This is a genomic window from Shewanella sp. SM21 (assembly GCF_025654335.1).
GTDB classification, from domain to species: Bacteria; Pseudomonadota; Gammaproteobacteria; order Enterobacterales; family Shewanellaceae; genus Shewanella; species Shewanella oncorhynchi.
The window spans coordinates 1-56,996 of sequence record NZ_JAKKRL010000021.1 but is presented as its reverse complement, the minus strand read 5'-3'; the positions used below and the strand labels follow the sequence as shown (position 1 = coordinate 56,996).

The 56,996-nt window shown below is 42.9% G+C and carries 49 protein-coding genes, 1 rRNA gene and 1 pseudogene; 32 read left to right on the top strand and 19 right to left on the bottom strand.

The window, feature by feature from the left end; genetic code table 11:
• The 9 genes and pseudogenes from L5L94_RS20745 to L5L94_RS20700 form a co-directional block, all read left to right on the top strand.
• Positions 1-439: pseudogene (locus L5L94_RS20745) on the top strand (ATPase); the annotation flags it as partial.
• 1,083 nt (positions 440-1,522) lie between these two features.
• Complete coding sequence (locus tag L5L94_RS20740; RefSeq protein ID WP_263164896.1) at positions 1,523-1,807, top strand: hypothetical protein; 285 nt, start codon at positions 1,523-1,525, stop codon at positions 1,805-1,807.
• A 473-nt stretch (positions 1,808-2,280) separates the two neighbouring features.
• Positions 2,281-2,604 carry a hypothetical protein gene (locus L5L94_RS20735; protein ID WP_263164894.1) on the top strand — a complete coding sequence of 108 codons (324 nt, stop codon included), beginning with the start codon at positions 2,281-2,283 and terminating at the stop codon, positions 2,602-2,604.
• Positions 2,605-3,188: 584 nt separating this feature from the next.
• Positions 3,189-3,995, top strand: a complete 807-nt coding sequence (locus L5L94_RS20730) for a restriction endonuclease (protein WP_263164892.1) — start codon at positions 3,189-3,191, stop codon at positions 3,993-3,995.
• 155 nt (positions 3,996-4,150) lie between these two features.
• The gene (locus L5L94_RS20725; RefSeq protein WP_263164890.1) at positions 4,151-4,753 is read left to right on the top strand and encodes a hypothetical protein; all 603 of its coding nucleotides are present in this window, start codon (positions 4,151-4,153) and stop codon (positions 4,751-4,753) included.
• Between the two features lie 3 nt (positions 4,754-4,756).
• Positions 4,757-5,818, top strand: a complete 1,062-nt coding sequence (locus L5L94_RS20720) for a hypothetical protein (RefSeq protein ID WP_263164888.1) — start codon at positions 4,757-4,759, stop codon at positions 5,816-5,818.
• Positions 5,819-5,946: 128 nt separating this feature from the next.
• Positions 5,947-6,933, top strand: coding sequence for a hypothetical protein (locus tag L5L94_RS20710; RefSeq protein ID WP_263164885.1), 987 nt, complete (start codon positions 5,947-5,949; stop codon positions 6,931-6,933).
• Positions 6,934-7,045: 112 nt separating this feature from the next.
• A complete protein-coding gene (locus L5L94_RS20705) occupies positions 7,046-7,600 on the top strand; it encodes a hypothetical protein (protein WP_263164883.1) in 555 nt (184 codons plus the stop codon).
• 552 nt (positions 7,601-8,152) lie between these two features.
• The gene (locus L5L94_RS20700; RefSeq protein WP_263164881.1) at positions 8,153-8,386 is read left to right on the top strand and encodes a DUF2498 family protein; all 234 of its coding nucleotides are present in this window, start codon (positions 8,153-8,155) and stop codon (positions 8,384-8,386) included.
• A 578-nt stretch (positions 8,387-8,964) separates the two neighbouring features.
• Here the strand turns inward: L5L94_RS20700 and L5L94_RS20690 are convergent.
• Positions 8,965-9,294 carry a hypothetical protein gene (locus tag L5L94_RS20690; RefSeq protein ID WP_263164879.1) on the bottom strand — a complete coding sequence of 110 codons (330 nt, stop codon included), beginning with the start codon at positions 9,292-9,294 and terminating at the stop codon, positions 8,965-8,967.
• Between the two features lie 547 nt (positions 9,295-9,841).
• Here L5L94_RS20690 and L5L94_RS20685 point away from each other — a divergent pair.
• The 14 genes from L5L94_RS20685 to L5L94_RS20620 all read left to right on the top strand — a co-directional run bounded on the left by L5L94_RS20685 (position 9,842) and on the right by L5L94_RS20620 (position 22,598).
• Positions 9,842-12,838: a hypothetical protein gene (locus tag L5L94_RS20685; protein WP_263164877.1), complete on the top strand. Its 2,997-nt coding sequence runs from the start codon at positions 9,842-9,844 to the stop codon at positions 12,836-12,838.
• An 18-nt stretch (positions 12,839-12,856) separates the two neighbouring features.
• The gene (locus tag L5L94_RS20680) at positions 12,857-16,576 is read left to right on the top strand and encodes a DUF637 domain-containing protein (RefSeq protein WP_263164876.1); all 3,720 of its coding nucleotides are present in this window, start codon (positions 12,857-12,859) and stop codon (positions 16,574-16,576) included.
• 66 nt (positions 16,577-16,642) lie between these two features.
• Entirely contained in the window at positions 16,643-17,524 is an 882-nt protein-coding gene (locus tag L5L94_RS20675) for an immunity 49 family protein (protein WP_263164874.1), read from the top strand.
• A gap of 14 nt (positions 17,525-17,538) precedes the next feature.
• Complete coding sequence (locus L5L94_RS20670; RefSeq protein ID WP_263164872.1) at positions 17,539-18,015, top strand: hypothetical protein; 477 nt, start codon at positions 17,539-17,541, stop codon at positions 18,013-18,015.
• A gap of 739 nt (positions 18,016-18,754) precedes the next feature.
• Positions 18,755-19,081 carry a hypothetical protein gene (locus L5L94_RS20665; protein WP_263164870.1) on the top strand — a complete coding sequence of 109 codons (327 nt, stop codon included), beginning with the start codon at positions 18,755-18,757 and terminating at the stop codon, positions 19,079-19,081.
• A gap of 78 nt (positions 19,082-19,159) precedes the next feature.
• Complete coding sequence (locus L5L94_RS20660; protein ID WP_263164868.1) at positions 19,160-19,507, top strand: hypothetical protein; 348 nt, start codon at positions 19,160-19,162, stop codon at positions 19,505-19,507.
• 7 nt (positions 19,508-19,514) lie between these two features.
• On the top strand, positions 19,515-19,868 hold the full coding sequence (locus tag L5L94_RS20655; RefSeq protein WP_168826721.1) for a hypothetical protein: 354 nt from the start codon (positions 19,515-19,517) through the stop codon (positions 19,866-19,868).
• Positions 19,869-19,894: 26 nt separating this feature from the next.
• Entirely contained in the window at positions 19,895-20,218 is a 324-nt protein-coding gene (locus L5L94_RS20650; protein WP_263164866.1) for a hypothetical protein, read from the top strand.
• 65 nt (positions 20,219-20,283) lie between these two features.
• Positions 20,284-20,607 carry a hypothetical protein gene (locus L5L94_RS20645; RefSeq protein WP_263164864.1) on the top strand — a complete coding sequence of 108 codons (324 nt, stop codon included), beginning with the start codon at positions 20,284-20,286 and terminating at the stop codon, positions 20,605-20,607.
• Entirely contained in the window at positions 20,600-20,929 is a 330-nt protein-coding gene (locus L5L94_RS20640) for a hypothetical protein (protein WP_263164862.1), read from the top strand. Before L5L94_RS20645 ends, L5L94_RS20640 begins: the two co-directional genes overlap by 8 nt.
• Before the next feature lie 15 nt (positions 20,930-20,944).
• The gene (locus tag L5L94_RS20635) at positions 20,945-21,256 is read left to right on the top strand and encodes a hypothetical protein (protein ID WP_263164861.1); all 312 of its coding nucleotides are present in this window, start codon (positions 20,945-20,947) and stop codon (positions 21,254-21,256) included.
• Positions 21,257-21,290: 34 nt separating this feature from the next.
• Positions 21,291-21,608, top strand: a complete 318-nt coding sequence (locus L5L94_RS20630; RefSeq protein WP_263164860.1) for a hypothetical protein — start codon at positions 21,291-21,293, stop codon at positions 21,606-21,608.
• Positions 21,609-21,697: 89 nt separating this feature from the next.
• Positions 21,698-22,024, top strand: a complete 327-nt coding sequence (locus tag L5L94_RS20625) for a hypothetical protein (RefSeq protein WP_168826731.1) — start codon at positions 21,698-21,700, stop codon at positions 22,022-22,024.
• A gap of 217 nt (positions 22,025-22,241) precedes the next feature.
• Positions 22,242-22,598 carry a hypothetical protein gene (locus tag L5L94_RS20620; protein ID WP_263164858.1) on the top strand — a complete coding sequence of 119 codons (357 nt, stop codon included), beginning with the start codon at positions 22,242-22,244 and terminating at the stop codon, positions 22,596-22,598.
• A gap of 7 nt (positions 22,599-22,605) precedes the next feature.
• Here the strand turns inward: L5L94_RS20620 and L5L94_RS20615 are convergent, their stop codons facing one another.
• On the bottom strand, positions 22,606-23,166 hold the full coding sequence (locus tag L5L94_RS20615; protein WP_263164856.1) for a hypothetical protein: 561 nt from the start codon (positions 23,164-23,166) through the stop codon (positions 22,606-22,608).
• A gap of 557 nt (positions 23,167-23,723) precedes the next feature.
• Between L5L94_RS20615 and L5L94_RS20610 the strand changes: the two genes are divergently transcribed.
• Complete coding sequence (locus L5L94_RS20610) at positions 23,724-24,068, top strand: hypothetical protein (RefSeq protein WP_168826737.1); 345 nt, start codon at positions 23,724-23,726, stop codon at positions 24,066-24,068.
• A 116-nt stretch (positions 24,069-24,184) separates the two neighbouring features.
• On the opposite strand, the gene L5L94_RS20605 is transcribed toward L5L94_RS20610, so the two are convergent.
• Entirely contained in the window at positions 24,185-25,267 is a 1,083-nt protein-coding gene (locus L5L94_RS20605) for a DUF1566 domain-containing protein (RefSeq protein ID WP_263164855.1), read from the bottom strand.
• A gap of 52 nt (positions 25,268-25,319) precedes the next feature.
• Complete coding sequence (locus L5L94_RS20600) at positions 25,320-26,621, bottom strand: DUF2628 domain-containing protein (protein ID WP_263164853.1); 1,302 nt, start codon at positions 26,619-26,621, stop codon at positions 25,320-25,322.
• 167 nt (positions 26,622-26,788) lie between these two features.
• On the opposite strand from L5L94_RS20600, the gene L5L94_RS20595 reads away from it, so the two are divergent.
• The gene (locus L5L94_RS20595; protein WP_263164851.1) at positions 26,789-27,034 is read left to right on the top strand and encodes a helix-turn-helix domain-containing protein; all 246 of its coding nucleotides are present in this window, start codon (positions 26,789-26,791) and stop codon (positions 27,032-27,034) included.
• Here the strand turns inward: L5L94_RS20595 and L5L94_RS20590 are convergent.
• The 4 genes from L5L94_RS20590 to modA all read right to left on the bottom strand — a co-directional run bounded on the left by L5L94_RS20590 (position 27,031) and on the right by modA (position 31,176).
• Positions 27,031-28,314 carry a tyrosine-type recombinase/integrase gene (locus L5L94_RS20590; RefSeq protein ID WP_263164850.1) on the bottom strand — a complete coding sequence of 428 codons (1,284 nt, stop codon included), beginning with the start codon at positions 28,312-28,314 and terminating at the stop codon, positions 27,031-27,033. The two genes, L5L94_RS20595 and L5L94_RS20590, sit on opposite strands and share 4 nt — an antisense overlap.
• A gap of 237 nt (positions 28,315-28,551) precedes the next feature.
• Positions 28,552-29,637, bottom strand: coding sequence for a molybdenum ABC transporter ATP-binding protein ModC (gene modC, locus L5L94_RS20585; RefSeq protein ID WP_263164848.1), 1,086 nt, complete (start codon positions 29,635-29,637; stop codon positions 28,552-28,554).
• Positions 29,631-30,368 (bottom strand): molybdate ABC transporter permease subunit, encoded by a 738-nt coding sequence (gene modB, locus L5L94_RS20580; protein WP_263164898.1) that lies wholly within the window; start codon positions 30,366-30,368, stop codon positions 29,631-29,633. Before modB ends, modC begins: the two co-directional genes overlap by 7 nt.
• Before the next feature lie 16 nt (positions 30,369-30,384).
• The gene (gene modA / locus L5L94_RS20575; RefSeq protein ID WP_263164846.1) at positions 30,385-31,176 is read right to left on the bottom strand and encodes a molybdate ABC transporter substrate-binding protein; all 792 of its coding nucleotides are present in this window, start codon (positions 31,174-31,176) and stop codon (positions 30,385-30,387) included.
• 205 nt (positions 31,177-31,381) lie between these two features.
• Here modA and L5L94_RS20570 point away from each other — a divergent pair, with 205 nt between their 5' ends.
• The 4 genes from L5L94_RS20570 (at position 31,382) to L5L94_RS20555 (ending at position 37,368) form a co-directional block, all read left to right on the top strand.
• Positions 31,382-32,161, top strand: a complete 780-nt coding sequence (locus L5L94_RS20570) for a TOBE domain-containing protein (RefSeq protein ID WP_113941541.1) — start codon at positions 31,382-31,384, stop codon at positions 32,159-32,161.
• Between the two features lie 467 nt (positions 32,162-32,628).
• Positions 32,629-33,861 carry an efflux RND transporter periplasmic adaptor subunit gene (locus L5L94_RS20565; RefSeq protein WP_263164845.1) on the top strand — a complete coding sequence of 411 codons (1,233 nt, stop codon included), beginning with the start codon at positions 32,629-32,631 and terminating at the stop codon, positions 33,859-33,861.
• A 2-nt stretch (positions 33,862-33,863) separates the two neighbouring features.
• On the top strand, positions 33,864-35,897 hold the full coding sequence (locus L5L94_RS20560; protein ID WP_105251489.1) for a MacB family efflux pump subunit: 2,034 nt from the start codon (positions 33,864-33,866) through the stop codon (positions 35,895-35,897).
• A gap of 7 nt (positions 35,898-35,904) precedes the next feature.
• Positions 35,905-37,368, top strand: a complete 1,464-nt coding sequence (locus L5L94_RS20555) for an efflux transporter outer membrane subunit (protein WP_263164842.1) — start codon at positions 35,905-35,907, stop codon at positions 37,366-37,368.
• Between the two features lie 114 nt (positions 37,369-37,482).
• Here the strand turns inward: L5L94_RS20555 and L5L94_RS20550 are convergent, their stop codons facing one another.
• The 10 genes from L5L94_RS20550 to L5L94_RS20505 form a co-directional block, all read right to left on the bottom strand.
• Positions 37,483-38,625 carry a site-2 protease family protein gene (locus tag L5L94_RS20550; protein ID WP_263164841.1) on the bottom strand — a complete coding sequence of 381 codons (1,143 nt, stop codon included), beginning with the start codon at positions 38,623-38,625 and terminating at the stop codon, positions 37,483-37,485.
• A gap of 231 nt (positions 38,626-38,856) precedes the next feature.
• The gene (locus tag L5L94_RS20545; RefSeq protein ID WP_028759298.1) at positions 38,857-39,234 is read right to left on the bottom strand and encodes a DUF4144 family protein; all 378 of its coding nucleotides are present in this window, start codon (positions 39,232-39,234) and stop codon (positions 38,857-38,859) included.
• Between the two features lie 233 nt (positions 39,235-39,467).
• A complete protein-coding gene (locus L5L94_RS20540) occupies positions 39,468-41,156 on the bottom strand; it encodes a DUF342 domain-containing protein (protein WP_198573564.1) in 1,689 nt (562 codons plus the stop codon).
• 479 nt (positions 41,157-41,635) lie between these two features.
• Positions 41,636-42,679, bottom strand: coding sequence for a methyltransferase (locus tag L5L94_RS20535; protein ID WP_173246778.1), 1,044 nt, complete (start codon positions 42,677-42,679; stop codon positions 41,636-41,638).
• 184 nt (positions 42,680-42,863) lie between these two features.
• Positions 42,864-44,186: an alkaline phosphatase gene (locus L5L94_RS20530; RefSeq protein WP_173246775.1), complete on the bottom strand. Its 1,323-nt coding sequence runs from the start codon at positions 44,184-44,186 to the stop codon at positions 42,864-42,866.
• A gap of 74 nt (positions 44,187-44,260) precedes the next feature.
• Positions 44,261-45,214, bottom strand: a complete 954-nt coding sequence (gshB, locus tag L5L94_RS20525) for a glutathione synthase (protein ID WP_028759301.1) — start codon at positions 45,212-45,214, stop codon at positions 44,261-44,263.
• A 93-nt stretch (positions 45,215-45,307) separates the two neighbouring features.
• Positions 45,308-46,039, bottom strand: coding sequence for a 16S rRNA (uracil(1498)-N(3))-methyltransferase (rsmE, locus tag L5L94_RS20520; RefSeq protein WP_263164839.1), 732 nt, complete (start codon positions 46,037-46,039; stop codon positions 45,308-45,310).
• 8 nt (positions 46,040-46,047) lie between these two features.
• Positions 46,048-46,824 carry an endonuclease EndA gene (endA, locus tag L5L94_RS20515; protein ID WP_173913177.1) on the bottom strand — a complete coding sequence of 259 codons (777 nt, stop codon included), beginning with the start codon at positions 46,822-46,824 and terminating at the stop codon, positions 46,048-46,050.
• Between the two features lie 129 nt (positions 46,825-46,953).
• Positions 46,954-47,613: a SprT family zinc-dependent metalloprotease gene (locus L5L94_RS20510; protein ID WP_263146801.1), complete on the bottom strand. Its 660-nt coding sequence runs from the start codon at positions 47,611-47,613 to the stop codon at positions 46,954-46,956.
• A gap of 143 nt (positions 47,614-47,756) precedes the next feature.
• Positions 47,757-48,911: a hypothetical protein gene (locus L5L94_RS20505; RefSeq protein ID WP_263164837.1), complete on the bottom strand. Its 1,155-nt coding sequence runs from the start codon at positions 48,909-48,911 to the stop codon at positions 47,757-47,759.
• Positions 48,912-49,241: 330 nt separating this feature from the next.
• On the opposite strand from L5L94_RS20505, the gene blaOXA reads away from it, so the two are divergent.
• Positions 49,242-50,066 carry a class D beta-lactamase gene (gene blaOXA, locus L5L94_RS20500; protein ID WP_105251500.1) on the top strand — a complete coding sequence of 275 codons (825 nt, stop codon included), beginning with the start codon at positions 49,242-49,244 and terminating at the stop codon, positions 50,064-50,066.
• 164 nt (positions 50,067-50,230) lie between these two features.
• On the opposite strand, the gene L5L94_RS20495 is transcribed toward blaOXA, so the two are convergent.
• The gene (locus tag L5L94_RS20495) at positions 50,231-51,142 is read right to left on the bottom strand and encodes a LysR family transcriptional regulator (RefSeq protein WP_105251501.1); all 912 of its coding nucleotides are present in this window, start codon (positions 51,140-51,142) and stop codon (positions 50,231-50,233) included.
• A 121-nt stretch (positions 51,143-51,263) separates the two neighbouring features.
• Between L5L94_RS20495 and L5L94_RS20490 the strand changes: the two genes are divergently transcribed.
• Both L5L94_RS20490 and L5L94_RS20485 read left to right on the top strand, forming a co-directional pair.
• Positions 51,264-55,817 carry a biotin carboxylase N-terminal domain-containing protein gene (locus L5L94_RS20490; protein ID WP_105251502.1) on the top strand — a complete coding sequence of 1,518 codons (4,554 nt, stop codon included), beginning with the start codon at positions 51,264-51,266 and terminating at the stop codon, positions 55,815-55,817.
• 985 nt (positions 55,818-56,802) lie between these two features.
• Positions 56,803-56,996, top strand: a 16S ribosomal RNA gene (locus tag L5L94_RS20485); the annotation flags it as partial.

Here is a 56,996-nt window from a genome sequence, read left to right as displayed (position 1 = left end):
CTCAAAGAACTACGTTCTTAAAGCCCTGCAGGCATTTGCTAATGATGATAAACGAGATACTCTTTATTACTCTCGGGCAGCTATAGAAAGCCTAACGGATCGGTTATGGACTTGGATGGGAAGAAGTGGAGATGGGCGTATTGAACTTAAACTTAGTGGGCCAAGATCACCTTGGGAATTGAATAATAAGTGCAATAAAATTCGTTCTTCCTTGAGAAGGAATCAGAATCAGTCTATTTCAATTATTTCCTCTCTGGGAGCTCTAGATGCATTATTAGGGGTGGCTGGCGGCTCAATAGAATGGGGATACCTAAATAGTGGAACTCATGATTCTCAGCGAGATGGTGAGTTTGATCGCTCGGCTGTTGAAACTATTGTCCAAGCTGTAGGGGCATTAGATCAAGCGTTAACGGATCTTAAAATGGGCGATAAAAAGTAGCACATAACAAGTCAAAGCACTCGGACGCAGCAAAGCTGCGCTGGTCTTTGAGGCGTTAATCCATAGAAATTTTTATCCGAAACTGACGAGTTAGAGTTAATGCTTTAACTCGGAAGTGTCCAAAAGAGTGTTTTAGTAATCAATAACTTACTCTAAGCTGTTGAACAAGGACAAAATACAGTTGAATTTTGCTCCTTCGTCGCTTTTCAGCCTGTAACAGGGCGTTAGGTTTTATAAGGAAGCAGTATGTATTGCCCATCATGCAATGGAACCATCAAGTATTTTTCAAAGGTGAATTTTTCTTTTGGCAAAATAAAGACATGCCCACATTGCAAAGAAAGAATTAAGCACTCTATCAACATAAAGTATTTCCTAATTGGCTTTATTCCAATGATATTCTTTCATCTTAAGATATTAGGCCCTATATTGTTTGAGTTTGGCGTACCACATGCATATTCTGTAGCCCAGTTTATGACTTTTTTTGTGTTTATAACTTTACTTCATCAGCTTAAACTTGCGGATAAACCTAACAAGCCACTGTAGCCGTGCGCTCCGCACTCATGGACAAATACTCGCAGGCTTCCAGTCGCAGTGCTCGTGAATTTTAGTCTGCGGTATTTGCCTCGAAGTAGAGTGTCCGATGGGATTAGACCAGAACAATAGGCTGGATACTCAAACGTGTTTTGTCCCCAAAACGGGCTGGTGAATCACTCTAAGACAGAGTGATTCAACGAATCAGACTTGCCTAGTCTGGTTCACGTGCCGAATGCCGTCATTTTACATTAGCTTTTGTCCTCCTAGGCAGTCAAGCAGCCCTATTCACTTAGCATTACTGTGCTACAATCCTAAATGAGAATTATTTGCATCAACTCGGTATTTATGGTAATATTACACATGGGCTAGTTCTAGCCTCCGTTGTTCTACTCAAGATATAAACCATATATTGTCGTTACCCTTAGATCTTCTCAATAAGCTATTTCTTTTCAAAAGGAGGTATTTTAATGCCTGAATAAAAATATGTGCTCAATTAATAGAATAATTTCAAATTAAGTTGGCTGATTATTAAAAATAATAAGGAGCAATATGCTAAGTAAACAAAGCCAGGGTTATTTAAATTATGCTAAAAATCGTATAAAGAACCGTCAAGGTGAGGCAAACATCATTACAACTCATCCAATTCCAGAAGAATATAAGCTTGTATTTCTAAGTGGATTGCCTAGTTATATGATTAATGCGAAAGAGCTTAAGGGGATAAACACGGAGGGAAGTATAGTCCTTGTAAAGGATATCATTTACAAGGTAGTAAAACGACTAACCATATCTAGTAAGGTTCTCGAGCTACATCTAGATGATGTATCACCTCAATAAAGCAAAGAAATCTAATACGTCACTTTTGCTAATGCGACTTTAACGAGAGCTTGATCGTGGCGTTGGTAGCCCCTTATCTGGGCGTTATAACACTCGTCACGTTAGTGACACCCTTCTCCCACTCCCGAAAGGAACTTTGAAAATGAATAACGTACAACTACTTACTGATGATGAACTTATTATACTAAACACCATACTGGTAAAGGAGGTTACGAACTTAAGTAGGAGGCTAGATAATGAACCCGATTCAAATACTTTAAAAATTGGTAACGCCTCCCTAAAGGGGTTAATCTCTATGTATAACGAATACCAGCAAGAAATTAAACTTAGAGGTTTGGTGTAATCTTTTCAATCAGGTATTGCAGCGTTTGCGATGGGTAATGGAATCATAATCTTTGGTTCTATTATCTCATTCACTAACCGAACTAATAATTTGCTAATGTTTATTACTCATATTTAATGGTAAGCACCCTATGAAATATAATTTCCACATGGACGTATACGACAAGAACCTCAAACTAACTTATGACCCAGAGACTTCTATATTGGATAAGAAAGAGGTTTTAAACTACTTTCTTGCATATAAAGCTGAAATCATAAACAGTAATGACTGTCCCAAAGAGGTTACAGACGCTATACAGCACTTAAAAGAACAAACAATACCCTACAATAAAGGTGACGAAAGCAGTTGGCAAAACAACAAAAAGGTATTCTTTATAATGAGTATTGCTATTGGTATTACCGTTCTTTTCATTTGGCATTTAATACTCCCTCATTTAAATGAAGTCGTGTTATAACAAGGCTGTCATCGGACTGCTACGCTTTCAGCTTACTGTAGCGTTATGGTTGTTATGTTTGAATTTCGTGGTAATGCGTTGTCAGTCCCTTAGGCGGGCATCAAAATGAACCATTGAATCACTCTACCCCAGACTGATTCAACGAATCAGACTTGCCTAATCTGATTCACGCGCGAACGCGATCATTTTTAATGAGCTTTGGGCTAACAAATTTTTGCCCCATTCCGTGTTTCGGCTCGTTAGCTCAATCGAGAATTCCCACTCCTGCTGCCATACATATTCTTATCTATTTGCCTATGTTTGGCCTTACCAGAAATCGGCTAACAATGTATGGGTATACAGTCGTATTTAAATTTCGGTGTTTTGGTCTGATTTTCAGACAAAATCAGTGCGCACTAGTTTCATCCGAAATAAATAAAACTCTATAAAATCAGTTAAATATAGTAACTGAATTTTAGTTAATAGGTTTGGAAAACGCGCATGCGCATTTTTCCAGATGGTGTATTTGGCAGAATGCTGATAAGTTCTTTGCATACAGATAGTTAATCGTGCGCGTTTTCACTGGTCCAACGAGGTAAACAAGCATGCGCACGAATAAAATGTTATCTGATCTATTAAATCATGGTGAAAATCTGAAAATGGAACCAACCGAATATGAGCTTTTTGTAAAGGAGCTGCATCAGAAACTAATCGACAGACAGGGACATAAGGGAATCGAAGTTAAGCATAATGTAAAGATAAAAGGGAAAAGCAATGCTGTACATCAAATAGATGTTTACTGGAGTAATCACATGGCAGGAGTTGCTCAGCATTATTGCGTAGAATGTAAATATTGGAAGTCGAACGTCAAGAAATCAGATATTGCGTCATTTATAAGCGTTTTGAATGACATCGGAAGTGCTCGCGGAATATTTGTTACAACCAAAGGATTCCAAGAGGGAGCCCAGTTTCTTGCGGCGCAAAATGACATAATATTAATTACAGCAAATCAAATAATAAACAAAATTCCTGCTATTTTAAAAATAGGAATGCCTACTTTTGAGGATGTTAATGTTAGCTTCGAGCAAGTAGAAGGCGAGAAGCTAGCGCGCCTTAATGAATGGCTATTAATAAATCACGACGATATAGCCATCCTTGATGGCTCAGGCGAGATCATAGGAACACTTTCTGAGCTAATTAATAGCTTCAGTCATGAGTATGACGGTAATTATGAAGAAGATATATCAGGAAACTACGTGAGGGTCTTTGAAGACTTGGTGCAACTGAATAGTGTAAGCTATTTTTACAGAAACAATTTTTTTGAACCGTTGACTCTAAATGGGTATAGCGAAGCTGCAGAAGCCATTGCAAATTACATTCTCACCAATGAATCAATAAGTATTGGCTTGTGACTCCATTGGCCTCCGGCAGTTGAGCCGAGCGTTAGGTGCTCAACTAGTCTGGCAAAGCTCTGTAGATTCACTATGAAATATTTTTAGATTCATATTTGCATCAGATTGCAATCTGCATTATAGTTCTCTTCATCATAAATATGGAGGACTATGTTATGTCTGAATTGAAAACGCTCATAAAAAAATCAAAAGCAGCAAAATCAGATTTGATTGCCACAACTGTACGAATGCCACAAAGTCTTCATCTATATATAGAAGACTTGGCATATAAGTTAGGCTTATCGAAACAGGAAGCCATTCTTAAACTTGTTGAGGCTGGTGTCGAAGTAGCTGAGCTCGAATTCGAAAAAGAAGATGATGTGCCATCAAATTTTCATGTTCTCAATACAAATAGAAGACACAATGAAGCTGATCAAGATCATATGCTAAGTTTGGGTATAGCCGCAGCCTTCTATGATCCATGGAAATACAATATAGACCGTATCAAAAAGGGGGATATTGTATTCCTATATGAAAACGGTGTTGGAATTGTTGCGTATGGTAAAGGGAGTGGGGTCACTAAAAAGAAAGATCGTCACGAGGACAAAGACGAGTGTCATTATCAAGAGCTAAATGACTTTGTAATCTTAGAGACTCCTCTATCTGCAGCACGCATCAAAGAAATTCTGGAAAGAAATGTGGTGTTTTTGAGAACGATGTCTGGAATGCCTGATGGTAAAAAAGTTCTTGATGAAATTAGTTTACAGCAAAGCACCTAACAAGTGGCAGCAACTGACCGTCAAAAGTGTCACGCCTTTTGTACCAAAAGTCGCGCCATTTTTTCCGGCGGCTATGCCAGGCGTTATATTTTTTGGAGAAATTCGGTGATAACTAAAATTAAGAAAACTCGAAAACGAATGGCGAAGGTACAACAACGAACTTATGGGGTACGTGTCAGAAGTGGACGAAGCACTTTATATAATCATCTAATTAATGATGACAATTCGCAGAAAATCTTATCTCACTTGAGTGTTGGCTTTGAGCAAAATTTGTTCTTAGCCTCACTTGAAAATTTATCTGATAAAGGCAATCCTGTTCGCTTCAATAACTTTGCTTATTGTATGCGAGAAATAATTAGCATAATCCTAGCTAAGTACTCAGATGACGATGAAATTCAGAGATGTGCGTGGTTTGTACCACCTTCGGATACAAAAGTAACACGCAAACAGCGTGTAATATACTCAATTTGTGGTGGCTTAGAGCTTGAGTATGTGAAGCATGAAGTTCTTCAGATTGAAGAAGACGAAGAAAATATCCTTGATCAGACACTAAAAGTATTTGGTAAAAAATTTGATGAGTTAAGTAAGTATACTCATGTTCGATCCGATAGCTCGTTTAATATCAGTAATGATCTTTGCGAGAAATTGTCAAAAGAAGTATTGAAGTTAACTAGTGACATTGTTCGTTTGGTTGAACAATGTCGTAGTGAAATTCAAAATTTAGTACGTGAACAAATCAGTGAGACTGTAACTCAAGAAGCACTCACAACTACGTTAGAGGGCTTAGATATATTGTCATCTCACGGACACGTAAATGATGTGGAAGTCTCAGAATTTTCCGTTGATGACATTGACAGCCAATGGGTGAAGGTTAAGGGAACTGGCTATGCTTATTGTACATTGGTTTGGGGATCCGGAAGCGATTTTAGAAACGACAATGGCGCGACTATTGATGAAGATTTCCCTCTCAACTTTACGGCGCACATACCTTTGGGTAATTTCAATGATGTCCAAATATTTGAGGGGGATATTGATGTAGATAACCGAGAGTGGTTTGGCGCATAAAAAATATAACAATCTGTTTAAGAGTGATTCGCAACGCGTGGCATTTTTACTATGCGTTGGTTTTAGTGTTTAAAGTGGTATGCTGGACCTTCGGCATTGCTTTGCTCACACCTTAACAGGGCAAGAATATGAGTTACCTTCCCCAATCCTTTTTAGACAAGTATGGCGACGTTTATGACATTAATTCTAAAGAGAGATTAGATATTAGTAGAGATGATCAGATTTCATGGCATTTACTGGATCGTGCCCGAGAGGCATCAGAACTTGCATTGAAACTTGGTGGACATACTCAATTGCGCGTATTGCACGCCTACCTTCCTAGTTTAGAACCTCGAGCTTTTGCATATTGGTCTTCCCAGTCTCCTAACGACTATGTAATAGCCTGTAATAGGGGGACTTGTGAAGTAATTCGGCATGCGCTTAACACTGCTGATTTTCGTTCTTTATTGCCGTCAAGTATAAAAACTCTTTGCAAACTTCACGTAGATGACTTGGAAGACCTTACTGTTTCTATAATATTTGCGACAGTCTTGTATCATGAAGTTGCTCATGTCACGAGGTTCCATCTTCCGTACCTAACTGAAATTAAAAGAAATGAACCCGATTCATTGCCAAGTGCTATAGGGCTTTGTGAAGCTGATGCGGATAAATGGGCTGCATACTTAATTTCATCAGATCTTTTAGCGCAGGCAGCAGGTATCAGCAGGGCGTTAATGCTATCCATTCCTATTGAATTGGTTTTGCGCGAAGTATTGACCTTGTACGGCATTGGGCTCCACATATGGTTTGCGTTTTTTAATCAAGAAAACTTTCCAGTTTCGTCTATCTATCCCCATCCTCTAATACGTTCGACTCGAATTACTATTGGCGCTGCGGATAATATTCCTGGAGAAACTGCATCAGATTCGACAGTGTTAGATAGAGCGTTCTCTGTTCTAGATGGGCTTGCCGCTGTTGAGCAATCGCTGGAGCGTTCAAAAGAATCGAATCAACACCCTTTTGATCTCGCTTCCGAGATGAATGCAATCAATGAAAAATTTACCAGCATAGAAAAGCTCCTTAATTCTCAGCTAATTGATATAAGATCTAGGTGGGGAGGGGGAAATGAAGCCTAACAAGGCTATCAAATTGACGGTTTTTCCGTCGCTTGTTTTGCGGTTAAACGCTACGCTCCCGCAAAGCAATCAACTCCAAAGCGGCAATTTTTAGCGGCGTTAAGAGGTAAGGATGGATCCGAGAGAATTTCTAGAGTTTCTCCGATATGCAGTAAGTAGGGTTGGCCCTGGTTACTATGGATATTCAGAGAGAGTATATTGCTATGAACTATATCACTTTCTTCGTGTGGCAATGTTTCACAGGCAACTAAACGATACCCATCCTCATTTATTCTTACATTCAGAGATTGTTAAAGTTGTACTTAATCAAACTGATGCAGAAAACATAGGGATTTATCCACTTAATAATCAGCGATCGCCAGATTTTATTCTCCATGAGCCTCATACAGTCGATAATCAGATAGCTGCTATTGAAGTAAAAACGACACAAAATGTTGGGTATGCAGCATGTCTAGATGACCTAGAAAAGCTAAGCGAGTTAAGGCGCAGCTATCACTTTCAAGTTGGAGTTTTCCTTTGCATAAACTCAGAAATTAATAGGGTGTCTCAGCATATTACGAGGGCTAGAGGTGAGGGGGTCGATCTAGACCCTGAGGTTATCATTATGGCTGTGCCTGGATACGGACAACAAATCCAAGAGCAGACAATTGGTCAGTTACTCTCTTAACAAGACGCTACAGCCGGACAAATTTTCCGCAGAGCGCGGCGTTATACCTACTATTAAAATCAGCGGTAAAAGGGAAGTCATGGCTCAATATAAAGATGTATATAATTTTCAATACAAGGTTTTTGAACCAGCTACTTCAGAGTTGTCTGAGAAAGAAATAAAAATCATGTTAAAACAACTATATTAGTATTTCCCATATACAGATAACGGTGATGGCAACAAAGAACCCTATGCTACGGACAATGATTACTCGAAAAAGTGGTATAAATGCTACGACCATTTGCTAAACCTCTTATCCATGAAAAAACAAGTATTTCGATACAAGCTTTCACTTACATTATCAATTGTTGCAGTTGTAGTATCTGTCATTGGTGTTGCAGTTAGGATTTCAGTACTGGGGTAAGTACTTATAACAAAGGACGCAAAAAGCTTGGCTTGTGTCACTTCGTTCCAAATTTTAGCCAAGCATTTTGATCCTGTTAGTCGGGCATTAGCTATCTTTTCTCACAAATAGTAAATTTATCAGTTAAATAAATATAAGGAGATATACGTATGTCAAATTTGACAGGTCTTACAAAGGAACAAATTCTTCCTCTATTGAACCTGCAATTAAAGAATCATCCAGAATATTTTGATGGAATGAGTTTTGATGATCTTGAAGTTGTAAATGGAATTTTTGTACCGAAAGCTCACTTTTTTCTTGATGCTGATGGACGTCCTACTGAAAAAACAGAAGTTGCTCAAAAAGTTTATAATGAGGTTTTTGCTGAGTTTCTACCTAAATAGCATACAAACTGTTCAAGAGGGATTCACAACGCTTGGCATTTTTGCTATGCGTTGCGTTTAGTGTTTAAGGTGATATGCGGCAGCATCGGTATTGCGTTGCTCACACCTTAACAGGGCGTTATCTCCATAGAAATTTGAATCCGAAACTGACGAGTTAGAGCAAAGGGGCTATCACGCTTTTGTCCAAAAACGAGTCGCTTGCTATTCAGTCACGCTATCGCGTTTTGTCTGCTGATTAAGAATGAAACATTAAAAAATAATAGATATGTGACTATTTATGCACATTGTGCTGCATAAACTGAGTTTCGCACTAGTTTGTCACGATAATGCGAAAAACACGTCGATTAAGCGCTATAACTCGCGAAAACTGCACTTTAACAGTTATTAAAGTGCAGATTTTTCCGAATCAGTGTAATTCGCATAACGTTTATTAAGCTGGTCAATTTTTGTAGACAAAAACAGTCCACCACTTACTTAAGATAGGTAGCGGCTAAGCACTGCCTATCCTTATTTCTTAAACATATTTTAATTAATTCTTCTTCGGCCTATTACACTGAATTAACATACGTTAATAAATATCAACACCCAAGTAATGGACAAACTTCTATCCATCTTAAATCTTCTGAATTACCCCAAATATTGCATGAGCCTAGGCCTCGGACATTGCCTAGTTTTGTTCCTGTAGCAAAAGCTGTAAGGATTAAAGGGGCATGCGGGCTGTCTTTCTGCACAGAGAAGCGTCCGGTACTAGCACAAATTGGACGATCACTCTCAGTATTTCCGGAAACTCTAAACAGAATGGCATTATCAACAGAAGCAACATGCACAATTTTTCCTCCGTTACTATCGCCGTCAGCGAACACATTGTTGACAAAAAACATAAACGTGTAAATTACGATATATTTCATAATATTTCCTTTGCTAAATAACCTGAACTCGGGATAAGAAACTGTTAGTAAGGTTCGATTATGCAACAAAAAATCCAAAGTGAATAGTTCAATACAATTCAGTTGAAAATCAATTTAAAGACTAAAAATCTGATAAGTTTCTCTGTTTTAGACCATTTGGATTACTAGTGTATTTACATGAAAAAATCTATATTTATCGTTTTTGTTAGACAAATAATGGCACCGGTTATTATTTTCTTCTTTCTATTTTATATTGCTGCTTATTGCATTAATTAATGCTTCATGTTTTAGGTGTTCATGAATTAAATACAACTAATTCATAATTCCATACTTATTTGGTTAAATAATATTCAATAGCTAATTTGATGTAGTAATTGGTGTCTCATACGGTATTTGCGGCTCGCAGTAAAAAGTATTATTTAAGTTGAAACATGGTTGATACATTTTGACCTTTTGTGTTAAAGTCTCGCCAATTTTTTGGTGGCATTAGTTCGTTACTTCTAGGTAATAGGCTAGGCTCAATCAAAGTCTAAAGACATGGGATGTTATGAAAAGAACTAAATTTACAATATTGAAGGCTTTTTTTTTCTTATTATTAACTTTTGATCTCGGTTTGATGGAGCCTGCATTTGGTTCGGTATCAGTGCTTGCTGGTAATTCTGAAACCAAGTTTGTACAGCAAGATGATTCGAGTTTTGATACATTAATTATAGACAAGCCAGTAAAGGGGATTTCATATAATGAATTTTCAAACTTCACAGTATTATCTAAAAAATTAGTGATTTTTAATGGTTCAGAGAGTGTCAACCACTCTACAGCACCAGCTAATACAATTATCATAAAATCATCGAGTATCTCCATCTCAAACGAAATAGAAATCATTGGTGCTCCAGCAAATGTTTTATTTATTTCACCTTCAATATCTTCAGTGCTAGTCTGTAAAGAATGTTCATTTAATAATGTTGGACGAATAACATTTGCATTAGCATCTATTGGAACTAAGCAAGTAACTCATGCTTCTGGTGTTGTTGGTAAGTTAACAGCGTTAAATGCCGGGCGCATACAGTTATCAAATATTGTATCTCCTGGAGTCCAATCTTTGGAGTTGATTGCTGACAATATATCAATTGGAAATATTGATCTGAATTTAAGGGCTGATGCACACCCTGAGGGCGGATATGTAATTCACCCTCAAGGGAGTAAAATTGTCGGCTCAGGGGGTATTAGTTTCTATCCTGGAAAAATGGTAATAGACTATGAAAATTTGAAGGTTGACTCTGCTGATGTTGTTGCAGAGGAGTTCGTGTTAAGCAGCAAAATTCGTGCTGCATCAGTTGCTATTCTTAGCCCTAAGAATATTAAAATTACGTCTACGGCTGATATTAGTACTATATCAGACATACTCTCGAGTAGTACATTAAGTGGCCAATTTTATGCTCCCATTGAAGGAATTTTTATCCAGAGTGCGGGGAATAAATTATCTCAATCGAGCTTTGGCAATGTTACTGTGGATGGAAAATTATCATCTGATAATAAAATTCTTATAAAATCGCTTAATAGACTCGATATCGGTGCGTCAATTGTTACAGAAGAACTCTCTTTAATATCTGCTAATGACACTTATTTTGCAGGCCATACCCAATCAGAATTAATTGAAATTGCTGCTCGTAATCTATTCAATAGTGGGAGACTGGCATCAAGAGTAATCAATGCAGAAGCTGAAAATAACATTTATAATAGTTATGGTGGTGATATTAAAGCAGGGGAAATTGTGCTCAAGGCCAATGCCGGTAACGTTATAAATGGCTCTCGAAGTAACAAAAAATCATTTTCTACGGTTGCAAATTTACTCCCAATATCATCTGATTTAACGTCTCTTAAACACGGTATTTATTATGATGTCGTAGAGTCAGGTGTGTTATCAAGTAATTTATCCGCCAATATTTCAGGAAATATTATTTCCATTCAAGCTAAAGCATTTGAAAATATTAACCCTTATTCAATTATTAAATCGTCCTCCGATGATTGGAGTGCTGGTATTTCTGTTAATAATCAACTGGCTAATCAGGTTTCAATTCGGGCAGAGAATAAACTTGAAATTAAAGCATCAAATTATGTCCTTAACTCATCTGCAATAATAGGCTTGAATCAGTTTGGAGCTTTAGTTATTAACTCGCCTAAATTCAGTAACGAGCGCTATCAAATGCAGATGGAGAGCTATGTATATAACCAAGCAGTTATGAGCTCCGATATAAGTCGAAAATATGATTCTGCAAGTATCGGCACTACAACTAAAATAATTGCTTACTCCCCTCCTGCAAGATTTTATTCGTTTGGCGAATTTAGATTCAGCGATGGTAATGACACTGACTCTATAAATGAGCAGTTTATAAACGAATTATCTTATTTTGAAGTATTTTCTGATGCGCATTTCCATCAGACAGAGATTAAAACAATTGGGTTAGAAATATCTGAAAATTATGATTATACCAATTTGCATGATATACGAAATTGTTTAATGTCTCGCACTTGTGATGGTGAACATGTGACAACACTTGCAGAGGCTGAAACCTTATTTTCAGTCAGTGGAAGCATTTATGGAGTGGATAAAAGTATAGCGTCTCAATCTGATTTGAATATCGCAAATATCAATATTAGACAAGCTAAAGAAATCGATGTTATTAACAGATACTTAGCACCATTTTTTTACAAAAATAATGATTATGAGTACGGGACAGTGAATCATTCTGAGGTCCAAGGAGATATGCTTACAGGTGTGCGTACCCAATGTAAAATGGCGACCTTTAAAGGTTGGGGGGTAAGTCGTGAGTACAGCAAGTGCCAGAATAAAAATTTTCAAGTAAGCATAAGCTGGTTGTTGAGTGAAGAAGCAAAGGAACGTGAGCTGGGAGCTACAGGCTATACACCTGCACAATTTGAGGCAGCAAGCAAAGCTTATGTCGATACATTGCCAACTCAGCCTGTTATTTGGACTGCTTCTCAGAAGAAGGCGTTTACTCGTGTCGCTAGTGTGCTTACATATTCATCTTATGCTATTGATGGATGTTATGTGGTCATAGGGTACAAGCAAACAAATACATTTCATGGCTCTTATTATGCCTCTTATAGTAATACTCTTACTGAGAATTACGGCATTCGAATACCAATCAAACTATTAATGAAATCAGTGAAAGGTAAGCCTGATAATAATACATGCCCATTGGATAACTTAGAGCCTAAGAGTTATACAGAACAACAGTATACCGATGCGGCTAAAAAGTATGTATTGACGTTACCTATTGACTCCAGCCTATGGAGCACAGCATTTAAACAAGTACGCGATCGTAAGGTGAATGGAACAACATCTAATACTATAAGTTATATTTCTTATTCTCTGAGTGGAAATGACGCTCTAGTTCATTACAAACAAACTGAGCAGTATACTGTCACAGTGCAATATGCAGGGACTAGGGCTTTCTCTGAGTCACATGATTTAACTAAGCGTATTTCTGTTGCTGAATTAATGAACTATTTGCCATATTAGAATCGTAGGATTACATCAATGAGTAATAAAATTAAAGAACATGTAACCTATGTCGCACCAGTTTGGCAAAGGTTTACGGCTTATCTCATGTCATGCTTAATGTTGTTGCAAATTTGTTTGCCTGCGACAGTGCAAGCTGTAGAATTAATTTCTGATTCATTTATTGAGTCTGACGTTAACTCAAATTCACAGTTTGAGCGTGTCTATAATAATAATAGACAGTTTGAAAAGGCATTTTATATAGAAGATGCTATCGGTACAAATACACAAACAATAGAGTTGTTTCATCAGAAACTGTTAGCTTTCAGGAAAAGTGCACTGCATTCTCCTCAGATGATCCCTATTATCAATAATGGTATAACTATTATTATCCCTAACTACCCATTAGGGAAACGTATTGGAGATCAATATGTTCAGGCTCGTTTCGTAAGATCTCAAATATTTAACTTACTGAATAGGAATTTACTTAATGACTCTTATTCGACTGAAGTTGAACAGATAAATGATCTCTATAATCAGGCTTATCAATTCAGTGCTACTTCTTCCGCTAAGTTCGGCGATAAAATTACCCGCGCTCAAGTCAATTCATTTGGGCATAATTTTATTTGGCCTGAAACTCGACTGGTAAATAATGAAGCTGTCCTTGTACCTGTTGTTCATCTCACCGATGCCACTGTTGCTGAGTTATTAGTGGATAGTCATAGAGTCGAATTCTCGGGAGCTGAGGCCAAGTTTAATACTATTACTGTTAATGCTGGCACAATTTATACTCGTAGAGGGACTTTTATCAGTACAGCGGGTAACTTTACCGTTAATGAAGGCGCAAGTGTCGTTGCAAAAGGTGATTTAAACTTACTCGTTGGCGGTACTTTACAAAACTTATCTGGCCGTTTTTCTGCTAAAGACAATGTCAACATTATTGCTAATCAGTATCAACAAAAAACGATGGTTCATAGGTATGCGACTAAGTATGAGCAGGGCACTCGTTTAGGACAAATTGCCAGTGTTGATGCATCAAACGGACGAGTCTCTATTCGTAGTTATGGCGATATTGTGGTGCAAGGTGGAACAATCTCTGGACAAAACATAGTCCTCAATGCTGATGGCAACATCCAGCTGGCAACTCAGTACACTACTTATGTGCATAATCAAGCTGTTGGCGGTTATGACACTTCGCAATCAATAATTGAACATACAGCCACAAAACTTAGTGCTAGAGACAGCATTTATTTAATGGCATCAGGTGCCATAGAGCTAAATGCCGCCACGCTCACTGCTGATAATGGGGTGATTCAGATACTCGCAGAGCAAGGTATTTATATTGCTAACGAGTTTAACGAATTTCAATCATCTCGTTCAGGCAAAGTAGGTAAAGTCACCTTGCAAGAGCAGGAATTCCAAACGATTGCGATTCGTTCAGCTCTGGAAGCTGGTAAAGGCGTAATGATAGCGTCAGATTTTGGTGACATCACCTTACAAGCGACCAAAATTAAGTCCGGTGATGGCGCACAAATAAATGCGCTTAACGGTAAGGTCAACCTGTTACTGGCTAAAGAACAAGACCACTATTTCTATAATCGTGTCAAAAAGGGCTTTTGGCGCATAAAAACTGAAACAAAGACTGATACAGTCGATACAGCCGTTTATAACAGTATCGTTGGTGGTATTAAGATTCAGGCAACACATGGCGTCACGCTTGAATTTGGGCAAGAGGAGGGGGTTACTCTACAAGACTCTCTCGCTATGTTCGAACAAACGGACGATCTTGCATGGATGGCTGATCTTTATAATGATCCTCAATTATCTGCCAATATAGAATTAATTTATCAAGAACTTGTTGAACTCCATAAGCACGATAAGTCGAGTAGCTTAAGTCCTGCTGCTATGGCTATTATTGCTATTGCGATGGCAGTGGTTATGGGACCTGGCGTGGGATTGCTCGGCGCCAATGGGGCTATCGGTGCAGTAGGAATAATCAGCGCTCCTGTTATGCAAGCTGGTGCATTAGCATTAGCGACGCAAACGGCGACAAGTCTTGCAAACGGTAATAATTTGGCTGAAACAGTCAAGCTGATGCACTCAAGTGACACGGTAAGAACAGTTGCTACCGCCATGGTGACGGCTGGCGCTATTCATGCCATTGGTGAAGTCAAGCTATTTGATATGCCATCAAGCGTTAATGCTTCTACAGACTTGATCAGTGCGCAATCCGCAATTGATTTAGCAAACCAAGCTACGCAAATAGTAGTTGAAACCACAGTCAGTACTGGTATTTCAACTGTTATCAATGGTGGTAGTTTGGGCGATTTTAGAGAGCAGTTTGTGCAAGGCCTTGCTATGTCGTCAATGGATAAAATTGGCGAGGTATTAGCGAAAGATATTGGTGAAGCGGTTAACAAGGGTTCAATTAATGAAGCTGTGAGATATTTAGCACATGCCTCACTTGGGTGCGCCATTGGTTTAGGGGTTGCTTCCGTTTCAAAGGGACAAGATAGTGGTGTTAGCTGTGCTTCTGGTGCTGGTGGTGCTGTAATTGGTGAAGTTATAGCTGATCAATATAAATCTCAACAAGATTACGATGCTAAAGTCAAAATACTTGAAAAGACATTGAAAGAATTTGGAATTTCAGTAGATGCTTTTGAAAATTTAACTGATGCACAGAAAGTACAAGTGCTCAGAAATAAATCAAGTATTGATACAATTCAGAAAATCAAAGCAACTGGAATTGACCTTGCCAAATTAGGGGCTGGACTCGCTGCATTTATTGCCGGTGGTGAAGTTAATATCGCTGCTAATGCGGGGGAGAATGCAGCCGAAAATAATGGATTTTGGTTTGTGATACAGGCTGCTTATATGCTTTATAAAGCCTATGAAGTTTATCAAACTATTGAAGGCATCATCGAGCTTGGAGAAAAACTAAAAGCTGCACCAGATGAAGCGACAAGAATGAAAATTCTTGCTGATCAAGCCGCTATGATGGGATTAGAAATTATCATAGGTAAAACCACTGGGAAAGTATTAGAAGAGATACTTGATTTTGCGAGGAAAACTGGGCTAGGTAAGGACATCATTAATGAGATCTCCTATCTTATTAAAAAAGCCGATGAAGGTCAGTTAGGCAGCTATACCGCAGGTGCTGGTCAAGGTAATAAACTTGATGCATTTCCGGAAACCGGAACAAAGAAAATGGGGGATGCGGCTGATACCACAAATGTACCAACCGTAACATCTGGCGGACATCTTAATGCTTGTAAAATTCGTGACTCAGCCTGTGCAATTGAAGTAGATAGTTCACTCCAAGGTAAAATAGATTACTTTGTTGAAAACAGTGACCGAATGACAAAAGCAGAGAAAGGTGCTTATGTCGAAGACTTGGTCGATCAAGTCGCTAAAGCTGACGCTTCAATCCAGATGATCCCTGCAAAATATGGCAGTAACAATGGTATCGATCATCTGTTTATTGTAAAAAAAGGTGATGGTACTACTTTAACTTTAGTCATAGATAGCAAGCAAATTTCCGCCACAGGCTCGGTGAGTTTAGCTACTGGTTCTGGTGGTCATAAACAGTTAACTGATGACTGGATTGATTCTGTGCTGACTAAGTTCCCAGTAAATGACCCTGCTAGAATAGCAATACTAAATGCTAGAAGGACTGGCACTTTAGTCAAGGCGGTTACAGCTATTAACAAAGACAGTAATCAATTGTGGTTTATACCAGTAAAATATGATGGTAATTGAAAATAGTTAAAGCCAGAGTACACTACAGAACTTATTTTGACGAAGCTATCTAAGAGGCAAAATACTATGGCAAAAATATGTTTTGAAACGGGAATCGATAGACTTAATTGGACTGTCGAACCGGGAATTGATGATGCGCTAGAGTTTATTCTGACGAATACTGGGTCACGTCAAGGTTGTTTATTAGAGTTGAAATCTTATTATTATGCTAAATCCTTATTGTCATGGTTTAAGGATGGGGATTTAGAGCAACTTCGCCAACATGCCTATACCTCAGCAAAGTTGTATCGACTCTACTATCAGAGAGCAAACAGCGTCTGGCAAGGAGCATTTTGCCACTTTATGGCTCTGATAAGTGATCATGAGCCTTTGATAAACTGGCACAGCCAGTTTATCTCTCCTCTTTACCGAGTAACAGGCGGGAAAGCAGTGCGCAACCGTGTGGGTTGCCCTGAATATCATGCGTTCCAAGCGATTTTAGCGCTGCAAGGTAAATGGGATTTGTTGGGGGAGCGTGCTGAATATATTTTAGCGAACCCACCGGGTCAGAAAATGGCAAAGTATCAAATTGACCAAGAGTTTTATCTTGCGCTGGCAAAAGGGGATGTACCTGCCATGGAACAGGTATTAAACAGTCTTACTGGCCCGAAAGCTAAAGTTCGCAATTTTGATGGCGCACTGGGATTAACCGAACATTTAATGTCGTTGTTTGGCTTTATTTACGCCAAAATGGCTTGGCGTGCAGGGTATCAGGTACAGGTGGACAGTCCCTATTTACCTATGGAATGGCTGCCAATATCCCCCCTTACCACATATCGTGATGAATATGATTTTTTAGCTGATTTTGATCTATTTCAGCCTTTTACGAATGAAATGGCGCCTTTTTCGCCAGTGAGTGAAGTGGATAAACGAGTCGATGTTACTGTAGGTTCATCACCCTTTGCCTAATATTGAGAGTTTATATGAGCATATTTGATATTTTTAAAAATAATTCACCAGTAAATGCCGATGGTGATATGCCTGATATCAGTTATCAGATGAATGAATATTCTGCCGATGCTCGTCGTCGTAGTGATATATTTGTCACAGTTGCAAAACAGCAAGGTCTTGAGATATTAGCAGGGCGATTTGGAGGTGAATATAACAATGACATGCTTGCAGCGGGTGAAAAAAACGGACAATTTTTGTTAATGTTAGGTATGAAAATCACTGGTTCTGACGGTGGCATTCAGCTTGATAAGCTGTCAATGGGTTGTTTTCTGCAATTCTCTAAGCCTTGGTTAAATATGGTCGTGTACTCACTGCGCTTATCTGGTACGCAATTAGCTATTGCGGATAAAATTGAAAGCCACGTAAAAGATGGTTCTATTTCGTTAGCGGTTGCATTTATTGATATGGAGACAAAAAAGCTTAATATCATACCGTTAACTATTCAATAGTAATGATTGAAATATTAAACGATAAGGGGGAAATCATACGATATATGTTTTTACCTGAACTCAATGCATGCAGATGTATCAATCCGAGGGGGAAATGTACCTATGGCATAAAGAGATACACATCCATCAGCGGCTGCAGTTTTCAGTATTTTTTGGATAAGGCGCTTATTTTGTGGTGAAGATGTGAAATGGGAAGTTTATACTGGAAAATAATAAAAGCAGTTTTTATTATTCTGATACAGAAGTTGTGCAACTTTGCCAACTTATGGAAATACACCTGCCCCAGTTTATATAGGTTCAATAAAGTGATATGAATATAAAATATAAATTGTACATTATGGTCTTTATCATGTTGTGTTCTGTGCTTATCTCTGAGACTGCATTTGCTAGTGGTATTTGGTGTACAGGAAAAGTAACTAATGCCTACATTGACAGCGATAAAAATGTAATACTGAAAGGGAGTTGGCGAAATGAATATACACGGATTTGCAGCACTGATGGTAGCAATGGCGTCGATACTATCACATGTAGCCTATGGTTTTCGATTATAACAACCTCTATGGTGCATGATAAAGAAGTTATCCTGATGTATTCCGATCAAAATAGCACTTTAAATTGCTCGAATATCCCTACTTATTCAAGTTCGCCTCGCCCAGATTATGTTATGTTGACGAAATGAATTGTTAGTCACTTATTTTCTCTGTCATTATTTTAATCAATATGGCCTTAAGGTGGGGTTATGAACTCTAGATTAGCATGTTTTTTATTTTTAATTATTACTTTATGTTTATCATTGTCAAACGCAGAAGCTAATAGATACTGGCCCCCCAAAACATTAATCGAATGGTCTTTAAGCTTGAATAATGGTGTCGCTTATATTTCATCTCCACAGTTTGCCGAACATTGCCTTTATGGTCGTGGACAAATAAATATGGATGGAACGGAATTTAATAAGTCTATGTATGCTTACGCGATGTCTGCTAAGGCAAGAGGATTGAAACTAAGGTATGTTGTAGATAACTCTCAAAGTATCTGTATCATCACAGGACTTGAAGAAGTAAGTTGATACCATTTTAATATGTAACTTAATTAAGTTGGTTAGCGATTTAAGTATTTTAATATTGACTAGTTTACGGAGTGGACTATGAATAGTCATTTGTTTTTAAATTCGTTCAGATTTCTCGTGTTTTCTTTAACGCTCTTACCCTTTAGCACTATTGCATGGGATGGAATGGTTTATGGTAAAGTTAAAGCAATCCATGTAACAGGTCATAATAATTATGATTTTAGAATTGAGCTGGAAGACTCGCCAAAGCTTTGCGGAAATGAACATCAATGGGCCTATGTAAATCAATCTGATAGTAATTATCAAACTTATTCTTCTGTTTTGATAGCTGCTAATCTAGCCGGTAAGAACATTACTCTTTATACAAATCAAGAAAAGGTTTCAGGTAATAATTATTGTCATATTGGCTATGTAGTGCTTAGTTAAGGGTTCTATGAAATATTTATTTGTACTCTGTTTGTGTATGTTTGCTGGACATGCTTGTGCTGCATGGGTTAATACAACAGGCAAGATAACTAGTATTGTCAATTATGCCCATCGGGATACCATTTTAGTCGCATTGAGTGATAATGGTATGGCTGTTTCACAATGTAGTGATAGAACTACTTTTGCTGTGGGTGATAAATACACTCCAGAACGTCGCGCAAGAATGTATGCAATGCTGCTCGCAGCTCAAGCATCTGAGCGTAGTATTACTATATCCTATAACGATGTTGGAAATTGCGAGCCCTGGGATAGCAATCCAGATGTTTTCCGACTTATCACTCGTTTAACATTAAAAAATTAATAATGTTAAAGATGGATTTTTATATAATGAAATATATTATTATTTTAATTTTTTGTTTCTCACCATGTTGTTGGGCTAATAGCTCATTTACTGCCGACTCAATCAATAGACTAGTTGTTCATGACTTTGGTCAGCATATTTTAGTCTATTTCCCTAGTGATGTGACAAATGCTGAGCAATGCGCAAGTAACAATGGTGTTGCCTTGAAAAAAGAACATCCACTTTTTAATGAAATGTATGCAGCATTGCTATCTACATTTCATGGGAATGGACGATTATCTGGTTGGGTTAATGGTTGTGACCCTTTTTTTAAAATGCCGTTATTGACTCGGGTAGATCTAACTAAGTGATCTAATCTCTATTGGTGTGAGAGTCAAATCTCACTCGTATAATTTAATTGCTTTGTGAGGTTGTAATGAAAAGGATTTTGTTTCTATTTCAAATGTGTATTTTAGTTGGAGTTTCAAGTGAGGTATCTGCAAGAACAGATTGTCAGGTTGCAAAAATTTTGAACATTCAGCTAGAAGGTGAAAAAATCATGTATTTTCAAGAGGGGGCTCCATGGCGTACGCTTGGGTATGTGAATAACAATGACGGTACAAAAGAAAGGTATGCTGCACTTCTTGCCGCACAAATGGCTGGCAAAAAAGTCGTCGTAGGATATAAAGAAAATGGATATGACTGTAATGTGACTAATTACAGTGTGCCAGCTTTTATTGTGAGAACATTTAATGAATGATCTTCTAAAAGTATTTTTATTAGGCTTAGCTTGTATTCCTTATGCTGTTAAAAGTGAGGAAGTGTGGAGTGCGGATACAAAGATTAAAATATTGTACCCCACGTCAGGTGTATTGATTTTCGTGACTGATTATCGTCATAATTTAAGTCAATGTGATAATGGCACAAGATTTATGCTCGACACTACTGCTGCAGATTATTCTGTACTGGCTTCAGTATTAATTGCCGCATTTATGTCAGATAAAACTATTAGGTTTAATTTTAATCTTTCTCAGAATCCTACTTGCAGTCCAACTGTCAATAGATTTATGGTGTTTAAATAAATTTAGGTGTTCAATATGCGTACCTTTTTTGCGATTACTCTCGCTTACTCCTTATGTTTTAATTGTACCGCAGCAGGGATTACACCTGCTGTTGTTCCTAAAAATTTGCATATCTATGATGTTCAAGGTTCTACTTATGTTGATATGGTTGCACATGATTGTTCTGGTTCTAGATATCATTTAAACCCTAACCATCCTAAATATGATGCGATATTTTCCATATTATTATCAGCTCAGTTAGCAGAGAGAAAAGTGATGGTGAAGTTTGGTGATTGCATTAATGGAAGTAATCCTCAGGGAGAAATCGTTGGAGTTTACTTACCCTAGGTTGTTGAATTATTTTCTGAAAAGTGGTGCCGTTATGAAATTGTTAGTAACATTTTTTATGTTGTTTAGTTTCAATGTTTATTCAGCTGAGTATGCTTCGAAAGTTGCTCAGATCAACTTGTACAGCAGTAATTGGACTCATGATACATGGAAAGGGTCATTGATTTTTAAATTACAGACCATGCCATCTGGTGTGTCCCATTTTACGGTGAAGAGAGATGATATTGCATTATCTAGCTTTTTATCATTGTTACTGGCAGCGAAAAAAACCGATACTACTGTTAATGTTGTTTATGACGCAGTTGTAGATGCCAATGGCTTTGCAACTACTTTAGCGATATTTGAACCTTAGCTGATAAAATGATTATCTGGTTGTGCTCAAAAACAGACTTTTATAGTTTTCGATGTAATTTAAATGTATGTAGATAAAGAGGGCGTTATATGAAAATAATCATGTCTATCGTGCTATTTATGTGTTCCGTGTCTTGGGCGTTTGCAGGTGGGCAAACTGGTCTTATTACACAAATCAATGTCAGAACGGATGGATTACATTGGGTTGTTTTATCCGGGGAACGTGGGGAAATGCCAGCTTGTACTCAAGGTCACTATAAGTATTGGATGATAAAAGACGAAAACGCTACCTACGGGAAAAGCCAATTTAGTATGTTGTTAGCAGCTTATCTCTCAGGTAAACCGGTGACAATTATTGGTACTGGCAACTGCAGTCGATGGGGAGATGGTGAAGATATAGGCACACTGCTACTATAGAATTGAGTTGTTATATCTCACATTGTTAGCTTCATTTGCTTAACTTTACGGTTTAAATTTAAAGGTAAAGTGTTGATATTATTAGTTTTTTATAATGTCGAGAATGATATTAGCGTATGCTATGGCATATGTTTGTGGGGAACTAGTTAGTTAGGGAATACTGAAATAAGATATTTATCATGTTTATTGAGTTGCATTGTTATAATATTGAGGATGTATGAAATTTAAGAAAAGGTTACTACTAAGTTTTCTACCCCTATTTGCTTGCAATGTTTGGGCCGGTGGTTTCACCGCATTTGCTATTCCTACTCGCATTGACATCGATCGCGGAAATGGGCTGATGGTATTCGGGGCGTTTGGTAATCCTGGTGGATGCACAGTTGGTGATAGAATATACATTAATATTAATCATCCTCAGTATCAGCAGATTTATGCTGCTATATTGGCTGCCTTTGCCAGCGGCAAAAAAATTCAAGCCTATTCACACGAATGTAAACCTGCTTCGTGGTATTCTGTTGAAGCTGTGACATATAACCATGTAGAACCTTATTCTGCAGTGAATTTGATGAATTAACTCTAAACTAATTCTGGATGTTATATTCATTTTTAGCAATGTTGCCCCAAAAGTCTTTGCAAGTGGTTAGCATCAAACTCTTAGTTATCATAGGATTTGTCTTAAGTTGGTTTAAGTTAGCGGTTTCTCCCAACGCTCTTTGGCCATGTTTAAAGGTTTTATCCTGTCCATTTTGATTTAGACTACCTGAAATAGTGGCAAAGAAACCGTTATCTCTTGGCACTATTGCATAGCTTTCTATTGTTACTCGACTGATATTCGTCTTGGATTTGGTTAGTGATTCTTGTTTCATGCATGTAAGTAGAAGTGTTTGGCTATTTTCACCGGTAGATATCAGCCCCTCTTCAAGTTCTTTCGCGATGCCTTCATCTATAGCTACTCCTATTGCAATACCTGTAATCCCTATGGTTGACATCATTGCAGCACTGTTCCCCTTATACAAAAGGCGCGCTTCTTTAGATATTTCAACTTTAGCTGGTGCAACTTGTTCTTGGCTTGCACAACCATTCAAGGTTGCGGCAAAGAATACAGTAACAATGATTGGTTTACATGGAATAAGCTTGAACATTTATTTCCTCTTTGGTTTGTATGGCTTCGAGTAGGATAATACTTTTTTCAAGCTATTTTTATAGCTTTTTACAAAGTTACATTTTCTAATTATGTTGTTCATTAATCATAGCTATAATAATTCAACTGGCTGCCTAAGTGTCACTCATTTTTAATTTTTATTATTAGCCCTGAAAATGTGTGAAGATGTTCACTACATTCTTTCTGTAGAGGTGGAAGATAGGAGGGTTTTAGTTTCTGGTTGATTTGAGTCTAGGCTTAGACTAAAGTGCAGTTGTTATAAAACTAGGTATATTAAAAGCGTGGAGGTTGATGAAGACGATGGAAGTATAATATTTTTTATGCTTTCAAGATGGTTTTCTCGTATAGTGTAATATGTCAGGTCGTCAATTTATAATAATCGAGAGCACTCGTTGGAGTTCTTATCATTCGTTAGCGGCTCGTCTTTAATTACAGTTTTTTAATGAAAATTCAGTCTCAGTTCATACATGCTTGCTCAAGGGTTGATTAATAATCACATAGTACGTTTCTTATGCTTTAATTAGAAAAATTACATATATGAAAATTTATAGAAAAGTAATTCTTTGTTTGATGTTCGCTCTTGCTTGCAGTTACGCCACTGCTAATGAGCCAAGTGTTGAGACCATAATTACAGAAATACACTCATATCCTGAATATGGGAATGGTGACGTAATTTTTAAAGTGGCTCATCAGGGAGATATCTGTAAGGGCTATTGGTTGGCACCATCTACTCCCGGCTTTGCTGCAAATTTGAGCTTGCTGCTTTCTGCTTTTCACTCTGAATCTAAAGTAAGAATATGGGGACAAACACAAAGTGATAAGAAGTGGGATGGTTCTGGTACTCATTTTTGCAAGCTCTATAATATAAGTCTAATCAAATAGCCTTCTCAACTTAATCTGATTTGAGTACATTCTGTCTCTAATTTACAGGAGGTTTTAGTCATAGCGGTAGGCATTACTGGTAAAGAGTTGTAATACCTACCTAATGGTGAGATCCGTTACTTTTGTTTTCCTCTCACCATCCTGACGTATAGATAAAGAACTGGTCCATTCCAGCGGCCATGACCATCATAGAATTGGATAAGCCACTTGCCGCCAAACTGGCTATTATCGCTGGCAGTAGATGTCCAATAGCCAGCATAGTCAGGTGTCTGTGGAAATGCTGATTGCGCTAATGTCGGGCTTTTATAGTTACCTTCACACACATTATCGTTTGGTTTCCAATAACTTGGTTTGCCTGAAGAACAATAAATCAGTGAACTTAATTCCTCTTTTGTGGGTAAGCGCCAGTCGGTGTGGTTACCATCAGAGATAGACATTCCCATGGCATATGGCCAGATAAAAGTAGTAGGACTGCCTTTACAGCTACCGTCTTGCCAAGTCTGTCCTACACTACAGCGCATCCACATCAGCTTGGTTTGTGTGTCAGTGATAGTGCCATTGCCGTTATCAATATACCGCTCTGCAAGTGTACCATCTCCAATTTTGGTAAACGTGGCATTGATTTGGCAATCTGATGTCACTGTGCCTGTGGTGTACTCATTGTTATTGAGCGTACCGTTACAGCCTGTGACGGATTCAATTTGATAGCCGATGTCCGTTGAGAGGTTAAAGCTGGCGTGGGTGTTGTAACTGACATCAATACTCTCGGGACTGATTTTGCCTCCGGTTGTTGCTTGCGTGGTGATTTTGTACGTGCTGAGTTTGAAAGATACGGTGACTGCACACTGGGCATTTATGATCGCTGTTTTATAGCTGTTTTGGGTTAATGCGCCGCCGCAACCACTGATATCATCGATTTGATAGCCGGTATCGGGTGTCACAGTGAAAGTCGTTGCATGACCGGATTCAACCAAGTTTATTGCTGGGCTGATTTTCCCGCCAAGGCTTGCTGTCGCTGGGATGCTGTAGACGGTTGGGGTGACTTGTCCGTTGTCATCGTTGCTGTCACCCTCCGAGCCGCCACAGCCAGCGAGTAATGTTGTTGCAAGTATGCTCAAAAGCAGTGGATTTGCCTTTGATGGCGGTGTTTTTATTGATGTTATGGCGTGTTTGATGCTTGCGTGAATGCACTTATTCATAGGTGTTCCCTGTTATGTGGTCCTGATTAAAGCAGGCGGTTGGTTGTGATGATTACTTCGTTACTTGATTGAGGAGGATGTTTTCTGGTGTGAATATTTCGCCGATAGCCTTGTTGAGTGAGTTACTGTAGATGTCATCTAGGGCATTGTTGGCGGTGATATACGGGGTGTACTCTTTACCTTCTCCCAATGACAGTTGCCACCTTGCGGTATTCACTTCAAAGGTATCGTCGAGATTGATGAGGAACTGAATCGTCAATGATGCGTGTGTGACCTGAGAGATAAAGGCTTCATCGACTTTTCCAGTTACCGCTTCAGAGGCTTTTTGACCCATTTGCTTGAAGTGTTTCAGCTTCATATTGCAGGTATATACCACTGTGGTAATGCCATTGTTGGCTTCTTGCTCTACCCAAGCCGTGTTGGCGCAAGGCGACCATTTATCAAACGCCTGACCTATGTTGGTTTGCTTGTAGTCTTCGAGGAACCCCTCTTTTACATAGAGAATATTTAATGGTTCACCGAAACGAATGCCGAGAATGATTAAGACGATAAGGAACGCAACAAACGTAACAACCGCAGAGGATATGATACCTAACCAACCCGTCATCCACTTTGGCATCCAAGGCCATATAGTTTCACCGAGCTTGTAATAACGGTAATAGTCATAATTAGCCGTAAGACTAAAGACAATAGAATTGATGATAAAAGGAAGCTTGCTCAGGTTCTTGTCAGTAATGAGTGATGCAACTGCTATGATTATCAGGTTCAGCAGCATTAGCATGAGAAACAGATAAATGCCTTTCTTCCACATGCCCTTAGCGAAGTAGTACCCCGTGCCAAACACGAATGCGAGTGCATTCATGTTAACCACATTCTGCCCCTTTATTTGCTCCTTTTTAGGCCTTGAGGTATGTGCAGGACTTTTTGCTGAAGCAAAATAGCCCAACTTGTCAGCTTGTCTTAGGTCAAATTCAGCAAACACCTTTTGCCAGCCTTTACTTAAATCATCATAAGATTTCACTGTCGGTTTAGTGGCTGTTGCAGGCTTAGCTTCAATCGATGGCTTCGCTACTTGTTTTGGTGTAACAGGGGCGGTGGCTACAGGGGTTGCCATTGCGGCTTGAGTTGCTACGGGCTTGATGTAGGTAATGATACCCACAGCGTTCAGCTTGGCTTTTAGTGCGTTAGCTTCACTTTCGCTCAGAGCTTTCTTAATGCATATCGGATTACCTGAGAACAACAGATGTGCTTTTTCCTCGGGGACTTTCAGAAACTTTGCCAGTGCTTGACTCAGCTTATGGCGATCTTTTCCTTCTGCTATCTCACCTTTAAAAATGACGTTGTAGGAGTTCATTACCTTTCCTTGTAATACGGGTTGAGCTATAGGCTTTACTAGGTCAAGTAGACCTATGTTTGCTCAAGGGTTTAAATGAGGATTATATGCACTAAATGCGGATTATAATCCGTGGTTAGTTGGTAAGCAAATTCCCATAGTGGTTGCCTTGTGACGAAGGAGACACTATGAAAACATTAGCGACTGAATTTGGTCATGCGATGCGTAAAATGAGAAAGCACAAAGGCTTGTCTCAAGATGAATTGGCGTTACGTGCAGAGATTGACCGCAGTTATATCGGCCGAATAGAACGAGCTGAGGCGAACATCACGCTCGATATGTTGTACAAGATTGCTGAGGTGCTCGACTGTGAGCCACATGAGTTGCTGCCGAGTCGAACATCACTAAAAGGTCAGGTGTTACCTAAATCTTAAATACAGCCTCGCTGTTTGTAGCTGGCTTGCCACTCTTTAAACAGCTCAGTCAGTCTTGCTTCATTCTGCTTACTACCAGACGCTCTTTTGGCTCTTACTTTGGATTTAGCTTTGCCTAGGTCAACGCCCGACAGCTCTTTACTGTACATCTTCGGCGTCACATGGCTGTAGTGCTGTTCAATCATGGCAATGCTGGTGCCACATTGTTTAGCTAACACTTCCATGCTGACGTTGCCTGACATCAGTTGCCACGTAATGTAGGTATGGCGTAATGAGTAAAGTGTTCTAACGCCATGGGGGGATGACTTTAAACCTGCTTCGGATATGGCTTTTTCAAAGGCTTTACCGAGTTCATTGGTGGTTGAACCATCAGCTAAGCGAAACAGTTTGTCAGAGGGCTTTCTGTTTGGGAATCGCTCTCGTAACTCTTGAACGCTGGAGAAGATTTCATCTCGGCAAACCACTTCTCGGGTGCCAGTGTGCTTGACTGTTTTCCCCTTGGTCACAGTGATATAGAAGATAATGTTGTGCTCATTGGTATCGATGTGGATGTCACCCCATGTCAGGCTTTCCATTTCCGTTCCTGGTCGAATACCCGTATTCACCGCAAACTCGATATAGTCCATCAGTAACTCACGAATTTGGCGGGTTTTCTCCTTACGGCTGTTTTGCTTAAGCTGGTATACGGTATCGAATGCTTTGTTGTATTCCTCTGGTGAAAAATGTGCTCGACGCTGTGACTCTGCCCCTTTGGTTGATAAAGAGGGCACTTGAGCCGCTAACATCCATTTATGGTCAACCGCTTCTTTAAACACTAACTGCATAGCGGCATTGTGGTTTAACAGTGTCGATTTGGCTGGGACTCTATCAAATTGTTCAATACGCCATTTATCAAACTCACGCAGCTTCTCACTATCAATCGAGGTAATGTAAGTGCGGTCGAAAAAGGGGATATGGTACTTACGTAATACCTGAATATAGGTCTTGTAGTTAAGTGGGGCTGTCTCGTTATCGAGCGCTTCTTCCATAGCGCTAATGGCTTTTTCAGCCACATCACGAAAGCGTTTGGAGCTCACCAGCAGATTACGGTCGGCCATGAACTGGAATTCCATTTGAATCCGATAGGCCATACCAATGGCTTTCTCTTTTTCTTTCTGCTTGGTGGCTTTGGCGTGCCACTTACCTGCGACTTTAATGCGAGCATACCAACGTTCGCTATTGTCTTGCAGGTAGATGTATAATTCGTCGGAAATATCGTGTCGTTCAACCTGTTTGCTCATAGTCTGCGTCTGATGTGGGTTTGCAAAGAATTTGCAAAGTTTGTACTTTATATCGTAACTATATGAAAAATAATAGTGATATTACAAGCTTTCTATTCAAAATCCCCCGCCCTTAAAAGCGTGCCAGTTCGAGTCTGGCCACTGGTACCAAATCCTTCTGATGAAGGAACTAAAACCGACCCAGAGTCGGTTTTTTTGTGCCTGAAATTTGGTTTTCGCTCGGTGCTCTAGGTTGAGCTAGTGGGATTCGGCGATATCCATTTGCGTCATAGTCACGCCTTTGATTTGTGCATAAATGGCTTTTCCATGAGTGAGTTGCAGTTCGTCGCAGGCCCAAGGGGTGATGTTGGCCCAAAGTTCATCATGGCCTAGGGCGATTTTTAATTGGATGTGCTCGCCGTTATCACTGGGGTATAACTCTTTAATTTCTCCCTTTAGCAGGTTGCGGATACTCGATCCTTTGGGGATCTCAGTGCAAACCGAGACATGATTTGCCTGAATACGCACTTTGAGTTTCTTTGCCGTTTCAGCTAGGTAGCCATTTACCCACAAATAGTTTCCATCATCCATCACGAGTCGCGTCATGGGGTAGTCGGGATGTCTGTCGGCGACCTTTGCACTGAGGAGTGAGCTGAGTTCCTGCAATGGCACCCAAGGGCGCATCTGCTCGCTATTCCACACTTCACTTAAGGCGCCTTGGGCAATCAATTTCCCCTGATGCAGCACCAGCATATAATCCGCCAGTTGTAAGATCTCATCTAGGCTGTGACTCACATACACTATTGGCAGTTTTAGTTCCTGCGATAAGGTTTGCAGGTAGGGCAGCAACTCGCGTTTACGGGGTAAATCGAGTGATGCCAGCGGCTCATCCATCAGTAGCATGTTAGGTGATGTCAGCAGGGCACGGCCAATGGCAACCCGTTGTTTTTCACCGCCCGATAGCGTGCTGGGATAACGACTGAGGAGTTTTTCAATCCCTAGTAGTTGCACAATTCTATCGAACAAGACTGGGTTAGCTTTACGCATACCATAGTTGAGATTGCCCTTCACGCTATAGTGCGGGAACAGTCGTGCTTCTTGAAATACATAGCCAATTTGGCGCTTCTCTGGGGGTAGGTTCACTTTGCCTTGTTGATAAAGCAGTTTGTCGCCGAGGCGGATTTCACCGCTATCTGGGGTCGAAAGCCCGCCAAGTAGGTTCACGAGCGAGGTCTTACCCGCACCCGAGCGGCCAAAAACGGCTGTCACGCCTTGCAATGGCAATTGGGTATCGACTTTCAGTTGCAGTTGTCCGAGTCGTTTTTCAATATTGATTGTTAACATACGCTTGCCGTCCTCTGCAGGGCTTTTTTACTCAGCCATTGAGAGGCGAGTAAAGATGCTAGTGCGATCACTATCGAGATAATGCATAGACGCATGGCCTGATATTCGGCCCCTGGGGTTTCAATAAAAGAGTACATGGCGAGCGGAATTGTACGAGTTTCACCGGGAATATTAGAAACGAAGGTAATAGTCGAGCCAAATTCCCCTAGGCTGCGAGCAAAGGCGATAATCATGCCTGACACTATCCCCGGAGAGGTGAGCGGCAGTGTGATGGTGAGAAATACCCGCCATCGACTGCTACCTAAAGTGCGTGCGGCCTGCTCGAGTCGAATATCAACTGTTTCAAAGGATTGGCGTATGGCTCTGACCATCAGCGGGAATGACACAATCGCCGCCGCGAGGGCCGCACCGCGCCAACTAAAGCTAAAACTGATGCCAAACCAATTAAATAACCACTGGCCGATAAAACCTTGGCGGCCCATGCTGATCAGCAAGAGGTAACCCACTACCACGGGCGGTAACACCAATGGTAGATGGAGCACACTGTCGAATATGGCCTTGCCAGGAAACTCGACTCTTGCCAGCAACCAAGCGCATAAAATGCCCAAGGGTAAACTGGCGATAACGGCAACGGATGACACCTTTAAACTGAGCAGCAGTGCGGCAATTTCATAGTCGCTTAAAAGAGAGCCACTTAGCAGAGAGCCGCTTAAAAATGAGCTGCTTAACAAAGAACCACTCAGCACCCTAATTCACTCCAAAGCCATATTTCTCAAACACATTTTTTGCACTTGGGCCCTGCAGATACTCATTGAACGCTTTGGCGCTTGCGGTCGATTCTTGTTTGACTAAGGCGACAGGGTATTCAATTGGGCTGTAACTCGTTTCTGGGAAGGTGCCAATGATTTTGATCTTTTGGGCGACTTTTGCATCGGTTGAATACACTATGCCAAGCGGCGCTTCACCCTGTTCAACCAAAGCGAGGGCGGCACGGACATTGTTAGCACGGGCGAGTAAAGGCTCAGCGGCTTGCCATAGCTTGAGGTTTTCGAGGGCTTGCTTGGCATATTGTCCAGCGGGCACATGATCTGGATCGCCAACAGCCATACGACTGCCTTTTAATGCGGCTTTAATATCCCAATCGCCATTGAGCACGACTTCTGTGATGGGACTATTTTTCTCGGCAATTAAAACTAAGTTATTTTTTAGCAAGGTTTTACGGCTGTTAACATCGACCGCTTTAGCATCGACTAGATAATCCATCCACTTTTGATTCGCCGAGACAAACAGATCGGCGGGCGCACCATTGGCAACTTGTTTTGCCAGTGTTGAGGAAGAGGCGAAGGAGAATATCACCTTAGTATTGTGTTCTTTTTCATATTGCTGGCCGATTTCGTTAAGGGCATTGGTGAGCGATGCCGCTGCAAAAACAGTCACTTGCTCATTGTCTGCCGCAAAAATTGGGCTAGATGTCAGTACCATTGTGAATAATGAAGCCGTGGTAAAACGCAGTAATTGCTTAAGGTAAATGGATTTCATTGTGTTCCTCCGTGATAAAAAGAGATCGTTATATACCAATCTATACATCGATCATTCAAGCCTTAAGCAATCAATTAGTGATCTGTGTGCGGTTTCTTGCTGATTAATGGCATTCATCCGCTGAAATATCTCGGTAATCTTATTGGTATCCTCAAGACGATGAAGGACAATAGGACTCAAGTCAGACTTGGGTGCTGGATAAACGATGGATTTACATGCATTACTTACGCTTTCCCTCGGGGATAAGCCCTTCGCCAATCCTAGGCGGATAAGCCTGCTTGAGCAGGTTGCCAACACAGGCTCGATCAGCCAAGGCGCCAAGCTTGCGGGGATCAGTTATAAAGCGGCGTGGGACGCGATCAATGAGATGAACACCGCCATGCCCGAACCCGTAGTGTGTAGCGAAAAGGGCGGCAAAGGCGGTGGCGGCGCTAAACTCACCGAATTTGGCGAACGGTTGCTTAAGGTGTATTCCATCACCTCCCAAGTACAAGAAATGGCTTTGGCTGCCTTGCTCGATGAGTCCGTCGATATGCACAGTTTATTGGATGTGATGGCGCATTTCTCTCTCAACACCAGCGCCCGCAATCAGTTGACGGGGCGTATCAATAGCATTGATTCATTTGGATTAAATGACAAAATCAGCGTGACCTTAGCGGGCGGACAACAGATTCAGATTTCAGTGACCCATTCGAGCCGCGAACGCTTGCAGTTAGCCCTGGATAAATCTGTGTTGTTACTGTTTAAAGCCCCCGCTGTACTGGCGACGACTCATGCCTGTGAAGTGGATGGGCAAAATTGCCTAAGCGGTCGTTTGCTGAGCGTGACTGAACTTGGCGATAAGACCGAATTAGCCATAGATATTGATGGCAAAGACATCATCTATTCGGTGATGCCACTCACCCAAATGCAGAGTTTGGCTGTCGGCGAGCCATGTTTTGCCTGTTTTGATGCCACGCAGGTGATCCTCGCCAGCATGAATTAGTCGAATTTAGTGATTGATTCGATTAATCATTGGGTTATTCACTGAGAATGGCCAGTAATTGGCGTGAATGTTTCGTAGCGGGTTGGTCGTTTTTGTATTTAAATCGACATCAAAGTCATAAGGCTTCACCCCACGACGTTGATTTTTATTGAAAAAATCAAATGAAGTCTGTATCTAGATTCGTTTGAATGGCTGAACTACCACAAGTGGCATAGTCATAGAATGTAGACAACAACAATTTATCACCTGACGATTTGGTATCGCACTAAATTGGCATGGCAGTCTAAGCACCACTCAATCGTGCTTTCCTTGTCAATTTCTACACAGATATTTGCAAATCTTTACCTGTTAACGACACTTCCTTCGTCTACTGTCTTTGGCTAACTCTATATACTGTTGGAACAATTTCAGTTCCTTAGCAAGATGAATGCTTGCTGTCTTTAGCATTGATGGACACGACAATACCGATGAAAAAATCCTCAAAGCGTAAATTGCTGCTCGCGTTAAGCGGCTTAATCCTCCTGAGTGGCGGTGCTTATTTTATGTGGCATAAGCCTGAAACAGCACCTACCTATGTAACTGAAGCGGTGCGCCGTGGCGATATCGAAAACTCAGTACTTGCCAATGGCATGTTGCAGGCATCCAAACTGGTGAGTGTAGGCGCACAGGTATCGGGGCAAATCTTAAGTTTGCCGCTGGCACTGGGTGATGAAGTAAAGAAAGGCGATTTGATTGCTCAGATTGATAGCTTAGCGCAGCAGAATAATTTGAAGGATGCCCTCGCATCACTCAAGAGTATCAATGCTCAGTTCCGCGCCAAACAGGCGCAGATCCGCCAAGCTAAGTTGGAATTTAGCCGCCAGCAGCAAATGCTTGCCGATAAGGCCAGTTCTCGTGCCGATTATGAAGTGGCCGATGCTAATCTAACGGTTTATCAAGCCGAGCTTGAGCAATTAGAAGCGCAAAAACAACAGGCTGAGATTAACGTCGACAGTGCCAGAATCGATTTAGGTTATACCAAAATTACTGCGCCGATGGATGGCACTGTGGTGTATTCCGCGGTAGAAGTGGGGCAAACCGTTAACGCTAATCAAACAACACCGACCATAGTTGAAATGGCGCAGCTGGATACCATGACAGTTAAAGCGCAGATTTCCGAAGCCGATGTTGTCAATGTCCATCCGGGTCAAGCCGTGTATTTCACTGTCCTTGGAAAACCGAATCATCCCTACCGTGGCGTTTTGAGGGCGATTGAGCCTGGGCCGATTTCGATGGATGGCGACGATAGCAATATGAGCTCTAGCGACTCAGACGCTATTTATTACCATGGTCTGTTTGATGTAGAAAACCCTGACCGCACCTTGCGTATCGGCATGACGGCGCAGGTGTCCATAGTGTTAGCTAAGGCCGATGATGCGCTATTAGTGCCTGCGCAGATATTGCGTATAAAGCCGAGGGAGAAATCCGCGGTGCCAGAGGCTAAGTCTGTCGAGCGTAAAGCCCGCAGCGGCCCGCAATATCAAGTGCCTGTGTTAGTTGATAACCAAGTGCAATATGTGGATGTCACTGTGGGGATTAACAACAAAATCAATGCTGAAATCACCGCGGGTTTGAAGGAAGGCGATCAGGTTGTGCTTGGCATGCCGTCTTCCGATGATGGCAGCAGTAAATTACGTCGCTCACCTAGCGTGAGGTTTTAACAGTGACAACGGCATTACTTGAAATTTCAGGTTGTTATCGCACTTTTCAGGCGGGTGAGCAGCAACTCACTGTGCTGAAAGATGTGAACTTGTCGATTGGCCGTGGCGAGATGGTGGCGATAGTAGGTGCTTCTGGCTCGGGTAAATCGACCCTAATGAACATTCTTGGTTGTTTAGATAAGCCGTCAAAGGGCGCGTATTTTATCAACGGCCAAGATACCTCGACTATGGACGTTGATGAGTTAGCGCAGCTGCGCCGCGAGCACTTTGGTTTTATCTTTCAGCGTTATCATTTACTGGGTGATTTGACCGCCATAGGCAACGTCGAAGTGCCTGCTGTGTATGCGGGTAAAGAACGCACGGTTCGTAAAGACAGGGCCGAGCATTTGTTAACGCGTTTAGGCCTTGGCGACAGGCTTGACCATAAACCCAATCAGCTCAGTGGCGGACAGCAGCAGCGGGTCAGTGTGGCGCGCGCTTTGATGAATGGCGGCGATGTGATCCTTGCCGATGAGCCGACGGGTGCATTGGATAGTCACAGCGGCGAAGAAATGATGCAGTTGTTGCAGGAGCTTCACAGCGACGGTCATACCATCATTATCGTGACCCACGATATGCACGTGGCCCAATATGCCGACCGCATTATCGAAATCAAAGACGGCGTGATCATCAGCGATGAGCGCAGTCAGGATAAACAAACGGCTAAGCCACAAAGCTCGACGTCACAAACTTCGACGTCGCAAAGCTCAACGTTACAAAATATGGCGCCACAAAATCCTAGCGGTGCAGTGGCAGCAAAAGACAGCTCGCGTGCGCGGGTGGCTTCGTGGGACAGATATGTCGAAGCGCTTAAAATGGCGCTGGTGGCGATGTCGACCCACAGGTTACGTACCTTCTTGACTATGCTCGGGATTATTATCGGTATCGCCTCTGTGGTTTCTGTGGTGGCCTTAGGTGAAGGCTCGCAGCAGGCCATCCTCAAAAGTATCAGTTCGATGGGGACTAACACGATTGATATTCGCCCCGGTTCTGGTTTTGGCGATAGACGCTCGGCGCGGGTGCGCACCTTAACCGCTACGGACGCCAATGCCCTTAAAAATCTGCCCTATGTTGATAGCGTGACGCCAAGCATTGGCTCTACTGCAACGGTTCGTTTTGGTAATAAAGCGGTATCGGCATCGGTGAATGGTGTGGGACCTGAGTTTTTCCGTGTAAGAGGGTACGAGTTAGCGCAGGGCCAATTTTGGGATGATGCCAGTGTCGCATCGCTCGCCCAAGATGCGGTGATTGATGACAACACCCGTAAGGAGCTTTTCCCTAACAGCGCTGCCGACAATAACTCGGCGATAGGGCAAGTGATTTTCCTTGGAGATTTACCCGTACGTATCATAGGTGTGACTCAACCCAAAGAAAGTGCTTTTGGTAACAGCGATGCGCTTAATGTATGGGTGCCTTACACCACAGTTTCTGGCCGTATGGTGGGTAAAAATTATTTGGATGGTATTACCGTTCGACTCGATGAAACTGTGCCGAGTAACGCGGCGGAGCAGGGCATTATCGCGCTGCTTAAAATGCGCCACGGCACGCAAGATTTCTTCACCATTAATACCGATACCATTAGGCAGAACATCGAAAAAACCACTGCGACCATGACCTTACTAATCTCGGCTATCGCGGTGATTTCCCTTGTCGTTGGCGGAATTGGGGTGATGAACATTATGTTAGTGTCTGTGACTGAGCGAACCCGTGAAATCGGTGTTCGTATGGCGGTGGGTGCGCGCCAGAGCGATATTTTGCGCCAGTTCCTTATCGAAGCCATTTTAGTGTGTTTGTGTGGGGGCACCTTAGGCATCGCCTTGTCCTACTTAATTGGCGTGGTGTTTGCTCAAACGGGGGGCAGTTTCCAAATGATTTATTCCACCACCTCCATCGTTGCTGCCTTTGCCTGCTCGACCTTAATTGGTGTGCTATTTGGTTTCTTACCCGCCCGCAATGCGGCGCAGTTAGATCCCGTTGATGCACTAGCCAGAGAGTAATAACACCATGAATACTAAAATATTTAATCAACCATTTTCGCCTCGTAGCAGTACTATTGCTGTTTGCACGGCTTTGGGATCAGCTCTGTGCATAGCACTACTGAGTGGTTGTGGCAGTGTTATGCGTTCAGACTTTGAACCGCCTGCATTGGCTATTCCCGAACAGTGGCAAAACACCACAGTGAACGAGCAAGTGAGAGTTGATCCTTGGTGGCAGCAGTTTCATCAGCCCGAGCTCGATAAGCTGGTCAGCCAAGTATTGAGCACTAACAATGACTTAACCATAGCGACCTTAACGCTGCGTAAGGCACGCTTGCAGGCAGGACTCACGCGGGATGATCTATACCCACAGTTATCGGCAAACCTTGACGCTTCCCGTAATCAGCCACTTGAGGGTGGCGATGCGACTCAGAGTTATCAAGCAAAATTGTCCGTGAGTTATGAGGTGGACTTGTGGGGCAAAGTGTCGGCCAATATCGACCAAGCTCAATGGGCGGCGCTGGCGAGCGCCGAAGATAGGGAAAGTACCACCCAAAGCCTAGTGGCGACCACCGCATCCTTGTATTGGCAGATAGGTTATTTAAATCAACGGATTGATTTAAGCCAAAAGAGTATCGAGTACAGTCAGCAAACGCTGGCATTAACCCAAAGGCAGTATGATTCTGGGGCCGTGACGCAAGTGAATGTGCTTGAAGCTCAGCGCAGTATGGCGGGACAAGAGGCCGCCCATAGCCAGCTTATTCAGCAATTAACTGTGGCTAAAAACGCCCTCGCGATATTACTCAATCAAGCGCCAGCCGCTGATCCAGTGCAGAGTTTAGCTTCAGGGGGAACTTGGGTTGAGATTAAGCAACTCCCCGACGTAGCAGTGCCGGACGTTAGCGTGGGTGTACCCGCAGATTTATTAGTGAGACGGCCAGATGTGAAGGCCTCCTTGTATCAACTGCGCTCCGCCTTGGCGAGTAAAGATGCGACCTATGCGAGTTATTTCCCAAGCCTGAGTTTAACCGGCGGTGTTGGGGAGTCGACCTCTGAGTTAAAAGAGTTGTTACGCAATCCCGTTGGCAGTTTAGGCGCAGGGCTAGTCTTGCCCTTTTTGCAGTGGAATCAAATGCAAATTAATAATGACATTGCCGATATCGATTATCAAACCGCAGTGGTGAATTATCGCAAGACGCTTTATTCCGCCTTTGAGGATGTCGATAACGCGATTTCGGCTAAGCAGCAATATCGTTATCAAGGGGAGAAGTTGGCACAGCAATTTAGCGCAGCGGCGGCCGTTGAAGCCATTTATGAGAGCCAGTACCGCAATGGCGCTATCGGTATTCAGAATTGGATTGATGCCCAAGAGAATCGTCGCAGCGCCGAGGCGGCTTTACTCGAGAATCGCTATAACCAACTCACCGCCCAAGCGACGCTTTATCAAGCCCTTGGTGGCAGCGATATCGCCCCTCCTTTGGCAAAGGAATAGCGCATTTTTGTAAAAGCATCACAGCGCGACAGAAAAATAAAAAACCGCTATTAATAGCGGTTTTTTATATTGCTCAGGGTGAGTGTTTGAATCTGTGCTTAGCCGTTAAGCGGATTAGCTGCGTAATATTTGCAGCGGCAAGCTGAGCATATCATCGCCCGTTTCCGCTAAGTGCCAGATGATGCCGACTAAGGCACCAACCGTGAGCAAGTACCAAATAACCGAGAAGATTTGCCCGTATCTGTCTAATGGCAGCAGGTGGCTTTGATGGCGAGTGCGCCACTCGAAGATGATTTCTAAGCTACCGATCAACAGCAAGAAGCCCAATAGCGCTAAGCCTAAGGTGTAGCTGATATACACACCAAAAGCGGCACCAGCGGCGCAGGCGACCAAGCCCATAATGCTGTTCATCGAAAAGCTGATGCTCTTTAAAATATGGCCGCCATCGAGTGGCAGAATAGGCAATAAATTAAATAGGTTAAGCAGCGCATTAAAGGCGGCAAGGCCAGCAAAAAACACATTGCCCGTTGCGTGGTAAGCAATCAAGGAAGCGATGGACATCAAGAGCCCAAAGGTCGGTCCCATGATAGAAATCACCACATCTTGCCAACGCGTATTAATTTTCTCATCGGAGAGCGCGAGTCCGCCCATAAAGGGAATAAGGTAAATCCCTTTGGTCTTCATCCCAAAATATTTCATTGCGCGAATATGGCCATATTCGTGAAATACCAAACAGGCGATAAGTGCGAGGGCGAATTGGAAGGAAAATAGCCAAGAATAAGCGGCAACACTGGCGCCCGCTAACACTACCTTTATGACTTTAGCGCTCTTTAACAGCTTAAAGCCGAGGGAGGCGAGTCCTATCATGCTGATTTTTTGCTGCTTAACGATGGGCGTTTCTGGTGTTTGGCGTTCGATATCTTTCTCTGTCCGTCGCCCTTGGTCGATAATTTTGTCATCCATCAGCAAGCAGTAATCGAGGCGGAAAGGCTGCCAAACGAGATCGGTTTCGAGGCGAACTTGGATTTTAGCTTCTGTCATGGCGATGGCTTGCTCACCACTTTCTGTCACCAATGGGCTGCTGTGGTGGGTGAGCTCAAAGACATGGACTTTAAGGCCGCCATTATCGACGGAAGCTTCTTTTTGTGAGACTAAGGTGTTGTCCCAGTAGAGTTGTTGCCAGCCCGCGAGCGAGCCTTCTAAGCGCAGTTGTTTGCCTAAGCAGTCAATCTTAAGTAGTTCCAATTTCGGTTCCATCTGTTTGTATATTTAGTGCCAACTTAAACGTCATCCCTTGAGTCGACGCAGAAAACGGTTATTTGGGAGTGCATCTTAAGCGCTTTACCGTCTGGCTTAGCGCTGTTACACCGTGGCAAATTATGCCTGTGAATTGATTATGAGGATATTAGCTTTTAAGGTCATATTGTTTTTTATTGATTAACTGAGTTATTGATAGCCATTTATTATGGCTTATCATGTGCTTGCTGTTTATTCATCGAGGGTACGAACAATTTCAATGCCTTGGGCAATTGTCGTGAAAGCCAGTTTAGCGACACAACATTGTCCTAGTGCTTGGGCATGATTTTGAACCCATTTGATAAATTCATTGAGTGGCAAATCCTGTTTTTGGCGCAGTAATCGAGGTAATTCGCCAACAGGATCTTCATGGATTTTTTGTGGACAGGCACTGATAAGGTACCGCTGCCCTTTGGAGTCTAATAATTGATCGGTTTCGATGAAGTGATGCTGATAGAGACAGGCCAGTTCGAGCCAATCTCTTTGATGTTCTAGGTAAAGTAATTCGTCATTTTGAGTCAGTTTTACAATCGCTGGCCATTCAATACTCGACATCTTAACGCTAGTCATTTCAGATCCTTAGGAAGTTTAAAATGGGCTCTGAGGTATTCTCTGAGATCAATCGGCGGCAGTAGACAAGGATTAGGATTTAGCAAGAAGGTGACTTGGCATACTGCTGCGTGCGTTTATCTGTGAGCAGTATGCCACGCTTGGAGAAGATAGATAGAGGCCAGAACGAGTTCAGAGGTTTGGCTACCGAGCGAAAGCCGCCTCAGCACTGGCGTTAAGAACCCTAGTGAACCTTATGTGCTCGGTGCAGCTTTGGCCTTGGCGTTATAGTCAAAGTTAATCTCTTGATTAACATTGGCAATACAACAAGTGCCGTGTTCACGTGCCGTACGGTGATTTGCTGGACCTATATGCAGCTCAACGTTAAGGAATACGTGTTTAAGCACTTCGATACGGTATTTTTCGTAGTAGCCTTCGACTTCTTGTTTAAAGGTATCGAATTCAAGCTCTTCACGGGTACGTTCGTCCATGATGCGATTTTTTTCATCAAGCATCATCTTGATTTGCTCAATCATAACCGCGTCAGCTTGCCATTCTGACTTGGGGGGCAGTTTATTGAGGCGAGCCTCGATATCTAAACTGGCGACGACCATAGCTTTAACGCTCTCATCGAGTAACTTGAGATCTTGCTTGAGTTCAGCCTGTCCCATTGCGCAGTAAACGTCAGTTTTAGTCCCTGCCGTTGCACCTATGACAACCGCCGTGATGCCTTTTTCAGCGTGTGCTACTCCGCCAACCAGATCGCCACGACGACCGCTAGGATCGCTGACCGTTAAACTGCCGGCGGTTTTGGTATTACTGTGCAGCAACTGTTTAGTGACTAAGATATTTCCTTTGGCAACTAATTGAGAATATTGCACAAATTGGGCGCTGATCTGCCCTTGAGAATAGATATTGGTAGAGTATTCATTGGCTTTAATCTGGCGGCCAATGATGCCTTTACTCACAGTGACATCGCCTTCCGCTTCAAGGGTGGCGGAGTCTACAAACCCCATCACGGTAATATCGCCTGAGCTTTTAACTATCATGCCCTCGTGGACATCACCTGTGATTAAAATACTGCCCTTGAAGGTGACATGGCCTGTGCTGATGTCGACATCTTTAAGTTGCAGTACATCATCGACATTCATACCTGTACGGGTTTCGACGGGTTGCCCCGGCACTGTGGCGATCAGCTTATTGGGATCTTTGGGATGAAAAGCTGTGCCTGTACCCGCTTGAAGCACGGCATCCTTACCTGGTTTTTGTTTAAGGACTTCGCCCTTGATGTTGTAGCCCGGAGTGCCTTCGGTGGCTAAATGTTTAACCATCAAGAGATCATTGGCTTTAACAACGATCATTGCGCCTAAATTGCGCATATCGACACTGCCATCTTCGCGCTCTTGTGGCTGAAGCAAGCGCTCCCGCGCAAGGAATACTTTGCGTTCTAGTACCGCATTGAGTCCATTAACAGGGGCTTTGCCTTGGGCTATTTCACTTTGGCAGATTTCCCCTGGCTTGAGTGTGCTGAGTTGCTTTAGTAGAGCTTGAATTTTGAGTTTGCTTAGCCCCATGCAGACGTTGTTTTTTTTGAGATGAGTGAGGATCTCTGGCAAATCTATCTGTTTACCACCCCATGCTGCGGTAAGTTTAAGACTGGCTTGCATTTTATCGGGACTAATCTCGATAGCTATGCTGCCATCGCGACGTTCGGCCAAAGTAGTATAGAGCTCAAATTTTCCATCGTCTTGATTACAAAGAGAGTTGATTTTAGCGACGGTTTTAGTAATGGCTGGTTCTAGCGGAAACAGGGCGGCGAATTCAGGTAAAGACAACAGGCGCATTATGTCTTCATGGGTGACTGGACCATGGACATTAGGGATCAGGCGCAATTCAGCTTTTGTCTTATCGCTGTTTAGCTCTATGAGTTCAGGGTCCAGCATAGGGGCATTCCTAGTAATTGCGTTTTATTCTTGTTAAGAAGCTGTTTTGAGTATAACAGTAGAAACTTAGGGTAAAGAAGCCTTTTTGGCTGCAAAATCAGCAAATGTTGTCATTTTGTTGTTAATGGTCTATGAGTGAATTTTAAAATAGTTTTTTATAAAAAATTGAGTCTTATAATCAGTGTTATCTCTGGTTTTATAACAAAAATTACTGAATAAACCACAACTTATATTGATTTTAGGTTTAACCATTATTTTGATGTTTTAAATCGAATCCCTATGTTAGGAACGGCTGTTGAGTGACTATAAGTGAGGAATTGTCAGAATCGCTGGCATGCGGCAGATCACAATATTGAATTTTGTAACACGATGAAAGGGAGGTTTTATCTAAAAACAAACAGGGATTGGGATAAGAGTGAGTGGCTGGGTTGCCAATAACGCGCTTCAGCGAAAGCATCTGCGCGTTATTAATCAAACATCTATTTGTGCTGGAAGTAATACAACTTGTACTTGTTGTTATCGGCAACCACTTTCAATTGGCCAAATTCGGCGGCGATAATATCGGAATAGGGCAGGTGGCGATTGGCGACTATTTGCCAAATACCATTATGTTGTAATTGCTTAGCACTATCGGTGACAAAGTTCTGCGCTATGCTGGTGGTGCTGGCGAGGCCATCATGAAACGGCGGATTAGAGATAATGCCGTTAAATTTTCCTGTGGTTTGCGCGAGCCCATCGGATGGATACACTTTGGCTGTCATGCCATTGGCCGCCAGGGTGAGTTCACAAGAAGCTAACGCCATGGCATTAATATCAACACATTCTAGGGATAGGCTCGGTTGTGCTTTTAGTAGAGCGGCGGTGATCACGCCTGCACCGCAACCAAAATCGAGCACTCGACCCGAGAGTGTTGGTAGGTGTGACAATAATAATTCAGTGCCGAGATCTAACCGTTTTTCGCTAAATACCCCGACTAAATTACAGATACTGATCTCGCCTTGCGGCGTTGTGAGTTGATACTGACTGACCCAGTCGCTAAGTTTCATTGCCGGGGCGCTGCCCTCTAAATGGCTACCAAACAGCAGGCAGTGGCGGGCGTTATCGAGCTTCATCCCCGTCGTAAAATACTCAGGCAAGAGTTTAACTAAAGACTTAATCCCGCCTTTGTTTTCCCCAACCACTAACAGTTGGCCGTTAGGCACAAGATTGCTGGCGGCGAGGTTAAACAGATAAGGTGCGAGGGGTTTAGCCTTGGGGAAATAAACGATAACAGTATCGTACTTTTCTGGTTTAATTGGGTCTTGATGTGGCAGTTCGTGGCCGAAGTAGCAACGCAGTTTTGAATTCGCGTGCGGCGCTAAGTGTAAATAATGGTGATAATCCAAGGCGAGGGCATCGACCGAGGCCGCGACATCGAGCAGGGCTTTTGGCAGTAGATCGGCTTCATGATTGAGCACTAACACCTTATGTTGGCTTAGGCTGTCTTGATTACGAATAATGACTTGCGATGGATTAGTTAACACAGTTACTGGCACCGATAGACTTAAGTGCGGGCATTATACCTGTTATTTATGCCCGAGCCAGTTTGCATCTAATCACTGCGCTAAGACCTAATAAAATCCCTAATAAAAAGACCCAATAAAAAAGGCAACTGCATTATGCGGTTGCCTTATGTGATTGTCTTTAATGAACGGAATCGACTAACGCTTAGCTTTTAGGTTTCTTCGGTTTTGGCAATAAGCTGAAAATCTTATTGGCGATATCAGTATTGTCTTGATGGCCGTTAAACAGCTCAGATGCGGGACCTGCGGCAAACACTTGTACGTCTGTGCCTGTATGACCGTCGGTTGTCCAACCTGTATCAGTTCGCTTATCAATAACATGGCGAATTGCAACCGCGATGGTTTCTAATCCCTGCATTCTGGCGACCGTTAATTTTGCGATTTCTTCTTCGTTGAGCTCAAAACCTAAACCGCGGGCAAGATCGGCCTGCCATTGTTCACCGCTGATGGCGGCTAAGGCTAATGTGTCGGTACTGGCTGAAACGTTGCGTAGGATTTCAGGGTTCCAGTTGTACTTTCCATCGACGCCAATCGATAGGCCGCCGGTGTTATGGTCGGCGGTGATCACCATCAGGGTATCAGGATGTTCACGCACGAATTGCTCAACCACTTCAATGGCATTGGAGAATTCATCCATCTCACCCATAGCAGTGGCGATGTCGTTATTGTGGCCCGCCCAGTCGATGAGACTTCCTTCGACTAACAACACAAAACCTTGGTCATTCTGCGACAGTAAATTGAGTGCTTTTTGGGTTAAAGTGCTGAGTTTTTTCGCATCTTTTTCATCAATCGCCCAAGGTAATTGGACTTCGGCAAACAAGCCTAGCACTTTAGGTTGGGTGATGCTGGCGAGATCTTCAAAACGAGTAATATGTTGATACCCCTTGGCTTTAAATTGCGCTAATAGTTCAGGGGTAAAGTATTTTTGACCACCGCCTAAGAATACATCGGCGTTGGTTTCTAGATAGCTGAGTGCTAAGGCGTCGTAGTTTTTACGGCTCTCATTGTGGGCTAAAAAGGCTGCAGGCGTGGCGTGGTTTATCTGGGATGTAACAGCCACACCTGTGCTGAGGCCAAGGGATTTGGCTTTTTCGAGTATGGTCGGCAGCGGTTGCTTTTGGGTATCGACCGAGATCGCCCCATTGTAAGATTTAACGCCAGTGGCGAGCGCTGTTGCTGCCGCCGCTGAGTCGGTAACATAACCACTGACACTGGCGGGATAAGTGCTCGCCATACCTACAAGTAAACGGTCGAATACGGTTTGTTCGACTTCCTCTGTGTCAGGATTATCTTTGTAGTAACGGTAAGCGCTAGTGTAAGACGGTCCCATACCATCACCTATCATGATGACAATGTTTTTGGGACGCGACGGTGCTTTCGTTGGACCTGTTTCTATGTTGGCCCAAGTCGGAGTCGATAGTAATAAACCTATGCCGAGTAACAAGAATGGCGCTTTGGTGAAACTCATATCACATCCCTAGAAAGTGGCTAGGCGCTTGTGATGTCAAAGCGCCTTAAATCAACAAACTCGTTGGTAAATTTTTATGCTTTGGTGTTAAGGCGTGCTTCAATAGCATCCATTAACATGCCTGTGATGTCGACATCAAATGCTGCTTGGATCTCACGGATACAAGTTGGACTGGTTACGTTGATCTCAGTCAGCTTGTCACCAATGACATCGAGGCCGACAAAAATCAGTCCACGTTTTTTAAGTTCTGGACCAATGGCGCGGGCAATTGCCCAATCGCTGTCGGATAAAGGTTGAGCCACACCGCTTCCGCCTGCCGCTAAATTACCACGGGTTTCGCCTTTCATTGGGATACGCGCCAAGGCGTAGGGCACAGGCTCACCATCGACCACTAAAATGCGTTTATCGCCTTTGGTTATCTCAGGGATAAAGGCTTGCGCCATGGCATATTGTTGGCCATAGCTGGTCAAGGTTTCTATGATGACCCCAAGGTTTGGGTCGTCCTGCTTCACGCGGAAAATCGAGGTGCCGCCCATACCATCAAGTGGCTTAAGAATAATATCGCCCTTCGCTTGGTGGAAAGCGCGGATACGTTTGGCATCACGGGTTACGATCGTTTCTGGCGTGAATTCGCTAAACCATGCGGTAAATAGTTTCTCGTTAGCATCACGTAAGCTTTGTGGCTTGTTAACGATCAACACGCCTTGTTCTTCGGCGCGTTCAAGCATGTAAGTTGCGTAGATAAACTCAGTATCGAATGGCGGGTCCTTACGCATTAAGATCACGTCGAGTTCGCTCATCGGCGTGTCTGTAGCTTCGCCGAGTTCAAACCATTTGCTCGCATCATTGAAAACAGTTAACGGACGCATATTGGCCATAGCCACACCGTTGACCATGGCAAGATCGGCCATTTCCATATAAAACAGCTGATAACCTCTTTCCTGCGCGGCCATTAACATGGCAAAACTGGAGTCTTTCTTAATGTTGATCTCACTGATGGGGTCCATCACTATGCCGAGTTTTATCATTAATCTGTTCCTTATTTGTCGCCGTTTGCAGGCAAAAAAGCATTTATTGGATAATGGGGTGCCATACCACCGCTGTGTGCGGTTGTGGACGGTCTAGCCTAAATCACCAAATCTGAGTTGCAGTGCCGTAATGGCGGTGAGCGAGGCGGTTTCGGTGCGTAGCACTCTGGGGCCAAGCAACACATCGGTAAACTGATAGGTTTCTGTCATGGCGATTTCTTCCGCCGACAAACCGCCTTCTGGGCCAATTAATAGTCGCACGCGGGTATGCGCCAAATCTAAGCCATTGATGCCGTGTGCGGCACGTGGATGCAAATTGAGTTTCAGCGCTGAGGTCGGCTCACTGCACCAATCGTGTAAGCCCATCGCTGGGCGAACCACGGGCACTTGGCTGCGTCCCGATTGCTCACAGGCGCTCACGACGATCTTTTGCCATTGCTGAATTTTTTTCTCTAGGCGTTCGCCGTTGAGTTTCACGCCGCAGCGATCGGAAAACAGCGGCGTAATCGTATTCACGCCAAGCTCGACCGATTTTTGAATGGTGAACTCCATTCTATCGCCACGGGAAATCACTTGGCCTAAGTGTAAGTTGAGTGGCGACTCAGATAAATTGGCCTCACAGGAGAGCAGCTTTACTGTGACATGCTTCTTACCTGCATCGACAATTTCAGCAAGATAATCATTGCCATCGCCATTAAATAGACTGATATGTTCGCCGTTGCCCATGCGTAGCACCTTGCCGATATGGGCCGCGCCATCTTCGTCTAAGTTCAACTGTTGATTGATGGCTAATGGCTGAGGTTGATAAATTCTTGGGACTCTCATTGTCGACCTTATTCGGCTAATTGTTGACGCTGTGGTGGCGCATTACAGGCATTCTGCACAAAGGGGTTATGGTTACCTTGGGTTTGCGCTATGGCGTTATCACGTTTGCACTCAATAGTATCAACTGGATAGGTTTTATCCCATGCCTTAAATAATTTTAATTGGCTTGAGGCGATTTTAAGACCATAGGTCTGCTGCATATAGAGGTAGGTTCTGGCTATCTTACCGCGGGTATTCGCGGGAGGTTGTGCTTGACGATTCTTAAAGTCGACTACCATAGCACATTGGCCATATTGGTCGGCCTTACCGTTCCATTGGCTAAATCGGAAGTTGCTGCGATCGCCATTGACCTCACCAATTGCGGGTACCAAATTATGCATGTCCGATTCCATCTTATTAAATTCATTACTGTTATCGGCACAGTTTTTACGGCCGCCCTTTTGCCAGCATTGGAGTTGATGGCCAAATTCCCAGGCGGGGACTATGTGTTCCCACTCGATACGGTTGGCGCGGGTTTCCTGTTTACGGACTTGATAACCACAGCTGGCGAGATCGGGTTTCCACGATTTGCCTTTGATCTGAATTTCACAGCCACAGTAAAAGCTGACTGCGGGCAGAGTACCTTGGCGACTGCCTGCGTAGAGCGCCTGTGACTTGGTTTTCGCTTGGCTGAAACTGCTGGGATGTGACACTGAGGCACTTGCGGGCACAGATAAGGTCGCCGCCCAAGTGATTAGGCACAACAAAAGTCGCCGTGAATTAACGGTTAAAGAAGCTATGTTCAAAATTTATCCCAAAATAACAAACACTACGCGAGCCTTTGGCTCGTCTTTTATGGCGTGATGGTAAGGGAAATATCGCTGTTTATGCAAATTGAGTCGCACTTAGGTGGGAGTTTTGTTTGCTGAAAGTCGCTAGATCGCAGTTAAATGGGTCTTACAGCGTTTACAAATATAACGACTTTCACCACGCAACACCTTGTTATGGCGGCGAATACTCAGTCGAATCGGTCCACAGGCGCAGCGATACTCAACATCGCGACTCGTAACTGAAGTGGTATTAAAGCTATGTGTGGTACTCGGATTGACCTTAAATACCGTTAACATCAAAGATTGCCATTCTTTACCGTGGGGCTTGGTTTTGCCAAAAAGCTGAAAACACAGCAAATGACAAATTTCGTGGGGGACAACCTCAGTCAGAAATGCCTCGCTGTTTTCGCGTAGCAATACAGGATTGAATCGCAAGCGATTCTGTTGCAGATGAGCTGTACCCGCACTCTTACCCCTTAAACTAAATTGAGTGACTGGGCGTGGAAAAGTGCGCTTAAGCGATATCTCGGCCTCTTGATAACAAGCTTCAATTCGCTCTAGTACTTGAATTTGTAGTGACGAGAGTGGGCGTGATGAACCGGTGAAAATATGTGCCTGAGCCGGATTTGGTGCTGGTGGACTCGTTATCACCTGCGACTTATCTTGGCTTTGGCCCAAGGCTGCGTACGTCGATTTTGTCAGCGGGGCAAGTGCTTCACTGCTGCGACGGCGTAAGGCATTGAGTAAGTCAGCGGGTTTCAGCATAGGGTTAGCGTTGGATCTCGTCGGTTAAAGATAAAATTGAGTGCTTAAAACTTATCGGTGATTAAGCCTGCCTAAGCGTTCGCATCATAGCGAACGCTATCTGACAATGCTAGTTTCGGCCAGTTTCAGCCAGTGTGACTTGGCTATAAACTCGCTGCCGCCTGCATCACCATAGTGCGTACTTGTTCGACTATGGCTTGCTCAGTATCGGCATCATAGCCTTTGACTCTTGGTGTGTGAATGTGGCCGACCTTGGCATGGCTATTAAACTTTTGCTGCAAGACTATGGCGCGATAGGAGATTTCATTAGAGAGATAACCGCCGCCAGAACCTTCGACTGAGGTTTCGTTTTGCAGTTCGTTTAATGACGTCGCGCTAAATTCACCGCGGGCAAGGGTAGTGACAGTATGGTTATAATTGACTTTCCATTGACCATCTTTGACTTGCATAGCCGAAACAGGCAGTGAAAATTCCACAAATTCGGGGCCGATAAAATCTTTACCATTAAGCTTTGGGGCAACGGGTGCGGTTTTCGTGCCGCCAGTGAGTACGTTTTGGTTATCGGGCGCCGCTGTGCTGCGATTTCGCCCAGGGAAACGTTCGATATCAAAATCAGTTCGGCCCATGCTAACGGTGAATACAAATTGGGTTTTGGGATCGCGATAAATCGGGCTCAATAGCGACTCGATAAGTCCTTGATCAAAATCTGCAAAACGTACTGGCACCATAGCGGTTTCTATTTGCGCCGTTTTACCATTAATATCAAAGCGAAAACCATCCAAGGCGAGGGCAACTAGACCGGAAGGATTACTCTGGGTGATATCTTTGTCGAGGAAGAAAGGATCGAAACCCGTGAGAAATATTTTGATTTGGACATCATCACCATATTGAATATCGCTAAAACCCCGTGAGGCTTTTTCAACCGCACTCATTAATATGTCTTGTTGCCAATCGGCCATTTTAAAGTTGGCGCTGGTGGTTTTTAGACTATTAAGCATGGCAAGGCGAGCCCAGTATAAAGGTCGGTCGTCAAAATGCCCTGACTGTACATCGCGGACAGCTTGTTGCCACAATCTGTGTCCTTGGCGCGCCGCTAATTGGGTGGCGTCAACTTCGTTTTTCTTTGAGCTCAGCTGAGCCAGACCATCGTCAAGTGCTTGATAGCGAGTGACTATGTCGCCTATGGTTTTTTCGGCTGTTGGTAGGCGGGAAACTTCAACATCACCAAATAACTGCACGGCACTGGCTGTAGTCATTAAGCTGGTGGTGAGGATGAGTGTTAACACTGGCTTTAACATGTTTGGCTTCCCTGTAGTGATTAGACGTTATTCATTGGAAATAATGATTATTTTTTTCGTACGGATAGGCTCTTATGCCAAAAAGTATGCACTACAAGCTGAGGGTAATAAAGTTAAGCTCAGTGATCTTTGTCATCTTATGCCAATATCTTCTATCACAAATCATGTGGCGCTGGCATTAATCCATCTGCAACAGTGCAATAGGGTCTAGTTTGCCTCTTTTTTGCCACAATTGGTCAGCAGTTTGCTAGGGCTTGCCAAAACCCTAAGTGATAGCCTTAATCACTTTTTTAGTTCATTGGATTGGTTGTTTTTCTACAAGGAGACTTTATGCGTTTGTTCACCATATCGGCTGTGCTGGTGATGTCGTCTATTTTAGTGTCGTCAAGCTTAGTGGCGCCGACTTTTGCATCTACTACAGCTAAGGAGTGGCAAGAAACCCGCAGTTGGGATGCCAGTTTTACTCAGCACCAAACTAAAGGCGTGGTGGTGTTATGGAATGAAAACAAGCAACAGGGATTCACTAATAATCTTAAACGTGCCAATCAAGGTTTTTTACCTGCATCGACGTTTAAGATTCCTAACAGTTTGATCGCGCTAGAGCTTGGCGTGGTGAAGGATGAGCATCAAGTCTTTAAGTGGGATGGTAAAAGTCGAGATATCGCAACTTGGAATCGTGATCATAACCTTATTACTGCAATGAAGTATTCGGTTGTGCCTGTCTACCAAGAGTTTGCTCGCCAAATTGGTGAGGCGCGTATGTCGAAGATGATCGCCTCGTTTGATTATGGTAATGAGGATATTTCGGGAAATTTGGATAGCTTTTGGTTAGATGGTGGCATACGAATTTCGGCTACGGAGCAAATCGATTTCCTACGTAAGCTTTATCACAACAAGATACACGCTTCTGAGCGCAGTTTACGTATTGTTAAGCAAGCCATGCTGACTGAAGCGAATTCTGACTATATTATCCGTGCGAAAACCGGTTATGCAGTCAGAGCGGAGCCAAGCATTGGCTGGTGGGTAGGTTGGGTTGAACTCGATGATAATGTATGGTTTTTTGCGATGAATATGGATATTCCCGACGCCGCAGGTTTACCATTGCGTCAAGCCATTACTAAGGAAATCTTAAAACGGGAACGCGTTATTCCTTAGCCCATGCTAGGTAGCGTAAGCATAGCGTATCCAAACCTTGCGAGAATTGCGTATGACGCTGCCTACTTAGCTGACATCAATCGTGATACTGAAAGCCTAGACTCAGATCTAGGCTTTTTTATTGGGCTTTCTTGAAACAGGCTTCCTTGATGCGACGGGAAACGTTAACCCATTAGGGATTGCAGGCTTTCTTGGCTGCTGAAGCGTTTTACAAAGAAGTCTAAGAAGACACTGATGTTGGTGGCCAGTTGGCGTCGGCTCGAATAAACCCCATAAACCTTAAAAGGTTCAATCGGCCACTCCTGTAAAATCGGTACTAGCTGTCCATTAGCAAGTTCAGTCTTACAGGCTGAATTGGATAACATGGCGATGCCAAAATCATCTATGGCTAATTGCTTCACCATTATCGGGCTGTTGACCCTCACTTTACGCTGAAAGTTCGCCATGGTTTTACGCGAACCTTTACCCAATGGCCAAATTGGTGCTGAGCGAGAAGTCCCCAATAAAATCCCACTGTGCAGGCTGAGTTCCTTTGGGGTCGCGGGTGTGCCTTTGAGTTTTAAGTATGCAGGGCTTGCCACCAAAATTGGCTGGCGTTCAAACAGTAATCTTGCGACTAAGTCCGACGATTGAAGTGGACCATATTTGATGGCTATGTCATATCCTTCACCGACTAAACCAATATCGTTGTCGGTAAACTGGACATCCAATTCAACATTGGGATATAAACGCATAAATCCGCTACAGAGGTTAGCGATAAGTTCTTGGCTAAATGACACTGGGATTGCAATACGTAATGATCCTGACACATCATCGTGAGTATTCTCGATAACTGCCTTGGCCGCTTCTACCTCATTGCGAATCGAATCACAGTGTTGATAAAAGAGTGCCCCGATTTGGGTCAAACTCAAATTACGGGTGTCGCGCTGTAGTAATCGCACGCCAAGTTGTTCTTCTAGCTGCGCGATTTTGCGACTTATGGTGGATTTTGGGTGGCCGGTTTCACGTGCAGCTTGGGAGAATCCCTTCGCTCTAACTACGGCTGCAAATAGCATCATACCGTTTAAATCTGGCATGTTATTCCCACTGTCTCATATTTGGAACAAAGCGTCCTATGCAGTTTAATGGCATTTGACGGGATAACAAAGTTATATTTATTGGCTAAAAATTTTCAGAGGCTAAGCAGAGGATCTTTTGATGACCAGCAATAATCAGCCCAAACACATGACTCAAGCCCAAACGCCCGATCCGCTTTTTTTACAGGCCGAGCATTTGGCAAAAGATTTTTCTCTGTTTCCTAAGCACAGTAAACAGAGTTTATCGGAAGAAATTAAAGGTCTTTTAAATGAGGATGCTATTCAAGCAAACTTAAAAGACTTGGCATCTTTAGATGTCGACGGTTACGTTGCTAAAGTGATCCAGCCGACCCAAGATAAAGGTCGTCCTGGTGCAAAACGTATTATTGCCGATCTTAAAGGTCGTTTGATTACGGAAACTCACTTGGGCTCTTTTTACAGTGCTGAGGTCGAGCTGAACTTTGGTTCACGCACTCGTCGTATTGGCTTTATTGCCCAAGAACGCACTACCGCTAACGGTGCTTGGATGCCTGAGCATCATTACGCCGCTTGTAAAGCAATTCGTCATTTCGCCGAATTGTCTATGCCTATTATCTATTTAATTGATACCCCAGGGGCGGATGCTGGCGAAATCGCTAACAGCCAAAACCAAGCGCATTCAATTTCTAAAGCCATCGCAGAAAGTGCCAACGTTGACGTACCGACAGTCGGCATCGTAATTGGTGCTGGTTATTCTGGTGGCGCAATTCCATTAGCGGCGGCGAACATTCTGTTGTCGTTGCGTGACGGTATTTTCAACACGATCCAGCCACAAGGTCTGCAAAGTATTGCCCGTAAGTACAACTTATCTTGGCAAGAATGTGCGAAATCTGTGGGTGTATCACCAGAAGAGCTTTATACCTCAGGTTGTATCGACGGTATCATCGACTTTTCACCGGGCGATCGCGACGAGCGTCAGCACAATCTGCGCCGCGCTATTATTAGCAGCGTAGAAGCGGTTGAGCGTGCAGCGATGAATTTTGTGCGTGAATCTAAAGATTTACGTGAGCATTATGATCGCAGTTTAACTCGTTTCCTTAATCCATCTAAAAACTTGATGGCTTTGGAACTGAATGCAGAATTGGCTGTGGCAACGAGCCCGACCAGTCACCATAACTTGTTCGGTAGCGCCTATCGCTATTTGCGTTATTTAACGCTACGTAGCCGTATCCATTCGATTTCTCAAGAGCAATATGGTCGTCTGTCACGTGCTAGCGTGCCAGAAGGTGATCTGTTGGCACGTATTCAACAGGAACAAGACCGTGTGTTCCAAGCTTGGTTGTCTAACCCTGACAAGCTAGTTTATGACGAAGATTTGAATAAATTGTGGACTAACTTTGTCGCTAAACGTGACGAAGTCTCTACCGAGCGTAACATGCTGACACGTTTGATTTTGGGTGAGCCAAAAGAGAACTATAAAAAAGCACGTAAGGCGTTGTTATTCAACATTAGCTGGTCTTTGTATCATCGCTGGAAGAGCAATGCGGCTAACAACTTTAAAGGGCTGATTCAGCACTTAGAAAGTTTGCCAAAGTCTGTGACTCAAGCTAAATGGCCTGAGCTGAATCAGCTGACTGTGCTTGATGTGGTGGTAAATGAAGAACTGCGTGAAGACTTTATTTGGCAATGCCATAACATTCTGATCTTTAATGCCTTGTATGACAACGTTGTGGGCAGCTTAGCGTCAATCGCGAAAGAAGCCATGATGTCGAAGAGTTTGTCACGTAACTCAGTGAACAACCTGTTGCACAAGTCAATTGACCATGCATTGTCGACGCAAGATACCTCGAACGACAAAGCTAAGTTCTATAAGTGGCTCAAGTATTTTATGGGTCAATCGAACCGCGCCGATTTGTTGGTGCGAGTAGAGCAGTGGAAGAGTGTGGGTTTCCCACAACTTAACGACAGTCTATTCGTGGTACTGACTTACTTCTTCGAGCGTTTACTGCCTGAGTATTTCGATAGTGAAAGCGATACCAGCAAGTACACTGGTGCGATCAACCCTGTGCGTATCGGTCGTCGTAAGGACTTCTGGAACCGCTTGACCATGGGTTATCAAGATCTATTGATCCAAAAAGTGCTACGTGACGAAAAACGTAAAGGCAACATGACTTGGGAAAATGTGGTGAAGCAGTTCTTTACCCATTTCGAAGAGATCAACGGCGACAAAATGTCGGCTAACTTGCTCAACTTCCCAGGCTTCCGTTTATCGATTGAAGACGCATTAGATAAAGGCATTCGCCCATGTGGTTTGATCACAGGTATTGCTGACTTTAAAGAAAAAGGTCAAAAAGTGCGTGTGGGTGTGGCTGTGTCTAACACCGCATTCCAAGCGGGTGCATTCGATATGGCTAGTGCTGAGAAATTCTCTGCACTATTGATCGAGTGTGCTAAGCGTAAATTACCCGTTGTGTGCTTTATCAGTTCAGGTGGTATGCAGACTAAAGAAGGCGCTGCGGCGCTATTCTCTATGGCTGTGGTGAACGACCGTATCACGCGCTTTATTCGTGATAACGAATTGCCAGTACTGATGTTTGGTTTTGGTGACTGTACCGGTGGTGCGCAGGCGAGTTTTGTAACTCACCCATTGGTGCAAACTTACTATCTGTCTGGTACTAACATGCCGTTCGCAGGTCAAATGGTGGTGCCAGCTTACTTACCATCAACGGCAACGCTGTCTAACTACTTGTCAAAAGTACCTGGCGCAATGGCGGGCTTAGTCCATAACCCATTCAGCGACAATTTAGACTCTCAGTTAGCAGGTATCGATCCTCTGATGCCAATGCCTTCGGCAAAAATTAACGACGTGATCATCAATGCACTGTCGACCTTAGTGGTTGAAGCTACTGTTGAAGAAGAAGTGATCGTGCAGAACGATCCACGTAAGTTAATGAAGCCAATTAACAAAGTATTGGTTCACGCCCGTGGTTGTACAGCGGTGAAACTTATTCGCAAGGCGCATGACAATAATATCAATGTGGTATTAGTGGCGTCGGATCCTGATATGACATCAGTGCCAGCGGACATGCTCAAAGAAACCGACAAGTTAGTTTGTCTCGGTGGTAACACATCGGACGAAAGTTACTTGAACGCATACTCAGTGCTGAAAGTAGCTGAATATGAACAGGTTGATGCATTGCATCCAGGTATCGGTTTCCTCTCAGAAAGCCCGCAGTTTGCTGCATTGTGTGTGAATAACGGTGTTAACTTCGTCGGTCCTAGCGTGCATTCAATGACGACTATGGGTAACAAGTCGAACGCAATTAAGACATCGCAAGCGCAAAATGTACCTGTTGTGCCTGGTTCGCACGGTATTCTGACCAATGCTGAACAAGCCGTAAACGTGGCGAGCGAAATCGGCTATCCAGTATTGCTTAAAGCGGTACAAGGTGGTGGCGGTAAAGGTATTCAGGTTGTAAAACGTCCTGAAGACATGATTGGTTTATTCCAAAAAACTGCAACCGAAGCGGCTGCAGCCTTTGGTAACGGTGACTTGTACTTAGAGAAATATGTGACATCACTGCGTCACATCGAAGTGCAGTTACTGCGTGATAAGTTCGGCAACGCGAAAGTATTAGGTTTGCGTGACTGTTCGGTTCAACGTAACAACCAAAAAGTGGTCGAAGAATCTGGCTCAACTATGCTGCCGGACGAGCTGAAGCGACAAGTGTTGGCTTATACCCGTGCCTTAGGCGACGCGACCGATTACATGGGCGCAGGTACCGTTGAGTTCATCTATAACTTAGATGCAAACGAAGTCTACTTCATGGAGATGAACACGCGTCTGCAGGTTGAGCATCCAGTTACGGAAGCGACTTCAGGTATTGATATCGTTAGCGCGCAGTTTGATATTGCTGCTGGCCGTTCAATTGCAGCGTTAGAACCTAAAGAAATTGGTTATGCGATGGAAGTACGTGTGACGGCTGAGAAAGCGGCGCTCGATAGCCATGGCATACTGCAGCTGATCCCAAATCCGGGCAAGATCACTGAGTGTGTGTTCCCAGATCATCCAGATGTGGAAATCATTTCGATTGCTGCGCCAGGTAAAGAAGTATCGCCATACTACGATAGCTTGATTGCGCAAATCATCATGCGCGGTGAAAATCGTGAAGATGTGATTGCCAAACTGTATGAATACTTAGACAGTGTAGTGCTGAAAGGCATCGCGACTAACATTCCGTTACTCAAGCTGATCCTGAAAGATGGTACCTTTAACGAAGGTGTTTACGATACTAACTATCTGCCACGTTTAATGGCTGAGCTCGATATTCCTGCGTTGATCGCAGAAATGGAAGCTGCCGCTGAAACTGTGGAAGTGGACACTGAGTCACTGCGTGTTGGCGAAAGTAACGAACTGAAAGTGTTAGCCCAAGGCGCAGGTATCTTCTATACCTCTTCTGCACCGGGTGAAGCGGACTTCGTGAAAGAAGGTGACATAGTCACGGTCGATCAAACACTAGCACTAACAGAAGCGATGAAGATGTTCTCGCAAGTGACCTTAGCCGGCTTTAACCGTCAGAGTGCGATTCTGTACCCTGAAGATAAGAAGTATCGTATAGAGCGCATCCTGAACAGCAATGGTCAGCAAGTGTCTCAAGGCGATTTACTGTTCGTGGTCTCGCCTGTTGAAGAATAAGCTCAGCGTTTAACGCCATAGCTGAATAAGAAAATACCCGTCATTGGCGGGTATTTTTTTGCTTCTAAATTATTGCTTCTAAATTATTGCTTCTAAATTATTGCTTCTAAATTATTGCTTCTAAATTATTGCCACTAAATTATCTGTCACTAAATATAGGTAAGCGAACATGCCACTCTTAATGTGCATGACGTCTTTGATAAATCAACTTAGCTTTAATAGATAAGCTTATCGTTAACAAGTGGCCAATATCAGCTTTGTGCAATACGGCCTGTATCTCTGATTAAGTCGGCAAAGAGTTTCTTTAATCTATCGTTCGCCCATTTATTAGAACAAGCTGCATCAAGAACCCACCTCTGGCCTCGAGAATCAACGGAATCTCCGTGCTTTATTCGTAGTAATAGAGGTTCATCAAACCTCATTTTAAGTTGAAACTGAGTCTAAAATGAGCAGGGTGTGGATAACTTTGGGGGTAAGTGGTGGGTATGGTGTGGCTAGATTAGATAATTAGAATTAACTGCAAATTTCCTTAAAATAGGGGTTGCACAAAATCCTCTGCTCCCTATAATGCGCATCCACTGACACGGCAGACAGCGTTAAGCAGCCTGATGTGACAGTTCATCGATGAGTTTACTGATTGATGAGTGTTGAGAAAGTTTGCAAAAACTCCTTGACGCGAAACGGGAAATGCGTAGAATACGCAGCCCTAGCCAACTGGAAGCGTTCGGCGCTCAGTGTGGTACTCAAGTTCTCTTACGGATATTGAGTTGCTCTTTAACAAGATAAAACAAGAAATCTGTGTGGACACTCACAGGTGTTGAGTTAATCGAAACTGCTTAACCTTCGGGTTGGCAGTCAAAAATTTAAATCAATGTAACAATGAGTGTTCATAGTAATATGTACAGTTTGTTTCTGCTTTTAAGTGGAAACAAAAAATCAGAATTCATTGAGCCGCTGAAGTCGCAAGACGGAAGCAACAAAACTTTAATTGAAGAGTTTGATCATGGCTCAGATTGAACGCTGGCGGCAGGCCTAACACATGCAAGTCGAGCGGCAGCACAAGGGAGTTTACTTCTGAGGTGGCGAGCGGCGGACGGGTGAGTAATGCCTAGGGATCTGCCCAGTCGAGGGGGATAACAGTTGGAAACGACTGCTAATACCGCATACGCCCTACGGGGG

Coding starts and splice junctions, on each gene's coding strand:
- modC (WP_263164848.1), bottom strand. CDS start 29,637: ATGTTAACAATCAATATTGAAAAACGACTCGGACAACTGCAACTGAAA.
- L5L94_RS20600 (WP_263164853.1), bottom strand. CDS start 26,621: ATGAACTCCTACAACGTCATTTTTAAAGGTGAGATAGCAGAAGGAAAA.
- L5L94_RS20700 (WP_263164881.1), top strand. CDS start 8,153: ATGTCAAATTTGACAGGTCTTACAAAGGAACAAATTCTTCCTCTATTG.
- L5L94_RS20680 (WP_263164876.1), top strand. CDS start 12,857: ATGAGTAATAAAATTAAAGAACATGTAACCTATGTCGCACCAGTTTGG.
- L5L94_RS20605 (WP_263164855.1), bottom strand. CDS start 25,267: ATGAATAAGTGCATTCACGCAAGCATCAAACACGCCATAACATCAATA.
- L5L94_RS20655 (WP_168826721.1), top strand. CDS start 19,515: ATGAAATATTTATTTGTACTCTGTTTGTGTATGTTTGCTGGACATGCT.
- L5L94_RS20565 (WP_263164845.1), top strand. CDS start 32,629: ATGAAAAAATCCTCAAAGCGTAAATTGCTGCTCGCGTTAAGCGGCTTA.
- L5L94_RS20670 (WP_263164872.1), top strand. CDS start 17,539: ATGAGCATATTTGATATTTTTAAAAATAATTCACCAGTAAATGCCGAT.
- L5L94_RS20555 (WP_263164842.1), top strand. CDS start 35,905: ATGAATACTAAAATATTTAATCAACCATTTTCGCCTCGTAGCAGTACT.
- L5L94_RS20675 (WP_263164874.1), top strand. CDS start 16,643: ATGGCAAAAATATGTTTTGAAACGGGAATCGATAGACTTAATTGGACT.
- L5L94_RS20570 (WP_113941541.1), top strand. CDS start 31,382: ATGGATTTACATGCATTACTTACGCTTTCCCTCGGGGATAAGCCCTTC.
- L5L94_RS20540 (WP_198573564.1), bottom strand. CDS start 41,156: ATGCTGGACCCTGAACTCATAGAGCTAAACAGCGATAAGACAAAAGCT.
- L5L94_RS20550 (WP_263164841.1), bottom strand. CDS start 38,625: ATGGAACCGAAATTGGAACTACTTAAGATTGACTGCTTAGGCAAACAA.
- L5L94_RS20595 (WP_263164851.1), top strand. CDS start 26,789: ATGAAAACATTAGCGACTGAATTTGGTCATGCGATGCGTAAAATGAGA.
- L5L94_RS20625 (WP_168826731.1), top strand. CDS start 21,698: ATGAAAATAATCATGTCTATCGTGCTATTTATGTGTTCCGTGTCTTGG.
- L5L94_RS20730 (WP_263164892.1), top strand. CDS start 3,189: ATGCGCACGAATAAAATGTTATCTGATCTATTAAATCATGGTGAAAAT.
- L5L94_RS20490 (WP_105251502.1), top strand. CDS start 51,264: ATGACCAGCAATAATCAGCCCAAACACATGACTCAAGCCCAAACGCCC.
- L5L94_RS20620 (WP_263164858.1), top strand. CDS start 22,242: ATGAAATTTAAGAAAAGGTTACTACTAAGTTTTCTACCCCTATTTGCT.
- L5L94_RS20660 (WP_263164868.1), top strand. CDS start 19,160: ATGAATAGTCATTTGTTTTTAAATTCGTTCAGATTTCTCGTGTTTTCT.
- L5L94_RS20505 (WP_263164837.1), bottom strand. CDS start 48,911: ATGTTAAAGCCAGTGTTAACACTCATCCTCACCACCAGCTTAATGACT.
- gshB (WP_028759301.1), bottom strand. CDS start 45,214: ATGATAAAACTCGGCATAGTGATGGACCCCATCAGTGAGATCAACATT.
- L5L94_RS20685 (WP_263164877.1), top strand. CDS start 9,842: ATGAAAAGAACTAAATTTACAATATTGAAGGCTTTTTTTTTCTTATTA.
- rsmE (WP_263164839.1), bottom strand. CDS start 46,039: ATGAGAGTCCCAAGAATTTATCAACCTCAGCCATTAGCCATCAATCAA.
- L5L94_RS20650 (WP_263164866.1), top strand. CDS start 19,895: ATGAAATATATTATTATTTTAATTTTTTGTTTCTCACCATGTTGTTGG.
- L5L94_RS20635 (WP_263164861.1), top strand. CDS start 20,945: ATGCGTACCTTTTTTGCGATTACTCTCGCTTACTCCTTATGTTTTAAT.
- L5L94_RS20665 (WP_263164870.1), top strand. CDS start 18,755: ATGAACTCTAGATTAGCATGTTTTTTATTTTTAATTATTACTTTATGT.
- L5L94_RS20645 (WP_263164864.1), top strand. CDS start 20,284: ATGAAAAGGATTTTGTTTCTATTTCAAATGTGTATTTTAGTTGGAGTT.
- L5L94_RS20630 (WP_263164860.1), top strand. CDS start 21,291: ATGAAATTGTTAGTAACATTTTTTATGTTGTTTAGTTTCAATGTTTAT.
- L5L94_RS20740 (WP_263164896.1), top strand. CDS start 1,523: ATGCTAAGTAAACAAAGCCAGGGTTATTTAAATTATGCTAAAAATCGT.
- L5L94_RS20705 (WP_263164883.1), top strand. CDS start 7,046: ATGGATCCGAGAGAATTTCTAGAGTTTCTCCGATATGCAGTAAGTAGG.
- L5L94_RS20590 (WP_263164850.1), bottom strand. CDS start 28,314: ATGAGCAAACAGGTTGAACGACACGATATTTCCGACGAATTATACATC.
- L5L94_RS20495 (WP_105251501.1), bottom strand. CDS start 51,142: ATGCCAGATTTAAACGGTATGATGCTATTTGCAGCCGTAGTTAGAGCG.
- L5L94_RS20610 (WP_168826737.1), top strand. CDS start 23,724: ATGAAAATTTATAGAAAAGTAATTCTTTGTTTGATGTTCGCTCTTGCT.
- L5L94_RS20530 (WP_173246775.1), bottom strand. CDS start 44,186: ATGAGTTTCACCAAAGCGCCATTCTTGTTACTCGGCATAGGTTTATTA.
- blaOXA (WP_105251500.1), top strand. CDS start 49,242: ATGCGTTTGTTCACCATATCGGCTGTGCTGGTGATGTCGTCTATTTTA.
- L5L94_RS20615 (WP_263164856.1), bottom strand. CDS start 23,166: ATGTTCAAGCTTATTCCATGTAAACCAATCATTGTTACTGTATTCTTT.
- modA (WP_263164846.1), bottom strand. CDS start 31,176: ATGAAATCCATTTACCTTAAGCAATTACTGCGTTTTACCACGGCTTCA.
- L5L94_RS20640 (WP_263164862.1), top strand. CDS start 20,600: ATGAATGATCTTCTAAAAGTATTTTTATTAGGCTTAGCTTGTATTCCT.
- L5L94_RS20725 (WP_263164890.1), top strand. CDS start 4,151: ATGTCTGAATTGAAAACGCTCATAAAAAAATCAAAAGCAGCAAAATCA.
- L5L94_RS20710 (WP_263164885.1), top strand. CDS start 5,947: ATGAGTTACCTTCCCCAATCCTTTTTAGACAAGTATGGCGACGTTTAT.
- L5L94_RS20735 (WP_263164894.1), top strand. CDS start 2,281: ATGAAATATAATTTCCACATGGACGTATACGACAAGAACCTCAAACTA.
- L5L94_RS20510 (WP_263146801.1), bottom strand. CDS start 47,613: ATGCTGAAACCCGCTGACTTACTCAATGCCTTACGCCGTCGCAGCAGT.
- L5L94_RS20545 (WP_028759298.1), bottom strand. CDS start 39,234: ATGACTAGCGTTAAGATGTCGAGTATTGAATGGCCAGCGATTGTAAAA.
- L5L94_RS20690 (WP_263164879.1), bottom strand. CDS start 9,294: ATGAAATATATCGTAATTTACACGTTTATGTTTTTTGTCAACAATGTG.